The organism is Rhodoluna sp. (assembly GCF_044239955.1).
Taxonomy (GTDB): Bacteria; Actinomycetota; Actinomycetes; order Actinomycetales; family Microbacteriaceae; genus Rhodoluna.
Map to the genome: position 1 here is coordinate 57672 of NZ_JBIIAL010000003.1, position 57671 is coordinate 115342.

Annotated in this window: 57 protein-coding genes and 1 riboswitch (2 of these 58 cut by a window edge); of the genes, 22 read left to right on the forward strand and 35 right to left on the reverse strand. The window is 49.5% G+C overall.

Features of this window, described 5'->3' with window-relative positions; all coding sequences use genetic code 11:
• Positions 1 to 98: the 5' portion of a mannose-1-phosphate guanylyltransferase gene (locus tag AC9UFE_RS02320; RefSeq protein ID WP_509545369.1), read on the reverse strand. Its footprint begins 1021 nt before the window's first position; 98 of the gene's 1119 nt are visible here — the first part of the coding sequence; it begins with the start codon at positions 96 to 98; the stop codon falls past the left edge of the window.
• A 111-nt stretch (positions 99 to 209) separates the two neighbouring features.
• On the opposite strand from AC9UFE_RS02320, the gene sdhC reads away from it, so the two are divergent.
• From sdhC to AC9UFE_RS02395, 15 genes are all read left to right on the forward strand, one after another.
• Entirely contained in the window at positions 210 to 575 is a 366-nt protein-coding gene (gene sdhC, locus AC9UFE_RS02325) for a succinate dehydrogenase, cytochrome b556 subunit (RefSeq protein WP_509545422.1), read from the forward strand.
• A 9-nt stretch (positions 576 to 584) separates the two neighbouring features.
• Complete coding sequence (locus AC9UFE_RS02330; RefSeq protein ID WP_509545370.1) at positions 585 to 1031, forward strand: succinate dehydrogenase hydrophobic membrane anchor subunit; 447 nt, start codon at positions 585 to 587, stop codon at positions 1029 to 1031.
• A gap of 11 nt (positions 1032 to 1042) precedes the next feature.
• On the forward strand, positions 1043 to 2830 hold the full coding sequence (gene sdhA / locus AC9UFE_RS02335) for a succinate dehydrogenase flavoprotein subunit (protein WP_509545371.1): 1788 nt from the start codon (positions 1043 to 1045) through the stop codon (positions 2828 to 2830).
• Positions 2830 to 3570: a succinate dehydrogenase iron-sulfur subunit gene (locus AC9UFE_RS02340; protein ID WP_509545372.1), complete on the forward strand. Its 741-nt coding sequence runs from the start codon at positions 2830 to 2832 to the stop codon at positions 3568 to 3570. The genes sdhA and AC9UFE_RS02340 overlap by 1 nt, the downstream gene beginning before the upstream one ends.
• On the forward strand, positions 3570 to 4001 hold the full coding sequence (locus AC9UFE_RS02345; protein WP_509545373.1) for a Rieske (2Fe-2S) protein: 432 nt from the start codon (positions 3570 to 3572) through the stop codon (positions 3999 to 4001). Before AC9UFE_RS02340 ends, AC9UFE_RS02345 begins: the two co-directional genes overlap by 1 nt.
• Positions 4001 to 4834: an exodeoxyribonuclease III gene (locus AC9UFE_RS02350; protein WP_509545374.1), complete on the forward strand. Its 834-nt coding sequence runs from the start codon at positions 4001 to 4003 to the stop codon at positions 4832 to 4834. Before AC9UFE_RS02345 ends, AC9UFE_RS02350 begins: the two co-directional genes overlap by 1 nt.
• Before the next feature lies 1 nt (position 4835).
• Positions 4836 to 5837, forward strand: a complete 1002-nt coding sequence (gene trpS, locus AC9UFE_RS02355; RefSeq protein WP_509545375.1) for a tryptophan--tRNA ligase — start codon at positions 4836 to 4838, stop codon at positions 5835 to 5837.
• Between the two features lie 61 nt (positions 5838 to 5898).
• A riboswitch (FMN riboswitch) is annotated at positions 5899 to 6036 on the forward strand.
• Between the two features lie 93 nt (positions 6037 to 6129).
• On the forward strand, positions 6130 to 7161 hold the full coding sequence (gene ribD, locus AC9UFE_RS02360) for a bifunctional diaminohydroxyphosphoribosylaminopyrimidine deaminase/5-amino-6-(5-phosphoribosylamino)uracil reductase RibD (RefSeq protein WP_509545376.1): 1032 nt from the start codon (positions 6130 to 6132) through the stop codon (positions 7159 to 7161).
• Positions 7161 to 7760: a riboflavin synthase gene (locus AC9UFE_RS02365; protein WP_509545377.1), complete on the forward strand. Its 600-nt coding sequence runs from the start codon at positions 7161 to 7163 to the stop codon at positions 7758 to 7760. Before ribD ends, AC9UFE_RS02365 begins: the two co-directional genes overlap by 1 nt.
• Positions 7757 to 9001 (forward strand): GTP cyclohydrolase II, encoded by a 1245-nt coding sequence (gene ribA / locus AC9UFE_RS02370; RefSeq protein WP_509545378.1) that lies wholly within the window; start codon positions 7757 to 7759, stop codon positions 8999 to 9001. Before AC9UFE_RS02365 ends, ribA begins: the two co-directional genes overlap by 4 nt.
• The gene (ribH, locus tag AC9UFE_RS02375) at positions 8991 to 9455 is read left to right on the forward strand and encodes a 6,7-dimethyl-8-ribityllumazine synthase (RefSeq protein ID WP_509545379.1); all 465 of its coding nucleotides are present in this window, start codon (positions 8991 to 8993) and stop codon (positions 9453 to 9455) included. The genes ribA and ribH overlap by 11 nt, the downstream gene beginning before the upstream one ends.
• 88 nt (positions 9456 to 9543) lie before the next feature.
• Entirely contained in the window at positions 9544 to 10404 is an 861-nt protein-coding gene (locus tag AC9UFE_RS02380) for a hypothetical protein (RefSeq protein WP_509545380.1), read from the forward strand.
• A 3-nt stretch (positions 10405 to 10407) separates the two neighbouring features.
• Positions 10408 to 12195: an ABC transporter ATP-binding protein gene (locus AC9UFE_RS02385; RefSeq protein WP_509545381.1), complete on the forward strand. Its 1788-nt coding sequence runs from the start codon at positions 10408 to 10410 to the stop codon at positions 12193 to 12195.
• 33 nt (positions 12196 to 12228) lie between these two features.
• Positions 12229 to 13551 (forward strand): kynureninase, encoded by a 1323-nt coding sequence (locus tag AC9UFE_RS02390; RefSeq protein WP_509545382.1) that lies wholly within the window; start codon positions 12229 to 12231, stop codon positions 13549 to 13551.
• Complete coding sequence (locus AC9UFE_RS02395) at positions 13552 to 14385, forward strand: tryptophan 2,3-dioxygenase (RefSeq protein WP_509545383.1); 834 nt, start codon at positions 13552 to 13554, stop codon at positions 14383 to 14385.
• Here AC9UFE_RS02395 and AC9UFE_RS02400 read toward each other — a convergent pair.
• From AC9UFE_RS02400 to guaB, 18 genes are all read right to left on the reverse strand, one after another.
• Positions 14375 to 15235, reverse strand: coding sequence for a bifunctional methylenetetrahydrofolate dehydrogenase/methenyltetrahydrofolate cyclohydrolase (locus tag AC9UFE_RS02400; RefSeq protein WP_509545384.1), 861 nt, complete (start codon positions 15233 to 15235; stop codon positions 14375 to 14377). The genes AC9UFE_RS02395 and AC9UFE_RS02400 overlap by 11 nt on opposite strands.
• A gap of 3 nt (positions 15236 to 15238) precedes the next feature.
• Entirely contained in the window at positions 15239 to 16525 is a 1287-nt protein-coding gene (gene glyA, locus AC9UFE_RS02405; protein ID WP_509545385.1) for a serine hydroxymethyltransferase, read from the reverse strand.
• Positions 16526 to 16600: 75 nt separating this feature from the next.
• Positions 16601 to 18337 carry a glycine-rich protein gene (locus AC9UFE_RS02410; protein WP_509545386.1) on the reverse strand — a complete coding sequence of 579 codons (1737 nt, stop codon included), beginning with the start codon at positions 18335 to 18337 and terminating at the stop codon, positions 16601 to 16603.
• Positions 18338 to 18392: 55 nt separating this feature from the next.
• Positions 18393 to 19607, reverse strand: coding sequence for an NADP-dependent isocitrate dehydrogenase (locus AC9UFE_RS02415; protein ID WP_509545387.1), 1215 nt, complete (start codon positions 19605 to 19607; stop codon positions 18393 to 18395).
• Positions 19608 to 19679: 72 nt separating this feature from the next.
• Entirely contained in the window at positions 19680 to 21485 is a 1806-nt protein-coding gene (locus AC9UFE_RS02420; RefSeq protein ID WP_509545388.1) for an ABC transporter ATP-binding protein, read from the reverse strand.
• Positions 21482 to 23254: an ABC transporter ATP-binding protein gene (locus tag AC9UFE_RS02425; RefSeq protein ID WP_509545389.1), complete on the reverse strand. Its 1773-nt coding sequence runs from the start codon at positions 23252 to 23254 to the stop codon at positions 21482 to 21484. Before AC9UFE_RS02425 ends, AC9UFE_RS02420 begins: the two co-directional genes overlap by 4 nt.
• 73 nt (positions 23255 to 23327) lie before the next feature.
• Entirely contained in the window at positions 23328 to 24974 is a 1647-nt protein-coding gene (gene purH, locus AC9UFE_RS02430; protein ID WP_509545390.1) for a bifunctional phosphoribosylaminoimidazolecarboxamide formyltransferase/IMP cyclohydrolase, read from the reverse strand.
• Positions 24975 to 24982: 8 nt separating this feature from the next.
• Positions 24983 to 25570, reverse strand: coding sequence for a phosphoribosylglycinamide formyltransferase (gene purN, locus AC9UFE_RS02435; protein ID WP_509545391.1), 588 nt, complete (start codon positions 25568 to 25570; stop codon positions 24983 to 24985).
• Positions 25571 to 25574: 4 nt separating this feature from the next.
• Positions 25575 to 26834: a cell division protein PerM gene (locus tag AC9UFE_RS02440; RefSeq protein WP_509545392.1), complete on the reverse strand. Its 1260-nt coding sequence runs from the start codon at positions 26832 to 26834 to the stop codon at positions 25575 to 25577.
• Positions 26835 to 26848: 14 nt separating this feature from the next.
• On the reverse strand, positions 26849 to 27736 hold the full coding sequence (sucD, locus tag AC9UFE_RS02445) for a succinate--CoA ligase subunit alpha (RefSeq protein ID WP_509545393.1): 888 nt from the start codon (positions 27734 to 27736) through the stop codon (positions 26849 to 26851).
• Between the two features lie 18 nt (positions 27737 to 27754).
• Positions 27755 to 28912: an ADP-forming succinate--CoA ligase subunit beta gene (gene sucC / locus AC9UFE_RS02450; protein ID WP_509545423.1), complete on the reverse strand. Its 1158-nt coding sequence runs from the start codon at positions 28910 to 28912 to the stop codon at positions 27755 to 27757.
• A gap of 51 nt (positions 28913 to 28963) precedes the next feature.
• Entirely contained in the window at positions 28964 to 31228 is a 2265-nt protein-coding gene (locus AC9UFE_RS02455; RefSeq protein WP_509545394.1) for an ATP-dependent helicase, read from the reverse strand.
• A 12-nt stretch (positions 31229 to 31240) separates the two neighbouring features.
• Entirely contained in the window at positions 31241 to 32155 is a 915-nt protein-coding gene (locus AC9UFE_RS02460) for a glycerophosphodiester phosphodiesterase family protein (RefSeq protein ID WP_509545395.1), read from the reverse strand.
• A 4-nt stretch (positions 32156 to 32159) separates the two neighbouring features.
• On the reverse strand, positions 32160 to 33716 hold the full coding sequence (gene guaA / locus AC9UFE_RS02465; RefSeq protein ID WP_509545424.1) for a glutamine-hydrolyzing GMP synthase: 1557 nt from the start codon (positions 33714 to 33716) through the stop codon (positions 32160 to 32162).
• Positions 33712 to 34176: a DUF3817 domain-containing protein gene (locus tag AC9UFE_RS02470; protein ID WP_509545396.1), complete on the reverse strand. Its 465-nt coding sequence runs from the start codon at positions 34174 to 34176 to the stop codon at positions 33712 to 33714. Before AC9UFE_RS02470 ends, guaA begins: the two co-directional genes overlap by 5 nt.
• 29 nt (positions 34177 to 34205) lie before the next feature.
• On the reverse strand, positions 34206 to 35009 hold the full coding sequence (locus AC9UFE_RS02475) for an SURF1 family cytochrome oxidase biogenesis protein (RefSeq protein ID WP_509545397.1): 804 nt from the start codon (positions 35007 to 35009) through the stop codon (positions 34206 to 34208).
• Positions 35009 to 36130 (reverse strand): GuaB3 family IMP dehydrogenase-related protein, encoded by a 1122-nt coding sequence (locus tag AC9UFE_RS02480; protein WP_509545398.1) that lies wholly within the window; start codon positions 36128 to 36130, stop codon positions 35009 to 35011. Before AC9UFE_RS02480 ends, AC9UFE_RS02475 begins: the two co-directional genes overlap by 1 nt.
• 11 nt (positions 36131 to 36141) lie before the next feature.
• Positions 36142 to 37647, reverse strand: coding sequence for an IMP dehydrogenase (gene guaB, locus AC9UFE_RS02485; RefSeq protein WP_509545399.1), 1506 nt, complete (start codon positions 37645 to 37647; stop codon positions 36142 to 36144).
• Positions 37648 to 37846: 199 nt separating this feature from the next.
• Between guaB and AC9UFE_RS02490 the strand changes: the two genes are divergently transcribed.
• Genes AC9UFE_RS02490 through AC9UFE_RS02505 form a run of 4 tightly spaced genes read left to right on the forward strand, consistent with a single transcriptional unit; the run spans position 37847 to position 41721 of the window.
• Entirely contained in the window at positions 37847 to 39103 is a 1257-nt protein-coding gene (locus AC9UFE_RS02490) for a branched-chain amino acid ABC transporter permease (protein WP_509545400.1), read from the forward strand.
• A 10-nt stretch (positions 39104 to 39113) separates the two neighbouring features.
• On the forward strand, positions 39114 to 40094 hold the full coding sequence (locus tag AC9UFE_RS02495; protein WP_509545401.1) for a branched-chain amino acid ABC transporter permease: 981 nt from the start codon (positions 39114 to 39116) through the stop codon (positions 40092 to 40094).
• Between the two features lie 10 nt (positions 40095 to 40104).
• The gene (locus AC9UFE_RS02500; protein WP_509545425.1) at positions 40105 to 40992 is read left to right on the forward strand and encodes an ABC transporter ATP-binding protein; all 888 of its coding nucleotides are present in this window, start codon (positions 40105 to 40107) and stop codon (positions 40990 to 40992) included.
• A 3-nt stretch (positions 40993 to 40995) separates the two neighbouring features.
• Positions 40996 to 41721 carry an ABC transporter ATP-binding protein gene (locus AC9UFE_RS02505; protein WP_509545402.1) on the forward strand — a complete coding sequence of 242 codons (726 nt, stop codon included), beginning with the start codon at positions 40996 to 40998 and terminating at the stop codon, positions 41719 to 41721.
• A 59-nt stretch (positions 41722 to 41780) separates the two neighbouring features.
• Here AC9UFE_RS02505 and AC9UFE_RS02510 read toward each other — a convergent pair whose 3' ends face one another.
• The 3 genes from AC9UFE_RS02510 to groES all read right to left on the reverse strand — a co-directional run bounded on the left by AC9UFE_RS02510 (position 41781) and on the right by groES (position 44575).
• Positions 41781 to 43031 (reverse strand): ABC transporter substrate-binding protein, encoded by a 1251-nt coding sequence (locus tag AC9UFE_RS02510; RefSeq protein ID WP_509545403.1) that lies wholly within the window; start codon positions 43029 to 43031, stop codon positions 41781 to 41783.
• 261 nt (positions 43032 to 43292) lie between these two features.
• On the reverse strand, positions 43293 to 44210 hold the full coding sequence (gene rarD / locus AC9UFE_RS02515) for an EamA family transporter RarD (protein WP_509545404.1): 918 nt from the start codon (positions 44208 to 44210) through the stop codon (positions 43293 to 43295).
• A 68-nt stretch (positions 44211 to 44278) separates the two neighbouring features.
• Positions 44279 to 44575, reverse strand: a complete 297-nt coding sequence (groES, locus tag AC9UFE_RS02520; protein WP_509545405.1) for a co-chaperone GroES — start codon at positions 44573 to 44575, stop codon at positions 44279 to 44281.
• 117 nt (positions 44576 to 44692) lie between these two features.
• Here groES and AC9UFE_RS02525 point away from each other — a divergent pair, with 117 nt between their 5' ends.
• Complete coding sequence (locus AC9UFE_RS02525; RefSeq protein WP_509545406.1) at positions 44693 to 45892, forward strand: THUMP-like domain-containing protein; 1200 nt, start codon at positions 44693 to 44695, stop codon at positions 45890 to 45892.
• A gap of 14 nt (positions 45893 to 45906) precedes the next feature.
• Here AC9UFE_RS02525 and AC9UFE_RS02530 read toward each other — a convergent pair whose 3' ends face one another.
• On the reverse strand, positions 45907 to 46206 hold the full coding sequence (locus AC9UFE_RS02530; protein WP_509545407.1) for a DUF4190 domain-containing protein: 300 nt from the start codon (positions 46204 to 46206) through the stop codon (positions 45907 to 45909).
• Between the two features lie 162 nt (positions 46207 to 46368).
• Between AC9UFE_RS02530 and AC9UFE_RS02535 the strand changes: the two genes are divergently transcribed.
• Positions 46369 to 46980, forward strand: coding sequence for a LysE family translocator (locus AC9UFE_RS02535; RefSeq protein ID WP_509545408.1), 612 nt, complete (start codon positions 46369 to 46371; stop codon positions 46978 to 46980).
• Here the strand turns inward: AC9UFE_RS02535 and tsaD are convergent.
• Genes tsaD through glmS form a run of 7 tightly spaced genes read right to left on the reverse strand, consistent with a single transcriptional unit; the run spans position 46977 to position 52856 of the window.
• The gene (gene tsaD, locus AC9UFE_RS02540) at positions 46977 to 48005 is read right to left on the reverse strand and encodes a tRNA (adenosine(37)-N6)-threonylcarbamoyltransferase complex transferase subunit TsaD (protein ID WP_509545409.1); all 1029 of its coding nucleotides are present in this window, start codon (positions 48003 to 48005) and stop codon (positions 46977 to 46979) included. The two genes, AC9UFE_RS02535 and tsaD, sit on opposite strands and share 4 nt — an antisense overlap.
• Positions 48002 to 48463: a ribosomal protein S18-alanine N-acetyltransferase gene (gene rimI, locus AC9UFE_RS02545; protein ID WP_509545410.1), complete on the reverse strand. Its 462-nt coding sequence runs from the start codon at positions 48461 to 48463 to the stop codon at positions 48002 to 48004. The genes tsaD and rimI overlap by 4 nt, the downstream gene beginning before the upstream one ends.
• Positions 48460 to 49077 (reverse strand): tRNA (adenosine(37)-N6)-threonylcarbamoyltransferase complex dimerization subunit type 1 TsaB, encoded by a 618-nt coding sequence (tsaB, locus tag AC9UFE_RS02550; RefSeq protein ID WP_509545411.1) that lies wholly within the window; start codon positions 49075 to 49077, stop codon positions 48460 to 48462. The genes rimI and tsaB overlap by 4 nt, the downstream gene beginning before the upstream one ends.
• Positions 49078 to 49085: 8 nt before the next feature.
• A complete protein-coding gene (tsaE, locus tag AC9UFE_RS02555; RefSeq protein ID WP_509545412.1) occupies positions 49086 to 49559 on the reverse strand; it encodes a tRNA (adenosine(37)-N6)-threonylcarbamoyltransferase complex ATPase subunit type 1 TsaE in 474 nt (157 codons plus the stop codon).
• Positions 49556 to 50653, reverse strand: a complete 1098-nt coding sequence (alr, locus tag AC9UFE_RS02560; RefSeq protein WP_509545413.1) for an alanine racemase — start codon at positions 50651 to 50653, stop codon at positions 49556 to 49558. The genes tsaE and alr overlap by 4 nt, the downstream gene beginning before the upstream one ends.
• A complete protein-coding gene (locus AC9UFE_RS02565) occupies positions 50650 to 51006 on the reverse strand; it encodes a holo-ACP synthase (RefSeq protein ID WP_509545414.1) in 357 nt (118 codons plus the stop codon). The genes alr and AC9UFE_RS02565 overlap by 4 nt, the downstream gene beginning before the upstream one ends.
• Positions 51006 to 52856 (reverse strand): glutamine--fructose-6-phosphate transaminase (isomerizing), encoded by a 1851-nt coding sequence (gene glmS, locus AC9UFE_RS02570; protein ID WP_509545415.1) that lies wholly within the window; start codon positions 52854 to 52856, stop codon positions 51006 to 51008. The genes AC9UFE_RS02565 and glmS overlap by 1 nt, the downstream gene beginning before the upstream one ends.
• Positions 52857 to 52885: 29 nt before the next feature.
• On the opposite strand from glmS, the gene coaA reads away from it, so the two are divergent.
• The gene (coaA, locus tag AC9UFE_RS02575; RefSeq protein ID WP_509545416.1) at positions 52886 to 53848 is read left to right on the forward strand and encodes a type I pantothenate kinase; all 963 of its coding nucleotides are present in this window, start codon (positions 52886 to 52888) and stop codon (positions 53846 to 53848) included.
• Here the strand turns inward: coaA and glmM are convergent.
• The 5 genes from glmM to rplQ all read right to left on the reverse strand — a co-directional run.
• Positions 53834 to 55183, reverse strand: coding sequence for a phosphoglucosamine mutase (gene glmM, locus AC9UFE_RS02580; RefSeq protein ID WP_509545417.1), 1350 nt, complete (start codon positions 55181 to 55183; stop codon positions 53834 to 53836). The genes coaA and glmM overlap by 15 nt on opposite strands.
• 30 nt (positions 55184 to 55213) lie before the next feature.
• Positions 55214 to 55708: a 30S ribosomal protein S9 gene (gene rpsI, locus AC9UFE_RS02585; RefSeq protein WP_509545426.1), complete on the reverse strand. Its 495-nt coding sequence runs from the start codon at positions 55706 to 55708 to the stop codon at positions 55214 to 55216.
• Between the two features lie 27 nt (positions 55709 to 55735).
• Positions 55736 to 56179, reverse strand: coding sequence for a 50S ribosomal protein L13 (gene rplM / locus AC9UFE_RS02590; protein WP_509545418.1), 444 nt, complete (start codon positions 56177 to 56179; stop codon positions 55736 to 55738).
• Positions 56180 to 56308: 129 nt separating this feature from the next.
• Positions 56309 to 57175 (reverse strand): tRNA pseudouridine(38-40) synthase TruA, encoded by an 867-nt coding sequence (truA, locus tag AC9UFE_RS02595; protein WP_509545419.1) that lies wholly within the window; start codon positions 57173 to 57175, stop codon positions 56309 to 56311.
• A gap of 9 nt (positions 57176 to 57184) precedes the next feature.
• Positions 57185 to 57671: part of a 50S ribosomal protein L17 coding region (gene rplQ / locus AC9UFE_RS02600; RefSeq protein ID WP_509545420.1), annotated on the reverse strand (this coding region is incomplete at its 5' end). 133 nt of the annotated region lie beyond the right edge of the window; the window shows 487 of its 620 annotated nt.

Below are 57671 nucleotides of genomic sequence, written 5' to 3' on the forward strand. Positions count from 1 at the left end.
GGAGCGGAAGCTCTCGAAAGTGGCCAAAGTCTGGATCCAACTCCCCCGGCAGGAATAACTGCATGGAAGCGATCCTTGGGCTTTCTTGGATTTGCCATAACAAGAAAAACCCTAGCCCACCTTGGGCGCATGAGCATAGCCAAGAATGTTTCAGGGTTAGAATTTAACCCAAAGCCCATCTCGTCTCCAAGGAGCAATACTTGCCAACAATGCCAGCAGGCACTTTATACCGCGGAAAAGTGGGTATGTGGTCCTGGGTTATGCACCGGATTACCGGTGTTGCCATATTCTTCTTCCTTTTGGTGCATGTTCTAGATACCGCCCTAGTTAGGGTCAGCCCCGAGGCTTACAACGTAGTAATCGCCACATATCAGACACCTCTTATTGGGGTCGCTGAGCTTGGGCTGGTAGCGGCGATTTTGTACCACGGATTCAACGGAATTCGCATTGCCCTAATTGACTTCTGGAGCAAGGGTGCCAAGTACCAGAACGTGATGTTCTGGGTTGTAGTTGGAATCTCCTTCGTGATTTTTGCAGCCTTTGCCCCTCGTCACCTTATGAATGTTTTCGGTTAGGAGCGGATTATGGCAGTAATCATCGAGACCCCAAATTCTCCTAGGTCCAAAAAACAAGCTAACTGGGAAAAGTATGGCTGGATTTACATGCGTGTTTCCGGCGCGGCTCTGGTTGTTTTGATCTTTGTTCACTTGATCTCTAACTTGGTTGTTCCAGAAGGTGGCATCAAGGCAATCAACTTTGCTTTCGTTGCTGGTAAATGGGCTGCTCCGTTCTGGCAGTGGTGGGATCTAGCAATGCTCTGGCTTGCCATGATCCATGGAACCAACGGCATGAGAACCATCGTCAACGACTACACCGAAAGAGAAGGCGTGCGAAAGACACTCGTGTTTACTCTCTGGGGTGTTTGTGCTGCGTTGGTTACCTTGGGCACTTTAGTTATCTTCACTTTCGATCCATGCCCTATCGGCGCTTCGCCAGGGGCGCTTCCTCAATTCTGCTTCCCAACTCAGTAAGGACCTAGTAATTGCCCGCTAGTGAAACCGCAACAAAGACTCACTTTCACAAACACGATGTAGTAATCGTTGGTGCCGGTGGTGCTGGAATGCGCGCTGCCATTGAAGCAGGTCCTCACGCAAGCACCGCAGTTATCTCAAAACTTTTTCCAACCCGCTCTCACACCGGTGCAGCTCAGGGTGGAATGGCAGCAGCGTTAGCCAACGTTGAAGAAGACAGCTGGGAGTGGCACACCTTCGACACCGTAAAAGGTGGAGACTACCTAGTAGATCAAGATGCCGCTGAAATTCTTGCTAAAGAATCAGTCCAGGCAGTTATCGATTTAGAGAACATGGGTCTGCCATTCAACAGAACCCCAGATGGCAAGATCGACCAGCGACGCTTTGGTGGTCACACCAGAGATCACGGAAAAGCGCCAGTTAGAAGGTCTTGCTACGCAGCCGACCGCACCGGACACATGATCTTGCAGACCCTGTACCAAAACTGCGTAAAGCTTGGCATCGAGTTTTTCAACGAGTTCTACGTTCTTGATCTTGTTATGAACGAGGTTGACGGCGTTGAGCGTCCAGCAGCGGTTGTTGCCTACGAGTTAGCTACCGGTGACCTGCATGTTTTCCAGGGTAAGTCGATTGTTTTTGCAACCGGTGGTTTTGGAAAGATCTTCAAGACAACCTCTAACGCCCACACCCTCACCGGTGACGGCGTTGGAATCATCTGGCGCAAGGGTCTTCCACTAGAAGACATGGAGTTTTACCAGTTCCACCCAACAGGTCTAGCAGGTCTTGGTATTTTGCTTTCCGAGGCAGCTCGTGGTGAGGGAGCAATTTTGAGAAACGCTTCGGGTGAAAGATTCATGGAGCGTTACGCGCCAACAATTAAGGACCTTGCTCCTCGAGACATGGTTGCAAGAGCTATGGCAAACGAGGTTCGTGAGGGAAGAGGCGCGGGTCCAAACAAGGATTACGTTTTGCTAGACCTTACCCATTTGCCACCAGAAGTTATCGACGCCAAGCTTCCAGACATTACGGAGTTTGCAAGAACCTATCTTGGTGTTGAGCCTTACACCGAACCGGTTCCAGTTTTCCCAACCGCACACTATGCGATGGGTGGAATTCCAACCAACATCAAGACCGAAGTGCTTCGCGACAACGACACTGTGGTGCCAGGTCTTTACGCTGCTGGTGAGTGTGCATGTGTTTCGGTGCACGGAGCAAACCGACTAGGTACCAACTCGCTACTTGACATTAACGTCTTTGGAAAGCGCGCTGGAATCTATGCGGTTGAGTACGCCAAGGACGCAGACTTTGTTCCAGTTCCGGAAAATGCCACAGCACAGGTTGAGATCTTGCTTTCTGTAACAAGAAACTCAACCGGTACCGAGAAGATTGCGGTTTTGAGGAAAGAATTGCAAGAAACTATGGACAAAAACGCCCAGGTTTACCGCACCGAAGACTCTCTAAATGAGGCCCTAGACAAGATAACTGAGCTTAGAAAGCGCTACGAAAACATCGCAGTTCAAGACCGCGGCAAGAGATTCAACACGGATTTGCTGGAAGCAATCGAACTGGGCTTCTTGTTCGATCTCGCGGAGGTTTTGGTTATGACAGCCCGCGAGCGCCGCGAAAGCCGCGGTGGTCACTTCCGTGAGGATTACGAGACCAGAAACGATGAAGATTTCATGGTGCACTCCATGGCATACAAAACCAAGATTGTTCCAACCAAGCCTGGTGAGGACATCCGGGTTGACTGGAAACCTGTGGTTGTTACCAACTACCCAGCGATGGAGCGTAAGTACTAATGGTCGAGAGCGTTAAAGAAATAGCAGAGATTCCGTCATTCACGGTAACTCTCATGGTTCGCCGCTTTGACCCGGAGACCAGCGAAGAAGCCAAGTGGGTTGACTACGACGTACTTATGTATGGAACCGATCGTGTTCTAGATGCATTGCACAAGATCAAGTGGGAAATTGATGGATCCCTGACTTTCCGTAGATCCTGTGCTCACGGTGTTTGCGGCTCGGACGCTATGCGAATCAACGGAAGAAACCGTTTGGCTTGCAAGACACTGATCAAGGATCTTGACATTACTCAGCCGATCTACGTAGAGCCAATCAAGGGTCTCGCAGTTGAAAAGGACTTGATTGTGAACATGGAGCCTTTCTACAAGGCTTACCGCGACATCAACCCTTTCTTGATTGCTGGGGCTAACCCAGAAAAAGAAAGATTGCAGTCCCCTGAGCAGCGCGAGCGCTACGACGACACCACAAAGTGCATTTTGTGTGCCGCATGTACAACCAGCTGCCCAGTGTTCTGGACCGACGGCCAGTACTTTGGTCCAGCAGCTATCGTCAACGCGCACCGCTTCATCTTCGATTCCCGCGATGAAGGCGCCGAGCTTAGGCTCGACATCTTGAACGATAAAGAAGGTGTCTGGCGCTGCCGCACTACTTTTAACTGCACCGAAGCTTGCCCAAGAGGAATTCAGGTGACAAAAGCTATTGCTGAAGTGAAGCAGGCAATCCTGAGAGGCAGGCCGTAATGGTTTCCCGTCGAGCAGTGATCGCCTCCGCCGTTGGAGTATCTGCGGTAACTGCTTTGGCTGCTTGCACCCCACAAGCAACTGTTGAGCCAGGCGCAACTGAATCTGAGGTGCCGACTGAAAATGCATCGGCACCTGTAGAGGTCTGCAAGACAACTGACATCCCTGTGGGATCTGGAAAGAAATTTGATGTTTCTGGAACACCTATTTTGATTACTCATCCTTCTCAGGATGTCTTCCGGGGTTTTAGCGCGGTTTGTACCCACGCAGGATTTGTGATGAGTACCGTTGCTAATTCTGAAATCAAGTGTGATAACCACGGTGCGGTTTATAACGCAGACGATGGATCTGTAATTAAAGGTCCGGCTCAGCGCGCCCTAGGAAAGATAACCGTTACGGTTCAAGGGGACGCAGTCCTGGTGAGCTTTTAGTGCCAACTAAGAAACCATTCGAAGTTGCAACAATCAATGTCAACGGTGTGCGTGCAGCATTTCGTAATGGCATGGGTGATTGGCTCAAAAAATCCACCGCTGATGTTTTAGCATTGCAAGAAGTTAGAGCCAGCCGAGCCGATCTGGATGAGCTATTCAATGAACACGGTGGATTAGCAACTAACGGCGGCAAGTGGCACATCCTGCACGACGAAGCATCCGCCAAAGGACGAGCCGGTGTTGCACTGGTGAGCAAAGTGCCAGCAATTAAATCCAAAGTTACCCTTGGCGCTAAAGACTTTGACTCGGCAGGACGTTGGCTAGAAGGCGTATTCAAAGTCGGCAGCAAGGCGATTACGGTTGTGAGTTGCTACGTTCACTCCGGTGAAGTCGATACCCCCAAGCAAGTTGAAAAATACAAGTTTCTAGAAGCCATGCAGTCTCGAATGGCAAAGCTCACCAAAGAGCAAACATTGGCTTTGGTGGTTGGGGATCTAAACGTCGGTCACACTGAATTGGATATTAAAAACTGGAAAGGCAATATCAAAAACGCTGGATTCTTGCCTGAAGAGCGTGCCTACTTCGACACGTTTATGGGTAAGCAGGGCTGGGTCGATGTCGGTCGAGCCACCCACCCAAACAAACCTGGCCCATACACCTGGTGGTCCTATCGCGGTAAGGCATTTGATACCGATGCCGGCTGGAGAATTGACTATCACCTGGCAACACCAGCTCTAGCCAAGGTCTCTGGAAAGTACAAAGTACACAGGGCCCCAAGCTATGGCGCGCGTTGGACTGACCATTCTCCGGTAACTGTGGAATACGCTATCTAGGGTGAGCAAAGCTAATCTTCTAAGCGGCATGCAGCCATCTGCAGACTCCCTGCACCTAGGAAACTATCTGGGGGCATTGAACAACTGGGTTGCGATGCAAGAAGAGTTCAACGCCTATTACATGATTGCCGACCTGCACGCCATCACTGTCCCCCAAGACCCGAAGCAGCTTCTTGCAAACACCCGACGAACCGCTGCACAATACATTGCAGCTGGAATCGATCCAAACAAGTCAGCCTTGTTTATCCAGTCCCAAGTTCCCGCTCACGCGCAACTTGCCTGGGTCCTCAATTGCATAACCGGCGTTGGCGAAGCTGGTCGAATGACTCAGTTCAAAGACAAGTCTCAAAAAGCCGAAAGTGACTCTGCGTCGGTTGGTTTGTTCACCTACCCAATCTTGCAGGCTGCGGACATATTGCTTTATCAACCCAAGAAGGTGCCTGTTGGGGAAGACCAAAGGCAACACCTTGAACTGACCAGAGATCTAGCAATGAGATTCAATTCGAGATTCGGCGAGACTTTTATTGTTCCCGAAGCTCACATCTTGAAAGAAACTGCAAAGATTTATGACCTACAGAACCCAACTGCAAAAATGTCTAAGTCAAACGAACCAAAAGGAACCATCAACATTATGGATGATTCCAGCGTGACGGTGAAAAAGATCAAGAGTTCCGTAACCGATGCCGATAGCGAGATTAGATTTGACGCAGAAAAGAAAGCCGGAGTTTCAAATCTGCTTGGAATCTACTCAGCCGTCTCAGGTAAATCAATAAAGGATTTAGAAGCGTCCTTTGCTGGCAAAGGTTACGGAGACCTAAAGTCGGAAGTTGCCGATGCAGTAATTTCGATTATCGAACCAATTAGGCAACGGGCTACCGAGTTACTTTCGAACACCGACGAGCTAGATCGCTTGTTGGCCTCTGGCTCCTCGCGTGCCAACGAACTAGCCGAGGCCACTTTGGCTAGCGTTTACGACAAAATTGGCTTTATTCCTAGGAGTTAGCTGGGAGCCCATGAAATTTTTGGGCACGAATTGTAGTTATCTGTAAGGATAGAAACGCAACAACGTTCTTCGGGGTCAGTGAAAATCTGAGCCGGCGGTATAGCCCGCGACCCGAATCAGATCTTGAAAAAGTTCTAATTCGGTTGATTTGGTGAAATTCCAGAGCCGACGGTTAAAGTCCGGATGGGAGAAGAACCTAGGGTTAGTCGTTGGCGATTTAGAACGCCAATTCGGCTGACTCTACTTTCCCATTCCGCTACCCCGAGGTTCAAACACGAACAAGGGTAGGGACATGTCCAAGCTAAGCCTCGACGACGCGATGACTCGCGCTCTTGAGCTTGCCCTAAAGGGACCAATCACAGGAGTGAACCCCCAGGTAGGCGCTGTGATTCTAAATGCGCAAGGCGAACTACTTGGTGAGGGATATCACAAGGGGTCTGGAACAGACCATGCCGAAGTGGTTGCAATCAACTCTGCTCTCAATGGCGAATCCAAACTTCCTCAAGGTTCAACTGCGATCGTCACTTTAGAGCCGTGCAATCACACAGGTAAAACTGGTCCATGCTCACAAGCACTCATTAACGCGGGCGTTGGAAAAGTCGTGTTTGCTTCTTTAGATCCAGGCGATCAGTCCAGTGGTGGTGCAGAAACACTGCGGAATTCAGGAATTGAAGTAATCTCTGGTTTTCATGCCGATAAAGCAGATAAGCAGTCAAGAGTGTGGCTCACGGCTGCAAAAAACAAACGACCGTTTGTTACCTTGAAGTGGGCAAGTAGTGTCGATGGTCGAGCTGCAGCGCAAGATGGAACTAGCAAGTGGATCAGCGGAGAAGAATCCAGGCAAGACGCTCACCAAAGAAGATCCGAAGTTGACGCCATCATGGTTGGAACCGGCACTGCGCTCATTGATGATCCAGAACTGACCGCTAGAAAACCAGATGGGTCGCTCTATCAAGCGCAACCACTAAGGGTTGTGCTTGGCGAACGGGAGTTACCGGCAGAACTGCGAGTATTCAATGACGATGCACAAACAGTCACTTTGAAAACCCAATCAATCCATGGTGCGCTAAGCGAGCTTTACGAAAAAGGTATCAAGCATGTTTTGCTCGAGGGTGGGCCAACTCTTGCAAGTCGATTTGTTCAAATGGATCTAGTAGATGAATTTGTCATTTACCTAGCTCCAAAATTGATTGGTGGCGACAAGCTCGCAATTGGCTCCATCGACGTTCCTTCAATCCAAGACGCGAAGGCTCTTGAGTTTTTAGAAGTCAAAAACCTCGGTTTAGATGTTCAGATCATCGCCAAACCAGTAGGGAGAATCTGATGTTTACAGGCATAGTAGAAGAACTTGGAACCATTTCAGGAGTAAAAGAGCTAGGCGACAGCATTCGCTTGCAAGTTAGCGGAGAGCTAGTGCGATCCGATCTTTCTCAAGGTGAATCGATATCTGTGAATGGAACCTGCCTAACGGCGGCTGAATTGACCCCCGATGGCTTTGTTGCCGATGTAATGCTCGAAACACTTAATAGAACCAGCCTTGACGGAATCTCTGTTGGCGACAAAGTGAATCTCGAGCGCGCAATGTCTGGTGCCGGAAGATTCGGAGGGCACGTGGTCCAAGGTCACGTGGACGGAGTTGCAGAAATCATCTCCAGAGAGCCAAGTGCTAACTGGGAGGTAATAAAGGTAAGAATTCCTAGCGAGCTAGCTAAGTATGTAGTTCACAAGGGTTCAATTACTTTTGACGGAGTTTCACTAACAGTGAATGACATCTCAGGTGATGTGGTTTCGCTGAGCCTGATACCTGAAACTTTGCGACTAACCACTCTTGGTCAAAAGGGTGTTGGAGCAAAGTTGAACGTAGAAGCAGATATCTTGGCAAAGCACATTGAGAAACTAATAGAGGCAAGGAGTCAGAAATGAATCTGGCAACCATAGAACAGGCACTAGAAACCCTGAAGGCTGGAAAGCCGGTGCTGGTAGTAGATCACCGTAATCGTGAGAACGAAGGTGACGCGATCATGGCAGCGCAGTTTGCCTCACCCGAATGGATCTCTTGGATGGTTAATCACACCTCGGGTTTCCTTTGCGCACCGATGTCAGAGTCCCTCGCTAACCGCTTGGAACTTCCATTGATGACTAACAACAATCAAGATCGTTACCGTACCCAGTACACAGTTTCAGTTGACGCGGCTTCCGGGGTCACAACCGGAATCAGTGCTGCCGACAGAGCTCAAACATTGCGAATTCTTGCTGACCCAAATTCTCAGCCCGCACATCTGATTCGTCCAGGTCATGTTATTCCCCTGAGAGCTCACCCAGATGGTGTGTTTGGAAGACCAGGACACACTGAAGCAACGGTAGATCTTCTAAAACTTGCTGGCCTTACCCCGGTTGGCGTGATTGCCGAAATGGTTTCTGCAGATGGAACCATGATGCGTCTTCCAGAGCTTCAAGAAGTTGGCGCAAAAGAAGGCCTCCCTGTTATCAGCATCGAACAGATCTTTGACTACCGCGAAGTGGCAGAGCCAATCCCAAGCGATGACTCAGTAAGTCGAATCAGGTTCGAGGCTGAGGCCAAGATGCCGAGTACCCACGGGTCCTTTAAGGTCCGTGGCTACTACGACACCAAGACCACCGCGGAGCACGTTGCAATCATTGCCGGTGAACCAAGACACGAAGACGTGCTGGTGAGAATGCACAGCGAGTGCATTACTGGAGAAGCCTTCGGTTCCAAAAAGTGTGAATGTGGTCCGCAGCTTGACTTTGCTCTGGACAAGATAGCAACCGATCCAAAGGGCGGGGTTGTTATCTACCTTCGTGGTCAAGAAGGTCGCGGAATTGGGCTCTTGAATAAGCTCAAGGCCTACGCCTTGCAAGATGAGGGCATGGACACAGTTGAAGCTAACCTTGCCCTGGGTCTTCCAAGTGAGGCAAGAGAGTATGGGGCAGCAGTTTCGATCCTGGGAGACCTCGGGATTAAGAGTGTGCGACTCATGAGCAACAACCCAGCCAAGATTGAAGCCCTCGAGGCTGCTGGAATAGTTGTCAACGAGTATGTCCCTATTGTTGTTGGTCAGCAAGATGAGAACGTTGAATACATGGAAACCAAGCGAGAAAAAATGGGTCACATGATTCCAGAATTGGACAGAGATGAGCGGTAACGGCGCCCCAAAAATAGCAATCGACGCAGCTGGAATTAAAGTTTCAGTTGTTGTCACCAGCTGGCACGAAGTAATCACCAATGGCCTTTTGGCCGGAGCTGAGCGCGCACTCAAGGCTGCGGGAAACACTGACTACAAGATTATTCGAGTGCCAGGTGCATTTGAACTTCCACTTGGAGCCCAAATCGCGATCAAAGACGGAGCAGAAGTTGTAATTGCCCTTGGTGTTGTAATTCAGGGTGACACTCCTCACTTTGACTACGTCTGCGATGCTGCCACCAGTGGCCTGACTCGCGTTCAGTTAGATAGCTCTGTTCCAATCGGTTTCGGGCTTTTGACTGTAGCCAATGAGCAGCAGGCACTCGATCGAGCTGGTCTACCAGGATCAAAAGAAGATAAAGGTGCTGAAGCGGTTGAGGCCGCAATAACGATGAAGAAATTGGCCCTTTGGTAGGTTTTCAGGTCTACCGCGGCAACACTCTAGGTCGCTGTCGACTTTTGTCAGCTACATCAAGTCTTCTAATGCTTGTTAGCCTTGATTCATGAGTACCGAAACCCTTCCCGCAGCAAAATTGGGGAACACTCGGGTTACTGGGAAAGAGCAGTACTACACGCCAAAATCTCTTGCGCTAGAACTAGTTGCGCAAATTGAAAAGGTGCTTGGCCCACTTGCGGGAAAGACAGTCCTCGAGCCAGCTGGTGGAACCGGCGCATTCATCGAAGCCGTGCAAGCTGTTGGAGTCAGCAAAGTAATAAGCTTCGACATCGAGCCACTTCATGAACTTGTAACAGAAGGAAATTTCCTCGAGCAGGAAATCAAGGAAAGCAATTTAATAACCATTTCCAATCCCCCGTTTGGAAGAAACAATTCGCTAAGCATTCCCTTTTTCAACCATGCGGCGCTAGTTAGCGACGCCATTTGCTTTATTGTCCCGAGGTCATGGCGTAAGTGGTCAGTAACGAATCGGCTCGACTTGGGATTTGAGCTGGCTCTTGATCTAGATATAGAAATTGACTATGTCGACTCTGAAGAATCCCCGCTATCGAACAAGACACATCTGGCAACATGCTTTCAGATTTGGAAAAAAACAGATTCACCCAGAGCTTTGGTTCGAGTTACCGATAAGGGCATCATTGAAAAAGTTTCACCAGAACAGGCTGATGTTTCACTGACAATCTTTGGTTATGGCTGCGGGAAGGTGAAGACTGAATTTGAGCAAGTTCCAAATACCACTCAAATGTTTTTGAAACTTCACCACCCGCAGGCGCTGGCTGCTCTCGAGAGCGTTGATTACTCCAAGTTTTTCAAAAACACCGCATACACCGAAGCCTTATCGCTTCCGGAGATTAACTTTCTTCTCAACGAGAAGATCTACGGTGACCCAATGATTGAAGGAATTTAGAAAATGAGCATGGCAGGTAGAGGAAGAAATCTAGGCCCCAAAGACACGGGGCCGAAGGCTAAGTTCAGCCAGCTAACCCCCTACCTTTTTGAACACAAAGCAGCTTTGGTTGTTGCGGTGGTGCTCTCTTTGATTGGAGCGGTAGTTAGCTTGGCTCAGCCGCTGGTAGTAGGGCAGGTAATTTCCGCCGTTCAAAACGGCGAAGACGTAGGACAGCTAGCTCTGATTCTGGTACTGGTGATTCTTGGAGCCGGAATTGCCAGCGGATTTATGTACTACGTGTTGGCAAAAGCTGGCGAAGGTGTTGTTCTATCAGCCCGTAACAAGCTTGCGGTAAGGCTACTGAAGCTACCGATTTTGGAGTACGACCTTAGAAGAACCGGTGACCTAGTATCCAGGGTTGGTTCCGACACAACCTTGTTGCGTGCCGTTCTCACTCAAGGTCTAATTGATGCAGCCGGTGGTGTGCTGATCTTTGTTGGTGCAATCATAGCCATGGCATTCATTGACCCATTCTTACTATTTCTCACTCTCGCGATGATATCTGTCGCGGTTGCTTCGATTGTGGTTTCAGCAAGACAGATTAGATCTGCGACTACAAAAGCACAGCAACGAGTAGGTGACATGGCAGCATCGGTTGAGCGAGCCTTGTCAGCGGTTAGAACCATTCGTGCAGCTAGAGCTGAGGCCAGAGAAACCGAAGGCATTAGCAACGACGCGAACGAAGCATATGTTCAGGGCGTAAAGATTGCAAAAATCAATGCGCTGATTTCGCCAATTGCGGGAGTTGCTTCTAACGCCGCGTTCATTGTCGTTCTCGGTGTTGGTGGCTACCGGGTTGCAGCGGGAGAAACATCGGTTGCAAACCTCGTTACTTTCATTCTTTTGATGTTTTTGATGATCAGGCCACTCGGGCAAGCTTTTGGCGCATACAGCTCGGTGATGAGTGCGCTCGGTGCCCTTGCTCGAATTGAAGAGATCCTTCAGCTACCTCTCGAGGAGAGCGCTTCCGAATCTGCCCAAACTTCTAAGCCAAAAAGAACTCAAAGTGCTATTGAGTTCAAGAAGGTTAGCTTTGCCTATCCAGCAGCCGAAGCCCATCGAGATGGAAAGCCGGTTCTAAGTTCGGTTAGTTTCAAGATCAAAAAGGGTGACCGCGTCGCATTGGTTGGACCATCGGGTGCCGGAAAATCAACCATCTTGTCGCTAATCGAAAGATTCTACGAACCAAACTCTGGCGAGATTTTGCTTGATGGCACACCCGTTACCGAGCTTTCACGTGACGCCTTACGTTCTCAAATTGGTTATGTTGAGCAAGATGCGCCGGTACTAGCTGGCTCCATTAGAGAAAATCTTTTGATTGGCTCTCCTAATGCAACTGATGCACAGCTCAAGTCGGTGCTCGCAGAAGTGAACCTCACCGCCGTTCTCAAAAGAGACAAGAGGGGCCTTGACGCTGAGGTTGGAGAGGCTGGAATCATGCTCTCCGGTGGAGAGCGTCAGCGTCTTGCTATAGCCAGAGCCTTGTTGGCGGCTCCGCCAATTCTGCTACTGGATGAATCAACCTCGGCTCTCGATGGCCTAAACGAGCAGCGGATGCGAGAGGCTATCGATGCTGTGGCTCAGGGCAGAACAATGATTGTTATCGCTCACAGGCTCTCCACGGTTGTCGATAGCGATCTAATTATCGTTCTCGACCAGGGACAGGTAGTTGGCTCAGGAACACACTCGCAGCTTGTGAAGTCCACGCCGCTATACAAACAGCTAGCCAAGCACCAGCTCCTGGTGTAATTCGAAGTCTTTGTTCGGGCTAGGCTAAACCTCATGAACTACCCATTGCTTAGAGGAATCGGCGACCTGCTTTCAAGAAGCACTGCAGAACTTCTAGATCAGGCCGACGAACTCAAAGAATTTCGCAAAGAGTTCTTCGTCAAAGATGAATCACTTTGTTACCTAGACGGAAACTCGCTTGGTCGGTTACCGCTTGCAACTATCGATAGAGTTTCAAGCTTTCTTACCGACGAGTGGGGCACTGAGCTAGTTGATGGCTGGAGTCACTGGATCGACGAGGCTCAGCCTGCAGGGGATCTTCTGGGAAGAGCGACTCTTGGTGCCGCAAGTGGTCAGGTATTGGTTTGTGACACGACTAGCGTGAATTTTTACCAGCTGTGCGTTGCGGCAATCAAAGCTCGTCCTGGACGAAAAGCAATCATCATCGACTCAGCTAACTTCCCGACCGACCGATTTGTTATTCAAGGCATAGCGGAGCAATTCAATTTGAAGCTAATCACTCTAGACACCGATGGAACCGGTGGTCCAGGTTCAGTAAAAATTGCCTCCGAGAATGAGCTGGTAACAGCTGAACTCTTAGCGCCATTTTTGAGTACCGATGTTGCTTTAGTGACACTGCAGGCGGTTAACTATCGATCTGGAGCTAGGGCAAACCTGAAAGCAATAACTGATTTGGTTCGCTCTTACGGCGGGTTGGTTGTTTGGGATGCATCTCACGCTGGAGGCTCCGTGGAGCTAGATTTCGACTCCAATGGAGTGGACTTGGCTGTTGGCTGCACCTATAAGTACGGCAACAGCGGCCCTGGTTCACCGGCTTGGTTATATGTTCGCAAGGAACTGCAATCCAGCTTGAAAGTGCCCATTCAGGGGTGGTTTGCTCAGGACGATCAGTTTGCAATGGGACCGGTTTTTGACAAGAACAATGGCATCCGCGGGTTCCAGATTGCCAGCCCATCAATAGTTGGTATTCGAGCAGTCCAAGCTAGCTACGAAATGATTGAGCGGGCAGGAATTTCCCGAATTGCCAAGAAAGCAGCTATTGGTACCGAACTCATGATTGCGCTGTTTGACGCCTGGCTTGTTCCTTTGGGCTTCACGCTCTTGACTTCCAGAGATCACCGACTTCGCGGAGGTCATATCACAATCGGACACCCGGAAGCCAAAAGGATCGCAGCAGCACTAAGGCAGTTCGCCCAAGTGGTTCCTGACTACCGGATGCCAAATTCCATAAGGCTGGCAATTTCGCCGTTACCAACTAGCTTCGTTGAGGTATTTGATGGTTTCGAAAGAATCAGAGATTCCGTTACGCGCAAGGACTACGAAAAAATTCAAGAGAGTGGAAACCGAGTTACCTAAATGAGCGAACAGCATGACAAAGCCGTCACATACACCAGCTACCTAAAGGTAGATGACTTACTCGAGCTCCAACAGCCGCTATCTGATGGACCAGAGCACGACGAGCTTCTGTTCATAACAATTCACCAGGTTTATGAGCTTTGGTTCAAGCAACTCTTGCACGAAAGCCAAGCGCTGCAAGTTGCCTTGGAGGAATCTAAAACCCATAGATCTCTGTCAATTCTTGGCCGCATGAGAACTATTATGAAAACTTGTGTGGCGCAGCTAGACATTCTTGAAACGATGACACCTTTGCAATTCAACTCATTCCGCGGTCGCCTTAGTTCCGCATCCGGTTTTCAATCCGCTCAGTTTCGTGAGCTAGAAGCGGTTCTTGGAAGACGGGACCAGGCAGGAGCCGATGCCAAGGCAGGAACCGGAATGTCTATGGCTTCTCACCTTGTTCCTGGATCAAGCGCCAGAAACAAAGTTGAGGCCGCCATGAGTAGAGCAAGCCTTTACGACAGTGCCTTGAGATTCTTTGACTCTCGCGGACACAAAATGCCAAAGGAAGTTTTGGATCGAGACGTATCGCTTCCTTATGAAGCAAACGAACAGGTTCAAGAAGTATTACTTGCCGCTCATCGAAATGATCCAGAAGCCAACATGGTGGGCGAAGCCCTCATGGATCTCGATGAGGGATTCCAGGAGTGGCGTTATCGTCACGTAAAAATGGTCGAGCGCACCATTGGAGCAAAGATGGGAACTGGTGGGTCTGCGGGGGTTGGTTATCTGGCCAGTACTCTGTTTAGGCCCGTATTTGCTGACCTCTGGGCGATTAGATCTAAGTTCTAGAAGCCAGCTGAACCACGTTTTGTAGCAACATCGCGCGGGTCATCGGACCCACTCCACCTGGGTTTGGCGATAGGTAGCCTGCAACCTCTGACACCCTTGGATCAACATCCCCCACAAGCTTGTCCCCTTCAATTCTGCTGATGCCGACATCTAAGACCGCAGCTCCTTGTTTGACCCACTCTGGCTTCACAAAATGTGGAACACCAATAGCGGCAACAATGACATCAGCATTTTGCAAAGCTTCGGGAATGTTTTTGCTGGCCGAATGCAACAGGGTTACTGTTGCGTCGACTCCTTTTCTAGTAAGCAGCAAACCAAGCGGTCTACCAACAGTTACTCCCCTGCCAAGCACCGCTACTTTTTTGCCACTTAGTGAAACATCATATCTACGAAGTAGTTCAACAATTCCAGCAGGCGTGCAAGGAACTGGTGATTTCATTTCTCCTGAAACATTTAGAACCAATCGTCCCAGGTTCACTGGGTGCAATCCATCGGCATCTTTTGCTGGGTCAATCAGCTCAAGAAGTTCTAATGAATCAATTCCCACTGGCAGTGGTAGCTGGATGATGTAGCCGGTGACATCCTTGGATGAGTTCAACTCATTAATTGAATTCAAGATATCTGACTTTGATGCACTCGCTGGTAAATCAATTCGGATCGACTTGATTCCAACTTCGGCGCAGTCGCGATGCTTGCCAGACACATAGGCGTGTGAACCCGGGTCATCTCCAACCAGCAAGGTTCCAAGGCCTGGAGTCATGCCACGCTTTTTTAGCTCAGCAACTTTGGCTGCAAGTTCTTTCTTTATCGCCTTAGCCGTAGCTAAGCCATCAAGAATTGTCGCACTCAAGTGCTACCAGTTCTCTAGGCCGGAATAAAGTGGGAACTTCTCGGTCAGCACCCGCACTCTAGCTTTTAGAGCTTGGGTGTCTGGGTTTGGAAGCAATACCTGAGCGATGATCTCCGCAACCTCGGTGAACTCGGTTGCACCGAATCCGCGTGTGGCAAGAGCTGGGGTTCCAATTCGAACACCAGAGGTCACCATTGGTGGTCTTGGGTCGTTCGGGACAGAGTTTCGGTTCACGGTTATACCTGCATCGTGAAGCAGATTTTCAGTTTCTTTTCCATCGATTGGGGCATTACGAAGATCAACCAAAACCAAGTGAACATCGGTTCCACCGGTTAATATGGAAACTCCGTTTGCTTTAACATCTGGCTGAACCAGACGCTCAGCGATAATTCCTGCTCCCTCGATTGTGCGCTGCTGGCGCTCCTTGAACTCTGGGCTCATCGCGGCCTTGAAAGCCACGGCTTTGGCAGCAATGACGTGCATCAGCGGTCCACCCTGCTGACCAGGGAAAACTCCCATGTCAATTTTCTTGGCATACTCTTCCTTGCAAAGAATCAAACCGGATCTTGGTCCGCCAAGGGTTTTGTGAACAGTGGTTGAAACAACATCAGCATAAGGAACTGGCGATGGGTGTAATCCTGCAGCAACTAGGCCGGCAAAGTGAGCCATGTCCACCCATAGCTTCGCCCCAACTTCATCAGCAATTGAGCGGAACGCAGCGAAATCTAGGTGTCTTGAGTAAGCAGACCAACCAGCAATCAGAACCTTTGGTTTGGTTTCAAGCGCACGTGCTCGAACAATTTCCATATCAATCAAATTTGTTTCTGGGTTTAGTCCATAAGCGTGTGGCTCGTAGGTCTGACCAGAAAAATTAAGCTTCATTCCATGAGTTAAGTGGCCACCGTGAGCCAGCTCAAGACCCAAAATACGATCGCCTGGTTTTGCAAGAGCCATCATCAGAGCTGCGTTAGCGGTGGCTCCAGAATGTGGCTGGACGTTTGCGTGCTCTGCCCCAAAGAGTTCTTTGGCTCGAGTGCGGGCTAGCTCTTCCGCAACGTCAACAACTTCGCAACCACCGTAATACCTCTTACCCGGATAGCCTTCAGCGTACTTATTGGTAAGAACCGAACCCTGAGCTTCTAAGATTCCTCTTGAGACAAAGTTCTCACTGGCAATCATTTCCAATGTATGCCTTTGGCGATCAAGCTCCTGCTGCAATACAGCAGCAATTTCTGGATCGGTCTCAGAAAGCGGCTTAGAAAAATTAGACAGTTGGCTACTGGTAGTCAATCGGGGCTCCTTGTTTTTAGTAGCTTACCAGAGCCGATGTTTGAGACCGTTGGGGGTGGTCGAAGCCTCGACCACCTAACCAACTACCAGATCGGAAATGCCTCTTCGCCTCAAGGTGAGCCCAGCCGCCAGGAGCAAGACCCCTGCAATAACTAGACCAACGGTCCAGCTCAGACTCGAGTTCACGGGATCGGAAGTGGTCGAGGCGGTGATAATAGATTGAGCAGCTTGCGACCTTTGAGTCGGGGATTGAGTAACTTCAGAGTCCTCACTGGGTAGATTTTCCAGCGTTACCTCGGGAGCCAACCGCTCTCTGGCAGGTGCCCCCAAGAAACTTGAAGGGTTTGGCGAGCTGGGGATCACTGGCGGCAAGGCTAAAGCAGCTGGCTCTGGAACCGCAACCGCAAAAGAGCTGTCCGCTGCGGGGCCTGTGTTCCCAGCTAAATCTGCAACCGAATTGGCAAGGATTGTAAAGGTAAAACTTGAACCCTCGCAGCCAATCAGTGCTGCTAGCCATGTTTGATCACTGCTAGCAGTAACAGAGTCAAGCTGGCAAGCACTTTTTGAGCTTGTGAAGCTATAGCTATCGGTTTCAGGTTGCAACACGGGTTCGGTAATTGGAATTATCAACTCTGAATCTTGTTGTGTGATTTCTAGTACTTCAGGCGCAGTTCGATCTACAAATACCATGGCTGAACTCTGAGTCGTCTCGGGACCGGAATACCCTTGTGCGGCTATTGAGTTTGCGGGAATTGAGATACCCACTTGACCATCTACGCAATCTGTCACTGTGTAAAGAAGAGATGTTCCACTACCACTGAGGGTTCCGGTTTGACAGGTGCCTGGATCACCGACTATTTCGATGTGACTGGCGGAAAAGTTTGGGAATGGGTCACTAAGTTCAATTTGAAAATCTACAACGGAAGAATTTGTTAGTTGTGTTTCAGAGCCAATCGATTGAAATAGTGGAACCAATTGGTACTCAATCATGACCATTCCGTGGCCGCTTTTTACTCCAGTAAAGTGTGTGACATTAGATGTGTAGTAAGGATCTGCAAAAGAGGATCCACCTCCACCAGCTCCCGCATCATTACCTGAGCTGTCAGTATCGGAGCCGCCACCGCCTCCTCCAAAGTAGCCACCGCCTCCACCGCCACCTCCGTAGAGGTTGCTAGAACCACCGGTTCCACCGGTAAGTAGCGAACCAGCTGCACCTGAGGTTCCTGTTCCGTTAGCTGCTCCCCCGTATCCACCAGAAGTTTGTGAACCGCCTCCACCACCTTGTCCCTGGCCATCTTTCCCAGCAGCAGCGAAGATACCTCCGCCCGGGCTAGGGGTTGGGGTGATTCCAGCTCCGCGACCACCACCTCCTCCGGCAACAACAATTCTTGATTCAACGTTGGTGCCTAAGCGGATATCACTTGAGCCGCCGCCGGATCCTTCATTATTTGAACCCGATCCAGCTTGGCCCCCACCGTTGAAACCACCGGCCGCCGATTGCCCAGTTATTCCAGCTCCCGCTACCGCGATATACAAAGTGGAAGGGATCTGGGTCAAAGTTCCGGTAACCCGACCACCCTGGCCACCACTCTTTCCACCCTGACCACCAGAGACTTGAAATGTCATATTGCGCGCGTTTATCGGAGGGTGCCAAGTTTGAATCTCACCAGTGTGGGAAAACCAAATAGTGCAGTTTTGCTCGTAGCAACTTTCAACGTAGGTTGCGCTTGCCGGTATCACACCGAATGTTCCTGCCGTAATTCCAATTGCCAATAAGGTCGCGGTTATCGAAGAGTACTTTAATTTTTTCATCCCGCAAATGTAAAACCCCTGACCGATTTCAGTCAGGGGTTTTACACAATGTGGATTACTTCAGACGCTGTTGCAAATTTTCTGCTAACGACTGCATAAACTCTTCGGTTGTTTGGTACGCCTGGTTTGGACCTACCAGAGCTGCGAGGTCCTTTGTCATTTTTCCAGACTCAACAGTCTTGATTACGACATCTTCTAGACTCTCAGCAAATTTCTGAACCTCTGGAGTTCCATCCAATTTGGCACGGTGCATCAGACCTCTGGTCCAAGCGTAGATAGAGGCAATCGGATTAGTCGATGTCTTTTGACCTGCCTGGTGTTGGCGGTAGTGACGAGTAACCGTTCCGTGAGCCGCTTCAGCCAAAGCTGTCTTGGCATCTGGGGTAGTTAGAACCGAGGTCATGAGACCAAGAGATCCAAAGCCCTGAGCTACTGTGTCGGACTGAACGTCACCGTCGTAGTTCTTGCAGGCCCAGACGTAGCCACCTTCCCACTTCAAAGACGCGGCGACCATGTCATCGATTAGACGGTGTTCGTACGTAATTCCTGCTGCTTTGAACCTGTCTGCATACTCGGCGTCAAATACTTCTTGGAAAGCGTCTTTGAAGGCGCCGTCGTAGGCTTTCAAGATTGTGTTCTTGGTGGATAGGTAGACCGGGTAAGTCCTTGCCAACCCGTAGTTGAAGGAGGCTCTCGCGAAGTCACGAATTGAGTCCATGTAGTTATACATACCCATCGCAACACCACCGGATGCGGGGTAATCTGCGATTGTCCAGGTCTGGGCTTCACCAGATTCTGGAGTGTAAGTCATGGTGACGGTTCCCTTGCCCGGGATCTTTATGTCAGTTGCTTTGTACTGATCACCGTGGGCGTGACGACCGATAACAATCGGTTTGGTCCAACCAGGAACCAGTCTTGGAACGTTGGAGATAATGATCGGCTCTCTGAAGACAACGCCATCGAGAATGTTTCGGATAGTTCCGTTGGGTGATTTCCACATCTTTTTTAAACCAAACTCTTTAACTCTGGCCTCATCGGGAGTAATCGTCGCACACTTGACACCGACACCATGCTGCTTGATTGCATGGGCAGCATCGACGGTCACTTGATCGTCGGTTGCGTCACGATTTTCAATTGAAAGATCGAAGTAGTCCAACTCCACATCCAAGAAGGGAAGAATGAGTGAATCTTTAATGTTTTGCCAGATGATGCGAGTCATCTCGTCGCCATCTAGATCGACTACTTTGCCAACAACTTTGATCTTTTCCATTTATTACTCTTTCTTTCTGTGAGCCCTAAAGCTCTTCTAGACTACCGAAATCTTGAAAAATCTTTTTCCCCGCTAAACCAGGGAATCTCGCCATGCCTTGTGCATTTTGGAGAACTTTCCAGATCCTGAAATCAAATTCTTTGGAGAGTCGTCTTCAATAACTCTTCCTTTCTCCATAACAAGCACCCGATCTGCTATCGAGACTGTTGATAATCGGTGCGCGATGATTATTGCGGTTCGATCTGCCAGCAGGGTCTTTAGTCCATGCTGAACAAGTCGCTCGGAAGGAATGTCTAGCGAGCTCGTCGCTTCGTCCAAAATCAACACAGCTGGATTAGCAATGAATGCCCGTGCAAAGGAGATTAGCTGCCTTTGACCAGCACTTACACGACCACCTCGCTTATTGACATCGGTTGAGTACCCTTCCGGCAAAGCAAGAATAAACTCATGCGCTCCGACGGCTTTGGCAGCCTGCTCAATTTCTTCGGGAGTAGCGTCGGGTTTCCCAAGGGCGATGTTGTCCGCTACCGATCCAGAGAACAGGTAAGCCTCCTGGGTAACCATTACTACCGATCGCCTCAGGTCCTTAGCCGACAAATCCCGAACGTCGACGCCATCTAGAGTTAGCGTTCCTGAAGTCGGGTCGTAGAAACGTGAAATCAGCTTCGCAATGGTTGATTTACCGGCACCGGTTGTTCCAACCAAAGCGATAGTTTGACCGGCAGGAACGGTCAAGGAAAACTCTGGAATCACTTCAACACCATTTGAGTAATGGAAACCTACCTTGTCAAAGATAAGTTCACCCTTGGCGTTTGATAGCGCGACTGGTTTAGTTGTTTCTGGAACCGAAGGTCTCTCCTCTAGGACACCAGAGATTTTCTCTAGGGCAGAGTTAGCTGACTGATAGGAGTTATAGAACATAGCAAGATCTTCCATCGGGTCGTAAAACCTTCTGGCATACAAGATTGCTGCAATCAAAACACCCAGACCCAAAGAGCCCTCTAGAACTCGAACACCACCCCAGAGCAAAATAATTGCAACAGAGATGTTTCCAATCATGATTAGCGCCGGGTCAAAGATTCCAAATAGCTGGATTACCTTGGCGTTGATGTGCCGGTACTTTTCAACCAAAGTTTCATACTCGCCCTGGTTTCTTTTCTCCTTGCGGAAAGCCTTTACTGCACGGATTCCAGTCATGGTCTCAACAAAGTAAACAATTAACTTGGCCGATGAAATCCTGGACTCTCGGAACATCAGTTTCGAGTTGACTTGGAACCATCTGGTCAAAAAATATAGCGGAATCCAGCTAATTGCAAGAATTGCAAAACTTGGTAGATCTAGAAACACCAGCGCAGTTGCGGTAAACAGCATGTACAAGATTCCAACAATCATCTCGTTGCCACCGGTATCTAGAAGCTCTTTGATGGCGTCTAGATCGCTAGTTTGACGGGAGATTACGCGCCCCGAGGTGTATTTCTCATGGAACTCTAGAGACAGCTTCTGGGTGTGAACAAATATGCGCTGCCTTAGATCCAACAAAACATCTTGGCTTAGCTTGGCCGCGTACCTTAGGAACCAGCTAATTAGCGAAGCGGTGGCAACGGCGGCAAATAGGTAGCCACCGACTACCAAGAACAGTGGTGTGGTGTCAGCCTTTAGCGCGGCTGGCAAAGCCCAGTCAATGCTGAGTGCAATAAGTGCTGGTCCTGCCACTCTAAGGGCCTGGGACAAAATCACAATCAAAAGACTTAGCAGTAGTCGTCCGCGAACTGGATAGATAAGTGAGAATAAAAGTTTTCTAGAGCGAAGCTTCACCTGCTGCGATTCTTCTTTACTTAGCTGGATCTTGTCTTCGCCAGCAACTCCTTGCATGCTCATTCGCTCACCTCGATTTGCTTACCGGCCGCGTCGAGTGACGAAATTACATATCGGTAGTGATCGTTGGTTGCCAAAAGATCACTGTGTTTACCAACTGCAACAATTTTGCCATCTTGCATAAGTGCGACTCGATCTGCTAGCTGCACCGTGGAAGGCCTGTGAGCCACAATTAAAGCCGTCGTTTTCTTCAAAACTCTTCTAAGCGCTGACTCAACAAGTGCTTCGGTGTCAACATCCAAAGCTGACAGCGGATCATCCAAAACTAATACCGAGGGCTTGGCAGCAACCGCTCTTGCTAGAGCAAGACGTTGACGCTGTCCCCCAGATAAAGAAAGTCCTTCTTCGCCAATCTTGGTATCAAGACCCTCTGGTAGTTCATACACAAAGTCAGCCTGAGCGATAGAGAGCGCTTCTTTCAATTCTTCTTCTGTGGAATCAGGTCTTCCAAGCAAGACGTTGTCTCTAACCGACGCTGAGAACAAGGTGGCATCTTCAAAAGCCATGGCGATGTGTGAGCGTAGCTCAACTCTTGTTAGTGATCTGATGTCGACGCCATCCAATTCGATTGAGCCTGAAGATACTTCATACAGCCTGGTGGTTAGGGCAGTTAATGTGCTCTTGCCGCAGCCGGTTACACCAATTAGGGCAACAGATTCCCCCGGCTCTAAAACAAGGTCAACACCGCGCAATAGATCTTGCTGATCTGGCTTGCTGTCTGGGTAGCGGAAGTGAACATTCTTGAATTCCAAGCGACCCTCTGGTGAACTAATCGTCTTTGCAACTTCTGGATCCTTGATAAGCACCGGCTCGTCGATAACCTCAAAAAAACGCTGAATAGCAGTCTTGGCATCTAGGGTCATTGAGAGTAGGAATCCAATTGATTCGGTTGGCCAACGCAAAACCGTCGCCGTGGCAAAAAATGCCACTAAACCACCAATTGTGAAGCTGCCCTCGGCAACCAGGAAAACACCAACCAGCATTGATGCAGCTACCGCTGTTTCAGGAATCAGCAGCAAATAGACCCAGATGTTTGCAATCAGTCCGGCTTTTTTAAGCTCGGTTGATCTGAGACCTTTAGCTTCTGCTGCAAACTTGCGAGCCGCATGATCACCGCGACCGAAGGCTTTGAGAACGCGAATACCGTGGACTGACTCTTCCACTGAAGTTGCCAGATCTCCTGCTTGGTCCTGTGAGAGCCTTGCAATCTGTCCATACTTTGCCTCAAAGCGATATCCCTGAATCCAGATTGGAATCGAGATCAAAAAGAAAATGAGACCCAGTAGCCAGTGAAAAGTAAACAAGATTGCAAGGCCAACAACAATTGTTAGTCCGTTAGCAAACAAAAGAACAACACCAAAAGATAGCCAGCGGCGAATCAAGCTCAGATCCTGAGTGGCTCTGGAAAGAAGCTGGCCGGAAGGCCAGCGATCATGGAAGCTAACTGGAAGGTCTTGAAGTTTCCTGTAAAGAGTTGAACGCAGCCCAGCCTCAACAAATGTTCCCGGGGTTAGTACCAGCCAGCGGCGAAGAAGCACCATGGCAGCTTCCAAGGTACCCATAAGAAAAACTAGAAAGACAAAAAAGTAAAGAGTGTCTAGGGTTCCAGAGCTATCAAGGCTGTCAAACAAGGACCTCAGTAGCTGAGGAATCGCGAGAGCGAACAAGCTTGCCGCGACGGCCGCGAAGATACCAAGCACAATTCGAGGGAGGGCTTTTTTCGCGTAGGGGAAAATTCGCAACAGGGTCGCGATGGTTTTGTCTTGCTTCATAAATCCTCGGTAATAACATGCCTTTTTGAGGCAGCCTTATAGGCTACCACCCCGAAGAGAACTTCACACTCAACTAGTGAAAGAAGTGGCGTTCTCCGGTGAAATACATCGTGATGCCGGCATCTTGGGCTGCGCGAATCACATCTTCATCTTTAACAGAGCCCCCCGGTTGGACAATCGCTTTGACGCCAGCCCTGATCAACACCTCAAGTCCATCTGCAAAAGGGAAGAATGCGTCGCTTGCTGCAACTGAACCCTTTACTCGGCTAGCTGCCCTAGAAACCGCTAGTTCACAAGAGTCCAGCCTGTTTACTTGACCCATTCCAATTCCAACCGATGCGCCTTCTTGGGCCAGTAGTATGGCGTTTGATTTAACTGATCTAACCGCTCGCCAGGCAAATGCTAGATCGGAGCGAGTTTGAGCATCTGCGTTGTTTCCCGAAACCAATTTCCAGTTTTGATCAGAAAAGTTCTTGAAACTGTCGGACTCTTGAAGCAGAAAACCGCCAGAAATTTGCTTGAGTTCTTTTGTAGGAGCGCTATAGCTTGGTGGAAGTTGCAACACTCTCAAGTTCTTTTTGGAAAGTAAAAGCGATAACGCCTCTGTCTCATACCCAGGCGCGACAATAACTTCCGTAAATATCTCAGCAACCTGGGAAGCCATCTTTAAAGTAACAATACGGTTTGCTGCAATCACTCCACCAAAAGCTGACACTGAATCACAAACATAGGCCTTCGCGTGAGCGTCGGCGATGGCATCATCGGAACTTGCAGCGCCAATTGCAATTCCGCAGGGATTTGCATGCTTGACAATTGCAACCGCTGGCTCATCAAAGTCAAATGCGGCTCGCATGGCAGCATCGGCATCAACAAAATTGTTGTATGACATTTCTTTGCCGCCAAATTGCTTAGCTTGGGCAATACCCAGGGACTTGTCGAGGCCATCTATTTTGTAAAGGGCAGCTGCTTGGTGCGAATTTTCTCCATACCGCAAAACATTCGCCAAAGAAGCCTTGATTGTAAGCTGTGGCTCGAATCCAGGGTTCTTACCCGCGTCAGCATCTTTCGAGCTGGAATCGCTTTTCCAGCCATCATCTAGCGCGCCGGCCATCCAGTTGGAAACAGCTGTGTCGTATTTGGCGGTGTGTGTAAATGCCTGCAGGGCTAGTTGCTTGCGCTGCGCCAAAGAAGTGCCGCCGTTAGCGGTTGCAGCGATGATGTCTTTGTAATTTGCTGGATCCACAACAACCGCAACATTGGCGTGATTTTTAGCCGCAGCGCGGACCATCGCAGGACCACCGATATCGATCTGGTCAATGGCTGACTCACCGCTTGCCCCATTGGCAATTGCTTCGACAAATGGGTACAGATTCACAACCAAAAGCTGGAAAGCACTAACGCCGAGTTTTTCTAACTCACTTCGGTGACCGGTTAGCCGAAGATCTGCAAGTAACCCAGCGTGAATAGCTGGATGAAGTGTCTTGACTCTGCCATCTAAGGTTTCTTGGAAGCCAGTTACCGCAGACACTTCTGTTACGGGAATCTTTGCCTCGGAGATTGTTTTTGCAGTTGAACCGGTCGAAACAATCTCGACACCACTAGCGGCAAGAGCTTTTGCTAGTGCTACTAGACCTGATTTATCTGAAACCGAAATCAAAGCGCGTTTAATTGGGACTTTATCGAAGTGAAGGTAATCGGCTGCGGTGTATTTGGTATTCAAAGCTACCCCTAGCCGAGCTGACTTGGCTCTAGTTGCTTGCTGGCCAAAAACTTGACAGTTTCAATCAAAAGCTTGTGCTCAACTAGCTTGATGCGCTCGTGCAATGTTTTCTCGTCATCAGCCGGGAAAACAGTTACGGCCTCTTGGGCCAGGATTGGACCAGTGTCGACTCCTTCGTCAACAATATGAACAGTTGCTCCGGTTTCTCTGGCACCGGCAGCTAAAGCATCTCTTACGGCATGAGCTCCAGGAAAACTTGGTAACAGGGCTGGGTGGATGTTAATTATTCGCGGAGAAAACTTTGCAACAAAAGATTCAGGCAGTACTTTCATAAAGCCCGCAAGAACAATCAGGTCTGGATCAAGATGCGATATGTTCTCTCCGAGCTTCTCCGCCCATTTGTCCCGGTTAGCAAAATGCTTTTCTTCGACAACAAAGGTCGGAACGCCATATAGGTCTGCGTGTTCAAGACCCGAGGCTGGCTTATCGGATCCAACTGCCAAAACTCTGGCTGGAAAGAGCGGATTCTTTGTTGCTTCCAGCAGCGCTAGCAGGTTTGATCCTGAACCAGATATCAAAACAACAACTGAAAGCATGGGGTTAGCCTACCTTTTTAGAGTTACCCGGCTTGTCCGCTGTAGGTCTAGCGCTGAAGAAAGCAGCCAGGGTGGAAACCAAACCGACCTCAGCGAAGACAACTAACGCCAACACCCATGGTGAGACACCCACCTGAGATAGCCTTCCGGGTCCGGCGCTACCGGAGGCAATCAAGGCCAGTAGGCCCATTTGAGAAGCTGTCACAAAAGCAATCGAGAGTCCGAGCGATAAAGCTGCAGTCCAGGATTTTGCAAACTCGAATCTGATTTCATCGGCGGATTTTCGAATCGAAAGCGTTGCGATAAATGCTGCCAGCAAAACAACCGCAATTGAGACCATTCCAAATTCCAACTGACCAACCGGTAGCGCTCCAAGAATTGGAATGGCCGGAAGTGGGCCGACTTGAGATCCAAGAGGAGAGATAAGTGAACCTGCCCCAATTGAAAAACCAACCCCGGTGAGCCAGGAAGCTCCATAGATCACCAAGTTTGGTATTAGAGCTAACTGTCCAATAGTTAGCACCACTGCGCCAAGAATGCTCACTTGAACACTCTCGTAGAGCCTTGTGATATCTATCCAGCTCATTGCAATCAGCACGGCAATGATAAATGCCGAAACCATCAATAGCATCACGGTGATGGCAGTCCCTGCTCTAAAAGCTGGTCCCATTATTGAGCGGACGCTCCAGTGGAGCTTTAGGCGAAAAGAACTTAGTGCCCGACGCACTCGGTCACGCTCGGGAGCCTGGTCGAGAATGTCGCCTTCAAAGATTTCATTTGGTTGACCAAATAATGACCCAAGCACTTGAAAAACAAAAAACAAGATGGTTGGGAAGAAAACACCTTGCCAAGCAATTGGGTAAATGGCGCTGTCATATGCTGCTGTGCTAATGCCCAGTGCGGAGGCGCCGTAAACCAAAGATCCACCAAGCCATCCTGGCCAGAGTGCCCTGGCCGCAATAAATCTCTTTCCAGCGTTGTAAAAAGAACGAGCCAGCCAAATTGTCATTCCAAGTGGAACAAGAGTTACCACAAATGCCGGTACCAAAATGCCGAGGATCTCACCCTCAGGAACCACTAGCCCAGTGCCGTGAGAAAGTAACCAGAAATCTGATGCAGCCCTAAACGCAACTAGCCAGTCAACCTCGGGATTGTTTTCTAAAAACCAAACCAGAGTAAGAGGAACAAGAATCAGGCTTAAGCTGATGGCCACCAGTATCGCGGCTTCTATAGCTGCGATAAAGAAGGTCTGTCTTTTATTCACGGCTCAAAAGATCTCTAAAGAGAGCTAATTACCTCGCGCATTAGCGCGGCAGTCTCGCTAGGAGTTTTACCAACTTTGACACCAACTGCTTCGAAGGCTTCCTTCTTGGCCTGTGCAGTTCCTGCGCTTCCCGAAACAATTGCCCCGGCGTGACCCATGGTCTTACCTTCGGGGGCTGTAAATCCTGCAACGTAGGCAACTACTGGCTTAGTGACATTTTGCTTAATGTATTCGGCGGCTTTTTCTTCAGAGTCGCCACCAATCTCACCAATCAAAACGATGGCCTTAGTTTCTGGATCGTTCTGGAATGCTTCTAAAGCGTCAATGTGTGTGGTTCCAATAACTGGGTCACCACCGATTCCAATGGCGGTTGACATTCCAATATCTCTTAGCTCAAACATCATTTGGTAAGTCAAAGTTCCAGACTTGGACACCAAACCAATTGGACCACTACCTGTGATATCCGATGGTGTGATCCCAGCGTTTGATTTTTCCGGGCTAATAATTCCTGGGCAGTTAGGACCAATCATGCGAGTTTTTAGACCCTTGGAAACGTTGTGTGCCCAAGCCTCTGCGGAGTCGTGAACTGGGATTCCCTCCGTAATAACAACAGCAAGTTCGATCTTCGCGTCGATAGCTTCAAACATCGCGGCTTTTGCAAAAGCTGGTGGAACGAAGATAACGCTGACGTTGGCCCCGGTTTCTTGCATGGCTTCGGCTACAGTTCCAAAAACAGGAAGTAACTTACCGTCAACATCAACGCTCTCGCCAGCCTTGCGCGGGTTAACTCCACCAACAATGTTTGATCCGCCAGCTAGCATTCTTCTGGTGTGTTTCATGCCTTCAGATCCGGTCATACCTTGGACGATGATTTTTGAGTTCTCGTTTAGAAAAATTGCCATCTAAATTCTTACTTTCCCTTACTTGCTAGCGAGCTCGGCTGCCTTATCGGCTGCCTCGTCCATGGTTTCAACTACTGTCACAAGCGGGTGATTAGCATCCGCCAGAATTTTTCTGCCCTCGTTTACGTTGTTGCCATCAAGGCGAACAACCAGCGGCTTCGAAGCCTTGGAACCAAGGGTGTCTAGGGCTCCAACAATTCCGTTAGCAACCGCGTCACAAGCTGTGATACCCCCAAACACGTTTACAAAAACGCTTTTTACCTGTGGGTCGTTCAAGATGACATCCAGTCCGGCAGCCATAACTTCAGCTGACGCACCACCTCCGATATCAAGAAAGTTTGCTGGCTTTACCCCGCCGTGGCGAGCTCCCGCGTATGCAACTACATCCAGAGTGGACATAACAAGGCCGGCACCGTTTCCGATGATTCCAACCTCGCCGTCTAATTTGACGTAGTTCAGATCCATCTGCTTGGCCTTGGCCTCCAGAGGATCTAGCTCGTCACGCTCCATTTGCTCTCTCTCGTGACGGAACTCAGCGTTGTCATCAAGGGTGACCTTGCCATCTAGGGCAATGATCTGACCGTCTTCAGACAAGACCAATGGGTTCACTTCTACCAAAGTGGTGTCTTCTTTTTTGAAAACTTCATAAAGCTTTACAAAAACCGGAGCGACCTTGGCGGCAAGCTCATCATCGAAACCGCCTAGTTTGGCAATTTCCAGAGCCTTGGCTAGATCGATTCCCTTGACTGCGTCAATTGGGACCTTGGCGAGCGCCTCAGGTCTTTCTTCGGCAAGCTGTTCAATATCCATTCCACCTTCTACTGAGCAAAGGGCAAGGAAGGTCCGGTTGGATCGGTCCAGTAGTACTGAGAAGTAAAATTCTTTGGCGATTTTTGCGCCTTCGGCGATCATTACTCTTTTTACAACATGCCCTTTGATATCAAGTCCAAGAATCTTTTCAGCAGCTTGTTTAGCTTCTTCGGGTGAGTGCGCAACCTTAACGCCGCCGGCCTTGCCGCGACCTCCAATTTTTACCTGAGCTTTGACAACCACAGTTCCACCGATTTGCTCGGCGGCCTTCTGGGCTTGCTCTGGGGTGTCCGCGATAAGTCCCTTTAGAACAGGAACCTGGTATTTCTCGAAAAGATCGCGCGCTTGATACTCAAATAAATCCAACTTAGAACTCTTTTCAGATTGATCAAATGGCCAATGGCCCAAACCCCAAGTTTAGAGCTTTTCGATGGGAGCTATCTTTACCACGAGTGATTTTGTGGCACCGGAATCAAAATTAACCTGGGCTACCTGCCTAGCTCCCTCACCTCTTAGTTCAGTGACTACCCCTTGGCCATAATCCAGGTGCTGGATTCGGTCTCCAATTTCTAGCTGAAGCGAGCCGTTATCTCGCACCTGCGTTATAGCTCCAGCAATCTCAGTTCTGGCCTTGGGCGGTGTCGCACTCGGAGCCATACCGCGATAACCGCCAGTTATGGTTCCCGCCGAGGCCCTTGTGGCCCCTTCCGATTGAATGAGCTCAATTGGGATGTCCCCAAGGAAGCTACTTGGCAAGAAAGCGGTAGTTGAGCCAAACAGCGTTCTTTGTAAAGCAGAACTCAGATACAGCTTCTGCTTGGCCCGAGTCATACCGACATATAAAAGTCTTCTTTCTTCGGCAACACCACCGGGCTCATCAAAGGATCGAATGTGAGGCAAGGTTCCCTGCTCCAGACCTACCAGGAAAATCACGTCATACTCCAAACCTTTGGCAGTATGCAGTGTCATCAAGGAAATACTTCCCGAGTCATCGTCAATCTCGTCCGCTGCAGCAGCAAGTGCGATGTCCGCTAGATACTCAGCTATGGTTGCGTCTGGATACTGCCTTTGGTATTCAAAAACCTGTCCGATCAAAGCGTCAAGGTTATCTACCCTGGCTTCATCTTGCGGGTCACGACTATCTTCCAGATTTGCGCGGTAGCCAGAAAGATTTAGCGCTGCAGATAAAACATCTGGCATCTTTGCTTCGACGCTCATTGCGTCCAGGTCGTTCAACAATTTGGAGAAGCCATTGAGTGCCGCAGTTAGTTTAGGGCCAAGGCCTAGCGAGTCGGTCTTGAGTAGGGCTTGGCGGAAAGAGCTTTCATCTCTTCTGGCAAGTTCGGCAATTTTTAGTTCGGTCTTCTCACCGATTCCCCTAGATGGCTCGTTTAGAATTCTTCGAACCGCTTCATCGTTTCTAGGGTTTGCAATTGCCGTGAGGTAAGCAAGAGCGTCCTTGATTTCCTTGCGTTCGTAGAACTTAAGGCCACCGATAACCATATATGGAACTCGCTGGCTCTTGAGCTCCGCTTCCAGGGACGGTGACAGAGCGTTGGTTCGATAAAGCACCGCCATGTCTCGATAAGCATTTCCTTGTTTACGCAAATCTTGGATCTGATCGACAATGTAAGCGGCTTCGCCTCTTTCATCTAAACCAGTAAAGGAGATAATTTTTTCGCCATCTCCTGCATCGCTCCAAAGATTCTTTTCTGGTCGATCAAAGTTTTTGGAGATTACTGCGTTAGCGGCCGAAAGAATGTTCTGAGTGGAACGATAATTTTGCTCCAGCAGAATCGTTTTCGACCCAGGAAAGTCCTTGGCAAATTCAGCAATGTTTCGCATATCTGCCCCCCGGAAGGCGTAGATGGACTGGTCTGAGTCTCCAACCACGGTGATAGCGGATGGCCCGGCGAGCTCACCGGTATTGGGATCGGGCTCGTTATGTAGGTCGGCTATGGGCTTGGTTAGTTCCCTGATCAGGGAGTACTGGGCGTGGTTGGTGTCTTGATACTCGTCCACCAGAACATGCCTGAAGCGCCTTTGATACTGAGCGGCAATGTCCGGAAACGAGCGAAACAGGTATACGGTTTCGGCGATCAGGTCATCAAAGTCAAAAGCGTTGTTTTTGCGCAGTGCGGCCTGGTACTGAGTAAAGATTTCAGCAATGGCGCGGTCTTTGGGGTTTGAGGAGTCAATCAGAGAATAGAAGTCATCAGCGTCTTTGAGTTCGTTCTTGGCGTTCGAAATTCTGGCGGCAACTGTTTGCGGTTTGAGTCCTTCGATGTCGCTGCCTGATTCACGAATCAGGCGCTTGATGAGGGCTTTGGTGTCTCCAGTGTCGTAGACAGAAAAATTAGCATCGTGACCGAGTTTGCTGGCCTCTCTTCGAAGAATTTGCAGACAGGCGGAGTGAAAAGTCTTTATCCACATTCCATCCGCAACATTGCCAAGTAGCGAGTGAACTCGCTCCTTCATTTCATTCGCAGCTTTATTGGTAAATGTGATTGCAAGAATTTGCGAAGGCCAAGCTTCTTTGTTGGCAAGAAGATGCGCTATTCGGTGCGTAAGAACTTTGGTTTTTCCAGAGCCCGCTCCGGCAACAATTAGCAGTGCTGGTCCACGGTCTGTGACAGCCGCCACCTGCTGAGCATTGAGACCCTCGAGCAGATGTAGATTCATGACCGCCTAAGCCTAAGCCAGACCATCGACAATTTGACGAAGAAGGTCGGGCTGATCAACGAATATGCCCTGCAGACCAGTTTCTGCTACTTTGCCAAAGTACTCATCCACGCTGGCTTTGGAATCTTCGGCTCTTAGGGTCCAGCCATAAATCATCAACCCAGCAGCTTTTGCCTCGTCAATTAGGCCGTTGTCAATTGTGTGATTGCCAGTTGAATCAAGATCTAAAGCGAGAGCCAGATCAACGCTGATGCCATCAAAACGCGAAGCAAGTGAATCCAGATAATCCCTGGACATGCGTGTTGAGCCCTTTGGAAGCCGGTCCAGCTCAGTCAAGAAAACATACTTCTTATCTGACCCACAGGCGTCTTTGAGATGCTCGAGCATCTTTTCATCGAAGGTCTCGATGACGATTGAGATTCCGCGCTCTTTCCAGTCAGAGCTATCTAGCTTGCTAGCGAGGATTGTTGCCATGTTGATGCCGTTTTCCATAAAGTGCATGCCGTGCTTAATTTCAATAACCAAGGTCTTGCCATTCATAAAATCAACTGCCAGAAGATCATCAATTGTTGGAATCAAGAATTGACCATCAAATTTGGCACTGCCTGGGCGAGTATCTGGCACTCGTTCAATTGCTCGAAGCTCTGCGAGCTCTGCAAAGTTGTAATCCTCGCTGAACCAGCCAGTTTCGGTTAGTCCATCAGAATAACCAGTTGACTGCGTTCCTTGGAACTTTGCCACCGAAGCCACGTTGGTAGTTCCGTTGAGCCAGTTCTCGTGACGAATGATTAGCTCACCGTCTTTGGTTGGAACTAGATCACACTCCACTCCGTCAGATCCTTGTTGGATGGCAAGTTCAAAAGCTTCAAGTGTGTTTTCAGGTCTGTAACCGCTGGCACCACGATGACCAAAAACTAGCGGCTTCAAGAAACTACTCCCACTCGATGGTGCCAGGTGGTTTTGAAGTCACATCGAGCACAACGCGGTTAACACCTTCAACTTCGTTGGTAATTCGGTTTGAGATTCTCGCCAACAAATCGTAAGGAACTCTGGTCCAGTCGGCGGTCATTGCATCCTCGCTCGAAACTGGTCGCAAGACAATCGGGTGACCATAGCTTCTGCCATCGCCTTGCACTCCTACGGATCGAACATCAGCTAGCAAAACAACTGGACACTGCCAAATTTCACTATCTAATCCAGCAGCGGTTAGTTCGGCTCTAACAATCGCATCCGCTTTGCGAAGTAGGTCAAGTCTTTCCTTTGTTACTTCACCGACAATTCGAATTCCAAGGCCGGGACCTGGGAAAGGTTGTCTTTGAACAATTGGCTCTGGAAGTCCTAGCTGCCTGCCAATTTCACGAACTTCGTCTTTGAACAAAGTTCTAAGTGGTTCAACGAGTTCAAACTTTAAATCCTCTGGCAATCCGCCAACGTTGTGGTGGGATTTAATACCGGCGGTAGCGCCGCCGCCAGATTCAACTACATCTGGGTACAGAGTTCCCTGGACCAAGAACTTGATCTCTTGGTTGGCGCTACTTGCCTCTTTCATAAGATCTGCTTGAGCTTCCTCAAAAGCACGAATGAACTCGCGGCCAATAATTTTTCTCTTGGTCTCTGGGTCAGTTACCCCGCTAAGCGCGCTAAGGAATCTCTCCTGTGCATTAATAGTCACAAGCCTGATTCCGGTTGCGGCCACGTAGTCACGCTCAACCTGTTCGGCCTCGCCTTCACGCAGTAGACCGTGATCGACAAAGACCGCAACCAGCTGGTCGCCTACTGCCTTGTGAACTAAGGCTGCTGCAACAGCTGAGTCCACTCCGCCGGATAGGCCGCAAATAACCCGACCCGATCCCACCTGCTTCTTGATCTTCTCTACTTGCTCGGCGATAACGTTATTTGAATTCCAGTCCGGTGTGATGCCGGCGGCGTTGTGTAAGAAGTTTTCTAGAACGTTCTGTCCAAAATCAGAGTGCTTAACTTCTGGATGCCACTGCACTCCGTAAATCTTTTTAGAGGCTGAAGCAAAGGCTGCCACCGGTGTAGTTTCTGTCGATGCTAAAACCTCAAAGCCAGCAGGGGCCTTAACAACCTGATCACCGTGACTCATCCAGCAAATTTGAGAATCTGGTTGGCCAGCAAGTATTTCTCCAGCCGAAGAAACTTTTAGGCTCGTAGCTCCGTATTCGCGCTTGCCTGTTTTATCCACTTGGCCGCCAAGTAATTGCGCCAGTGTTTGAAAGCCGTAGCAAATGCCAAGTATTGGAATTCCAAGTTCAAGAATCATGGCGTCGAGATTTGGTGATCCTGGTTCGTAAACACTTGATGGCCCTCCGGACAAAATAATGGCCAATGGATTCTTGGCTCGAATCTCATCTGCAGTTACGTTATGGTGAACAATTTCGGAATACACGCCGGCTTCGCGAACGCGTCTGGCAATTAGTTGGGCGTACTGAGCCCCAAAGTCAACAACTAAAACTGGGCGACTAATTTTTTGCTCCTGAAAGTGACTGCGCTATTTGCTTCTCAGCCATTACGGCATAGTGCTTCTCGGTGTAGAAAGAAAGAAAAGGAACCACGCCACCTGCGGCAATAATCAAAAAGCGTACGAAGCTCCAACGCATTAGAGTCCACACCCTGAAATCAGCAAATAGGTACAAAACATAAAGCCATCCGTGAACTACCAAGATTGCAACCGTCAGGCTCAGGCCAGTTTCTGGCATACCTTCGCCCTCGTTTAGGTAAGGCTCTGCGGTAATAAAACCATTTGGTCCCGCTATCCATAAGTCGTAACCGATTAGGGCACCAAAGCTCACGTTCTCAAGGCGTCGAAGTGCCCAGGTGGCCATAAGAAGAAGTAGGAAAACTCCAGTGATAAAAGAAGAGACCTTATAAAGCTTCAAAGCAGAGCGAATGGCCGGGACTTGAAGTTGGTGAATTGGTCTAGACATAACCCAAGTTTACCTAAAGCAAACTCCGGCTAATCTGCAGTGCTCGCGCGGTCTTGTATTTCCCTGATCCGTTGATCCTCGACTAGTCGCCACCATAGAAACACTGCAAATCCAGCGAACAGTGCCCATTCCAAGGCGTAAAACAAGGTCAGCCAATTCACTTGAGTGCCCGCTTCAGGTGGGGCGATAACTATGCGCTCTAGACCAAAGCCTGGCTCTGCTTCTAGCACCATGAAGCCCGCAAGACTCTCAACGCTAGGTGCTTGATATAGATTCACCAACTGCGCAAGCGAGAAGCTTTGCAGCAAGTAAGGCTTGGCGGGATCGGGCAGAGCTTCCGGCCCCTCGGTTTGAAGATATCTTCCGATCTGCTCCAAAAACGCTTGGGGTTGGATTGACTCCATCAACTCTGATCTTGCAGACTCCGCAGCCGATAGAGATTCTGCAAAGCCAATACCAACACTCAAGCTCGCGGTTGAATCCCCGTCTTCAAGAAGCACGCCTGAGTTTGCAATCACCCAGTATCCAGAAATCACTTCACCGCTGGCTCGCTGTAAGCGGTTGGCAACAATGAAAACGTTTTGGGTGTCAAGCATTATATTTGCGCTAACTCTCTTGTTAGCAGCTGATACAGTCAGCGGTGCTCCAGGCTTTTCTGTTTCAATTAGAACCAATGGTGCTTGAGATTGATCTTCTGGTTTAACTTCAGTAAAAGATCTTTCTAACTGCCACTGCCCCAGAAGAGCAAATACTGCTGCGACCGCTAGTGCAAGAAATAATCCGGCAATCCACTTTGGTCTTTTGGCTACCTGAGACCAGGTCGGGTTAGTCATTAGCTCTTTACGTAAGGAGCAATTACAACTTCAACGCGCTGGAATTCTTTTAGATCGGAATAACCTGTGGTTGCCATCGACCTAGCCAGCGCTCCAACAATATTGGAAGCACCATCGGCCAAAGAGGAAGGCCCGGTGAGAATCTGCTTTAGGGATCCAGTTTGCTCAACGCGCACTCTGTGTCCTCTAGGAAGTTCTGGGTGGAAGGCCTCTTGTCCCCAGTGCCAACCGCGACCTGGAGCATCGGTGGAGCGGGCAAGAATCGATCCAATCATGACCGCGTCTGCTCCGCAGGCAATTGCCTTGACGATATCTCCCGAGGTTCCAATTCCCCCATCAGCTATCACGTGCACATAGCGACCACCGGACTCGTCCATGTAATCACGCCTTGCCCCTGCAACATCGGCTACCGCGGTGGCCATTGGGGCGTGGATACCAAGCACGGCACGGGTAGTGGAGGCAGCACCGCCACCGAAGCCAACAAGGACACCAGCGGCTCCGGTGCGCATCAGGTGCAAGGCTGCGGTGTAGTTCGCTACTCCTCCAACGATTACTGGAACATCCAGCTCGTAGATAAACTTCTTTAGATTAAGCGGCTCGGAATCTTTGGCAACGTGCTCAGCTGAAACAGTGTTACCGCGAATCACAAATAGATCAACGCCGGCTTTCAAAACTACATCGCTGAACTGAGCGGTGCGCTGCGGTGAAAGTGCTGCCGACACCGTTACACCGCCAGCTCGAATCTGCGCGATGCGATCGCGAATCAGTTCTGGCTTGATTGGCTCGGCATAGATCTGTTGCATTCTTGCAGTTGCTTCAGAATCTTTTAGCTTGGATATTTCTTCCAGAAGTTTTTCAGGTTTGTCATACCTAGTCCAAAGACCTTCAAGATCCAAAACTCCCAGTCCACCAAGTTTTCCAATTTCAATTGCCGTCTCAGGTGAAACAACAGAGTCCATCGGTGCTGCCAGAATTGGCATTGAAAATTGGTAGGCATCAATTGACCAGGTGGTTGAAACATCTTTAGGATCACGAGTTCTTCTAGTTGGAACAATTGCGATGTCATCAAAGGCATAGGCGCTCTTGGCGCGCTTGTTTCTGCCGATTTCTATTTCGGTCATGAAGATTTCTCCTAGCGAGTTCCGTAGTTGGGGGCTTCAATAGTCATCTGAACATCGTGCGGGTGTGACTCTTTGAGTCCCGCTGCAGTGATGCGCACAAACTTTCCCTTTTGCTGAAGCTCAGCGATGGTGCCACCGCCAACATATCCCATAGATGCTCTGAGGCCTCCAATTAGCTGGTGGGTCACGGACGCAACCGAGCCGCGATAGGGCACCTGCCCTTCGATGCCTTCTGGGACAAGCTTGTCCTCACGAAGGACGTCGTCCTGGAAGTAGCGGTCTTTTGAGTAGCTCTGGGCTTCGCCTCTGGACTGCATGGCTCCAAGGGATCCCATGCCTCTATACGTCTTGTATTGCTTGCCTCCAACGAAGGTGATCTCGCCTGGGGCCTCGTCGGTTCCGGCCAAAAGTGAACCAATCATTACGGCGTTTGCTCCTGCAACTAGCGCTTTTGGAATATCCCCCGAGAACTGCAATCCACCGTCTGCGATAACTGGAACTCCAGCTGGCTTGCAAGCGAGACTTGCTTGATAGACGGCGGTGATTTGTGGCACACCAACACCAGCAACCACTCGTGTGGTGCAAATCGATCCTGGTCCAACTCCAACTTTGACACCATCAACACCTGCGTCAACTAAAGCTTGTGCGCCTTCGCGAGTTGCAACGTTGCCACCAATAATGTCAACATTTTTTGCAAACGGTTCTGACTTTAGTTTTCTAACCATTTCTAGAACCGCTTTGTTGTGACCGTGAGCAGTGTCAACAACCAATATGTCTACTCCAGTGTCAACAAGTGCCATTGATCGCTCCCAAGCGTCAGTTCCAACACCAACCGCTGCTGCAACAAGCAATCTTCCGCTGGAGTCTTTTGAAGCCAGCGGATACTTTTCGCTCTTGTCGAAGTCCTTAACTGTTATTAGTCCACGAAGTTTTCCCTGCTCGTCAACAAGTGGAAGCTTTTCGATGCGGTGCTGGGCAAAAATTGCAATTGCCTTGTCTGGAACAATTCCCACCGGAGCGGTAACAAGTGGCATCGGGGTCATTACGTCTTTGACCAGTGTTGTAGTTCGCTGCACGTCAAGCACGAATCTCATGTCTCGGTTGGTGACAATGCCAAGAAGTAGCCCGTCTTCGTCAATAACTGGAAGACCTGAAACTCGGTACTTGCGGCATAGGTCATCGACTTCCTGAATTGTGGCTAATGGGCCGATGGTTACCGGGTGGGTAATCATTCCAGCCTCAGACCTCTTTACTAGGTCTACCTGGCTGGCCTGGTCTTCCAAAGAGAGGTTGCGGTGCAAGACGCCAATTCCGCCCTGCCTGGCCATAGCAATTGCCAACCTTGCCTCGGTCACGGTGTCCATGGCAGAGGAAAGAAGGGGGATGTTGATTTCGACTCTTTTGGTGACCTTGGTTCTGGTGTTCACTTGGGAGGGAACCACGTCAGATTCACCCGGAAGAAGTAGTACGTCGTCGTAGGTCAGACCAACTAGGCCAAAGGGGTCTGGCTGGGCCATTTTGTACCTAACTATTGGGGTCAGAAGCTTCTTTACCCAAGTCTAGTTTTTTTTCAGGCCTAAAGACAGTGCTATTCTTTGGTAAACCCTGAAAACTGGGGTAAATCTTAGATGAGGCATCGATGCCCAGGAATGACATGGAGGCACCTTGATCCTCTCAAATAGCCAACGAGGTTCTAGAAGCTGGATTCGGCTGCTAATGCTGGCCATGGTTACTGCCATAACCTTTGGTGGCCTCTTTGCAACCAGTGCTCACGCCGACGAAGTTGGCACGGACCTGCCGTACAAAATTGTTGGAAACGTCAAAAATGAGGGAATCGCTCTAGAGGGCGTTCGCATCGTCGTTTCCGGTGGTGGCTACACCGCTGAAACTGTCACTGACGCAGAAGGTAAGTGGTACATCGGTGTTCCTGAGGAAGTGAGCTACACAGTAACTCTTGACCAGGAGACCCTGCCTTCCGGAATTGCGGTTATAGAAGAAGGCGGAGCGGAACAAACCGTTGAAATCGGGCCTTCGGGAAGCGTAACTAAGAACTTCTTCATTGGTGCTGGTGAGCGAATTGTCGTCAGCCTTTTTGATCAAGTAATTGCGAGAGTCATTTATGGCTTGAACTTTGGTTTGATGCTTGGTCTGGCTGCCGTTGGCCTTTCACTGGTGTTTGGAACAACTGGTTTATCTAACTTCGCCCACGCCGAAATGGTTACCTTCGGTGCCATCACCGCATTTTTCCTCGGCGGCATCTTGGAGCTTCCAATTTGGATTGCAATTCCAGCTGCAGTTGCAATCAGCGGTCTGATGGGTTGGGGTCTGGATTCAGGTCTGTGGCGACCGCTTAGACGACGTGGCCTAGGTCTTGTTCAACTGATGATTGTGTCAATTGGATTGTCTCTTGCTGTTCGATACTTGTTCCAATTCTTTGTTGGAGGAGGAACAACCCAGCTTCCTGGCTTTGACTCCCCGAAAATAAGGCTGTTTGGAGCAACTTCGCTAAGCGTCATTGATATTGCTTCGATGGTTTTGAGCCTTGTTGTGATCGTCGTATTTGCCTGGTGGCTCATGAACACCCAAACCGGAAAAGCTACCCGTGCTATTTCTGACAACCCAGACCTAGCAGCGGCCTCCGGTATCGATGTTGACCGTGTGATCAGGATTGTTTGGATCGTCGCAGCCGGACTGGCTGGTCTAGCTGGTGTGCTGTGGGCTTACTTCCGCCCAGGTATCAAGTGGGATATGGGGGCTCAGATCCTATTGTTGATTTTTGCCGCGGTTACCTTGGGTGGACTCGGAACTGCTTTTGGTGCCCTGCTTGGCGCCTTGGTAGTGGGTCTGTTGGTAGAGGTCTCAAGTCTCGTGATCCCTTCGGATCTAAAGTACGTAGGAGCGTTGGTCGTTCTGATCGTGATCTTGCTAGTAAGACCGCAGGGAATCCTGGGTCGAAAAGAACGAATAGGTTAGGGAAAGAGCTATGGACTGGTCTGCAATTTTATCCAACACCGCTCAAGGTCTTCTGAGCCCGGCCACTATGGCCTTCGCTCTTGCCGCACTAGGGCTTGCGATGCACTTCGGTTTCGCAGGACTTCTAAACTTTGGTATCGCTGGCTTTATGGCCATCGGAGCTTACGGTTACGCAATCTCGATTCTCACCTTCGGTTTTGAGTGGTGGCAGGGAATTCTAGTTAGCTTGGTTGCTTCGGTTATCTTCTCACTGATTCTTGGAATCCCGACCCTGCGACTTCGCGGCGACTACCTGGCTATTGTGACTATTGCTGCTGCGGAAATTCTTCGGCTGCTATTTCTTACCAACGCCTTTGTTGATGTAACAGGTAGCGCCGATGGTCTATCTGGATACCACAACAGCTTCAGAGCGGCCAACCCATTCCCAGAAGGCGACTATGGATTTGGCCCTTGGACCTATAACAACATCGAGTTCTGGGTTCTGGTCTTGGGTCTGATCACTCTGGCGATCTGTGCCTTCTTGCTGCTACTACTTATGAAGAGCCCATGGGGTCGAGTCATCAAAGGTATCCGCGAAGACGAGGATGCCGTTCGAGCACTTGGAAAGAACGTTTTTGCCTACAAAATGCAAGCACTAATCATTGGTGGAGTTTTTGGTTCCTTAGGTGGAATCATTTACGCTCTTCCTTCATCGGTGAACCCAGGCGTCTACGTAACTTCGTTGACATTCTTTGTCTGGACAGCACTGCTTCTAGGTGGGGCGGCAACCGTGTTTGGCCCAGTGCTCGGAGCAGTTATCTTCTGGGTTCTTCAAGCGTTTCTATCGAACGTACTACCGCAGCTGGTTTCCAGCGGAGTGCTTCCATTTATTAGTAGCATTCAGGCCTCGACTATCAGGTTCATCCTGGTGGGTGTGGGTCTAATGCTTCTTGTCATCTACCGTCCTCAAGGAATCCTTGGAGACAAAAAGGAGCTGACCTTTGTCAAGTAGTAGCGCAAAACTGCCAGGAAAGCCCGCAGCTAAAACCACCGGATTGCACGTTGGAACCATTCGTCCAGGTGTACCAAAAGTAGATCCGATCATCACCATGGACAATGTCTCACGCAAATTCGGAGGGCTCGTAGCCGTTGACGTTGAGCACCTAGAGATTCCTCGCGGTGCCATAACGGCCCTGATTGGTCCTAATGGTGCCGGCAAGACAACACTGTTTAACTTGCTGACTGGCTTTGATAAGCCAGACACCGGAACTTGGAACTTCGCAGGAAAGTCCTTGGCGGGTATTCCTGCTTTCAAGGTGGCTCAGATGGGTCAGGTCCGCACCTTCCAGCTCACCAAGGCATTGAGCCTACTTACCGTTTTGCAGAACATGAAGCTCGGTGCCAAGGACCAGCGTGGAGAGAAGTTGATGTTCTCAATCTTCCCGTTCCTATGGAAGGCCAAAGAGCAGGAGATTGAAGAAAAAGCTCTAGAGCTTCTAAAGAGGTTCAAGCTTGACGCCAAGAAGGACGACTTTGCTGCCAGCCTCTCTGGTGGGCAGCGCAAGCTACTGGAAATGGCTCGAGCTTTGATGACCGATCCAGTTCTTGTGATGCTGGATGAGCCGATGGCTGGAGTGAACCCTGCTCTAACCCAGTCACTTCTTGAGCACGTTCTGAATCTAAAGAACGAGGGTATGACCGTATTGTTTGTCGAGCACGACATGCACATGGTTAGACACATCGCCGATTGGGTTGTAGTTATGGCTGAGGGCCGAGTAGTTGCAGAAGGTCCAGCGGATGAGGTTATGAAGAACCCAGCTGTTATCGATGCTTACCTTGGTTCTCACCAAGACACTGATCTTGGAACAGTCACCGGGCGAATCACCTTGCCAACCAAGGGAAAGAAGTAAACAATGACTAATGTTCCAGTAATTGAAACCAAATCTTTGGTCGCGGGTTACCTGCCTGGGGTAAACATTCTTAATGGAGCAAACTTCTTCGCGAACCAGGGAGAACTTGTTGGCATCATTGGCCCAAACGGTGCCGGTAAGTCCACACTTCTCAAAGCAATCTTTGGTCTTGTAAAGGTTCGCGAGGGCGAGATCTTGCTAAACGGAGAATCAATCGCGAACCTTAAGGCAAACCAATTGGTAGCTAAGGGAATCGGATACGTTCCACAGAACAATAACGTCTTTCCTTCTCTAACAATTGAAGAGAACCTTCAGATGGGCTTGTTCCAGGACCCAAAGAGCTATGCCCAGCGCCTAGAGTTTGTGACCGGGATCTTTGCTGAGCTTGGTAAGAGACTCAAGCAACGTGCTGGCTCACTCTCTGGTGGAGAACGCCAGATGGTTGCCATGAGCCGCGCACTAATGATGGACCCTAAGGTGTTGCTACTTGATGAGCCGTCCGCTGGATTATCCCCTGTTAGACAGGACGAAGCTTTCATTCGTGTGTCTGAGATTAACAAGGCAGGGGTTACAACCATCATGGTTGAGCAAAATGCCCGCCGTTGCCTCCAGATCTCTGACCGGGCCTACGTGCTTGATCAGGGTAAGGACGCTGTGGTTGGAAGTGGACGAGAGCTACTAAACGATCCAAAGGTTATCGGGCTCTACCTTGGAACCCTAGGCGAGTAAAGAAATAACTTAAATGAAAAACCCCCGGGATTGCTCCCGGGGGTTTTTCTAATTGATGCTTACTTGGCTGGAACGTAGGTGTTGTCGTCCTGGTAGACGTATACACCGATGCTCGCCTCGGTTGGGTCACCATTCTCATCGAATGTGATTGGACCAGAAACACCATCGTAGTCAGCGACTCCGCCGCCGATGATGATGTCAGCACACTCAGCAAAGCTGGTGCACTTGGTACCTGAACCGGAACCTCCAGAAACTTCCTGAAGCTTGCCAGCCATGTCAACGCCCTCTACAGATCCAGCAGCAAGTGCTGCAAGAGCTAGAAGAACTACTGCGTCGTATGACTCAGGTCCGTAAGAGTAAACGCCATCTAGGTCAGGGTTACCCTCTGCTACCCAGTTGTCGTTCATTCTCTGTAGGAACTCAGGAATGGTCTCAATGTCCAAACCTGGAAGAGTTCCCTTTGCGCCGGTTAGAGTGCCTGGCTCAAATACGTCTGAGAAGTTAGCAAGGTTTCCATCAACAAAGTAAAGCTTGTCAGCTGGGAAGTCGCTTAGACCAGGAATAATGGTCTTTACTTCTTCGAAGGTGATCAGAGCAATTGCGTCTGGGTTAGTTGCAAGAACTTCAGCAATCTGAGATGTGAAGTTAGTGTCACCGGTGTTGTATGTCGGTGCAGCTGTAACTTCTCCACCTGCAGCTTCGAAAGCCTCAGTTACGAAACTAGCAAGACCAGTTCCGTAGGAGTCGTTTAGAACGATCATTCCAAGTGTCTCGTGACCATCAGCAGCGATTAGGTTACCAAGAACCTCACCCTGTAGAACGTCAGAAGGAGCAGTACGGAAGTAAAGTCCCTTGTCGTCGTAGGTGCTAAGCGCAGCAGATGTGTTTGCAGGTGAGAACTGAACTACTCCAGCTCCAACAACCTGGTCGATGAACTGCAATGAAGTACCAGATGAAGCAGCACCAATGATTGCGTTAACGCCAGCGTTTAGAAGACGAGGAATCTCGGTCTCGTATGCCTTGTTGTCGGTGTCACCAGAGTCTCCCCAAGTAACCTCAACCTGAATACCCTTGTCAGCTTCGTTGATCTCCTTGATAGCAAGAGCAACACCAGCTTCTTCAGGTGGGCCTAGGAAGGCCAGGTTTCCGGTCTGCGGAAGTGCAGTACCGATCTTTAGTGTTAGCTCGCCGCCAGCAGCGCCACCGTCTCCGGTTGCTGCGCAACCAGAAAGAACCAAAGCCGCAGCGGCTAGAGTAGCAACTGCAGTAGCGGTCTTCCTGTTACGACGAGAGAATGAAAATGAGCTCATTTTTCTCCTTTATATAATGGTTTTTGAACCATTTCCTAAGATATGGTTCAAGCTCCCAAGTATAGATTGGCTGAGTTTCGAAAACCATAGCCTTCAAGCCCCACTTCACTCTTCAGGAATCCGTAGGTTTGAAATCGCCTAAAAATAGCCAAAAAAGCGTGTATTTGTAGCCAAAATGGCGAATTTGCTTCGAAATCAGTTGCCAAAAACCTTTTTTTGGGCTTTATTACAATTCGGTTTCAAATCTAGAACTAGTCTTCATTAGGAGATCTGAGGAGTTGTTTGCTTACTCCTATTGGTTAGCTGCCGGAGGGCATCGAAAGACAAAATGGCCAGGGCTAGCCACACCATAATGAACCCAAACCAACGAGCTGGTGCCATTAGCTCCTGAAAATAGAACAGCCCGAGTAAAAACTGCAGGGTCGGAGTCAAGTACTGCATGAAGCCGATATAACTTAGCGGCACTCGCTTAGCGGCCGCTCCAAAAAGCAACAGGGGAATAGCTGTTAGGAATCCATATGCTGCTAAGCCAAGCGACGGTACCAATCCGGCAGATCCAAATTGAATGCCAGAAAACATGGCTAGAAAAACCAGCTGGGCAATACCCAATGGAAGCAGCATCGTAGTTTCGATGGTGAAGCTATTCAATGCAGAAACTTTCCCGCCCAAACGATTCTTAGCAAGTCCGTAGATACCAAAAGAGAAGGCCAGCAACAAAGCAATTATTGGGGGCTGGCCAAGACTAAACGTCATCACCAAAACTGCAGCAGTGCCAAGCCCAACTGCCACCCATTGAAAGACATTAAGCTTTTCTTTCAGGAATATTGTTGCGAGCGCTATTGTGACCAGTGGATTTATGAAATACCCAAGCGAGGCTTCTATTACGTGCCCGTCCGCAACGGCAAAAACATAGACTTGCCAGTTGATGTAAATCACTACGGCAGCAAGAGATATCCAGAGAAGCTGTTTAGGCTGACTAAACACTGCTTGGTATTCAGTAAATTTCCTTGTGACCAAGATTGCGCCAATTCCAAAAACGAATCCAAAGATGACTCGCCAAACCACAATCTCAAAAGGTTCGGCGAAAGACAGTGCAGCAATCACAATTGGGAAAGAGCCCCAAATTAGGTAGGCAGAAAGACCGTAGCCAATACCTTTGCCTATCGCTTTCTCACTCACACACTAAATCTAGGGGTAAATAAAAACCCCACAAGCAAGCTAGCCTGTGGGGTTTTTACACAAAACGACTACTTGGTTACGATCGCCAATACGTCTCTGGCAGAAAGTACTAGGTACTCCTCGTTGTTGTACTTAAGCTCAGTGCCTCCATACTTGGAGAAAATCACCATATCGCCAACTGAAACATCAACTGGGATTCTTACTCCCTTGTCGTCAACGCGTCCTGGCCCAACGGCGATAACTTCAGCCTCTTGGGGCCTTTCCTGAGCTGTGTCAGGAATTACCAGACCTGAGGCAGTTACCTGCTCGGCGGCTACTGGACGAACAACAATACGATCTTCAAGCGGCTTGATTGAAACCGACATTATGACCTCTTCTTTGTCTAAGTTTTAGGTGGATTAGCACACTCGAGGCGAGAGTGCTAACTAAACAATAGCACGGGAAGAGCTGCCCGGCCAAGGCGGTCTTGGTAGCCTGTAGCGATGGAGCGCGAGGACTTTATTAGGCTAGCTAGCCCTGGAGGCCAGCTATTACTTGATGAGCTGTTCTACTCCTCCGATACCGACGTTCTCAAGATGGTGGCCCAGCTTAGAAAAGCGGGCCATGATCCAATGACAGTGGCGGCGGCCCTAACCCAGGCAAAGCTTCGAAAGAGGGCGGTAGCCAAGTTTGGTGATTTTGCCCAGGGCATGCTCTTTACCGAGGCCGGATTGGAGCAGGCCTCCAGGCTCAAAGTGGCTGCCCTGCACGCTGGCAGGTTCCGGGCAGCTGGCATAAAAGAGGTAGCGGATCTGGGTTGTGGAATTGGTGCCGAATCAATGGCTATGGCCGCACTTGATATAACAGTCCGAGCCTTTGAAATTGATGAGGTGACAGCAGCCGTTGCTACCTATAACCTAGCGGCCTTTGAAAACGTCACGGTAGAGCAAGAAAATGTTGAGGAGCTGGATCTTTCCCAGTTCGAAGCTCTCTTTCTGGATCCAGCTCGAAGGGATCTGAAAGGGCCCAAAAGAGCGGAGGCTCAGAGGCACTTTGATCCGGCGAACTACTCACCGAATTTTGATTTCTGTCTGGCGGCCGCCCGCACTAAACCAACCGGGATAAAACTAGGTCCTGGCCACGACAAGCGGCAAATTCCGAATGACGCCGAAGCCCAGTGGGTTTCAGTTGAAGGCGATTTAGTTGAACTTGGATTGTGGTTTGGTTCACTCAAGCGCAACAGCGTTGCGCGCTCGGCACTTTTTCTGGACTCTGCTGGCCAACACGAGATCACCTCTTCTCAGACTGACAGTCCTAACGCACCACTTGGTGAGCTAGGAAAGTATGTTTACGAACCTGATAACTCGCTCATTCGTTCTAGATTGATTTCGGATTTTGCCGGACCAATGGACTTAAAAATTATCAGTCCCGACATTGCGTATCTAACTTCAGATGAAAAAATCAGCTCGCCATGGATGCGTGGGTTTGAAGTCATCGACAACCTGGTCTTTGACCGTAAGCAGCTGAAAGCTTACGTAAAGAAAAATGGAATTGGTGTTTTGGAAATCAAAAAGAGGGGTTCCGATATATCACCCGAAGAGCTGCGGCGTGAACTCTCGCCCAAAGGGGAAGGCGCCGCCACCCTGGTAGTTACCAGAGTGGGCGACGCCCACCGAGTGCTAGTCACACAACCCATCAGCTGACTAGAAGTTTTTTGTTAGTAGTCCCAACCCATTCGGTCTCCCATGTCCATTCCATAGCGGCCCTTTAGGTAAGTTCCGGCAATTAGGAATCCAATGCTCGTGAGAACCCAGAAACCGATTGTTACGTAACCCACGATGGTTCCGGCCAACGCTAAGCCACGTCCGCTTTCGCGAGATTTCTTAATCTGAGTCAAAGCAACGTGACCTGTGATGATCGCCGCTACCGCTCCAATCGAGGTTAGGGCTGTAGCGATTGAAACAACCGCCAGGGTGTTTAGTTTTGTGAAATCAAACTTCTTATCTTTTTCGGCCATAGTTGGCTCCTTCTATTGGTTTACCTGTTTCCATTTGAGCACTTGAGGCTGTGTATAGACTCCGGTTTAGCCGTTAGTAGGCTGTGAGAATAAACGGCTAGGTTTTGGCCACACTTGCTAGAACCGCCATAATTAGAGAAATTGGTGCTGGGAGATTTCTGCATGGAACTAGGTAACTGGGTTCTCTACCTTCTAGCAGTAACCGGCCTCACCCTAACCCCTGGCCCTAATGGCCTCTTGGCCCTAACTCACGGGGCCATTTACGGTCGCCGTAAAACACTTTCGACCATTTTGGGTGGCTCCGTTGGATTCGCTACCGTCATTGCCTTGTCGATGTTTGGAATCGGTGCCCTGCTAGCAGCATCAGTTGAGATACTCACGGTGCTCAAATTTGTTGGTGGAGCGTATTTGATATGGCTCGGAATTTCAGTTTGGCGCTCTCCTGCTATTGGTGCGCAAGATACCAAACCGGTTAGTAACGTGAAGGGTTCTTACCTTTTTAGACAAGGTGCTCTAGCGGCACTCACTAACCCAAAAGGAATATTATTTTTTGTGGCATTCTTGCCGCAATTTATCGATCCAAGTATTTCTCTATTCGCGCAATTTGTAGTTATGGCGATGACTTTTGTTGTCATTGAGTTTATTTACGAGTACGTGGTAGCTTCGCTTGCCAATACCTTAAAGCCCGCCTTAGTCAAGTTTGGGAAACGGGCAAACCAGGTCTTTGGTGGAATTTTCATAGCAATTGGAATTGCTCTGCCGCTTCGCGGCTAGAAATCAATAGTTGAGTAAACCCCAAAGTCAAGATCATTTGGCTTCACTCCAGTCATAACCATCTGAGCGCCAAGCGATGCAATCATCGCACCATTGTCTGTGCAGAGAGAAAACGCTGGGATCCGAAGTTCGACTCCTGCCTCGGCACACCGGGTCGCTGCAACTTCGCGAAGTCTAGAGTTGGCCACAACGCCGCCTCCAAGAATCAGTCTTGGAACATCGTTTTCAAGACATGCATTGATGGCTTTGGTGACCAGCACATCGACAACTGCCTCCCGAAACGAAGCGGCAACGTCTGGAATAGAAATTGTTTCATTCTTTGATTCGGCCAGCTCGACGTGTCTTGCAACAGCAGTTTTTAGGCCTGAGAAACTGAAGTTATAGCGGTTATGTTCCATGTCCTTGGGTAGGCTCAGTCCCCTTGGGAAACGGATAGCCTTTGGGTCGCCTTCCTTAGCTGCCTTGTCTATCTCGGGCCCGCCCGGATAGGCCAGGCCAAGCACCCGAGCAACCTTGTCAAAGGCCTCACCTGCGGCATCATCCACGGTCTCCCCTAGCAATTCCACGTCATTCAAGATGTCCCGAACTAGCAATAAAGAGGTGTGACCTCCGCTTACCAGTAGCGCCACAGTTGGGGTTTCGAGTTTTCCTCGTTCCAAGATATCCACCGCCACGTGAGCGACCAGGTGATTGACCGCGTAAATGGGCTTGTTCAACGAGACCGCTAAGGCTTTAGCCGCACCCACCCCAACCATTAGGGCTCCCGCGAGTCCCGGTCCATTGGTTACAGCTATGGCATCAACCTGATCGATTGAAATGTTTGCATCAGTTAGTGCTTTGGCTAAAACTGACTCAAGGGCTTCTAGGTGGGCACGGGCTGCGATCTCTGGAACCACACCACCGAATCTTGCATGCTGATCCATCGAAGAAGAGATTACATTGGCAAGTAACTTGTTGCCCTGAACAATTCCAATTCCAGTTTCATCACAACTTGTTTCAATTCCCAAAACTATAGGTGCGCTCATTCTTGAACCTCCAATTCAAGACGCATCACAATTGCAGCAACGCCATCTGGTTGGTAATAATTTTCACGTCGGTCAATAGCTTTGAAGCCAAGAGAGCTATACAAACTCTGCGGAGTTGGTTTATCCTCGCGCACTTCAAGAAAAACTTCTTTCGCTTTTTGCTCTCTGGCAAAATCTAGAAGACTTGCCATAAGCTTTCGCCCGATTCCTTGGTTGCGGTGGCTTTCGCTAACAGCAATGGTTTGAATATCAGAGCTAGTTGAAGTAGGCAGTTTGCTGAGGCCCGCGTAGCCAATCAAGGAATTACCTTCTTCGGCAACAACGTAGCTTGTGTGCGGTGCGAGTAACTCACTTTTCATATTTGATTTAGACCAGGCGTCATTAGCAAAACATGATTTTTCAATTTGCATGATTTGCTCAAGGTCAGCTTCGGTGGCAATTCTTATCTGGTGGCTCATCCAGAAACCTTCTTAGGGTTTGCGAAAGTGGCGTCAGGCTCCCTGAGGTAATTGGCCTGGATGTGGCCAGCCGGGCCACCTTCTAGTAGCTGGGCAATAGCCAGTAACCCCAAGGAAGCTGCGGAAACCGGATCTGAAACAAGCCGATAGTGCTGAGCTTCGCTTTGGAGCCGGGCTTCGAGATCAGCTTGCTTGCTGACACCTGGGACCAACAGGGCCTCAGGGATCCCGTTGGGGCTCTTGCTTTGATAAAGCGCATAGTAAACCTCAGACCTTCTGGCATCTGCGATTACCAAGGTTGGCTCAGCAAGGTCTAACCCAAAAGCAATAGCGTCTAAAGAGCCAACGCCATGCAGAGTCGCTTTTGAACCAGCCGCAAACATTTTGGCAGCTGCAATTCCTACCCTCAGCCCAGTGAAGGGTCCAGGCCCAATCCCCACAGCTACGTGGGTAACTTCAGCTGCACTCACTCCGGCTTGCTCAACACAGCCAGCAATAAGTGTCCCGATGTTTTCTGCATGACGCATAGGGTTTGAATCGGTGGCTTCCGATAAAACTTTGCCATCAGCCAGAACGGCAACTGAGGTGCCCTGCGAGGTGTCGATTGCTAACATGATCTGCTTCAATTTGTCTCACCCAGAAATTTTGATACATCACTAAATCTGCCTTGACCGGAAAAAGTTAGCTTGCGGTCTTCGGATTCTAGAAATCTTTCAATGTTAACTTCGACCAAAGATTCAGTAAGACCGTCAGTAAAACCCTTGCCCCACTCGATAACCGAAATAGAGTTTTGGTAATCGATGTCCAAATCATCTAATTCCCTAGGGGCAGACAGCCGATAGGCATCGATGTGAACAAAGTGTGTGCCAGATTTTGTTGGGTGAGTGCGGGCAATTAGGAATGTCGGCGAGGAAATGCTACCCTGCACCCCAACGCCTTCTCCGATTGCTTTAGTTAAGGTTGTTTTTCCAGCACCTAGAACACCATTTAGCGAAACCAAATCTCCTGGCTCCAACAACGAACCCAAGCGAATGCCAAGCTCATGCATTTGGTTCTCGTTCTTGATCAAAATCGAAAGTTGCTTATGGGCGTTCAACGATAGACCCGCTTTGCCCGGCCGCCCATCTTGGTTACGATTTCATAATTGATCGTGCCGGCCGCCAGGGCTAGATCTTCGGCACTTGGCTCACCTTTGGTGCTATCGCCGATTATCACAACCTCATCGCCGACTTCGGCGCTGTCGCTACCCAAATCCAAAATGAACTGATCCATGGCCACCCTGCCTAGAACTGGGTATTTCTTGCCATTTAGAGACACCTCGGCTTTCCCGGTCGCTACTCTCGGGAACCCTTCTGTATAACCGAATGGCACTAAGGCAAGCGTGGACGAAGCTTTGGTTCGGTGCAGGTAGCCATAGCTAACGCCGTGGCCTGCGGGCACCTTCTTGATGTGCACCACTTCAGAGGTGACTCTCATCGCAGGCAACAGGCCATGATCCCTAGCAATTACCTCCGTGCTGGGGTCAATTCCATACATAGCCGCACCGACTCGAACCATGTCCAATCTGGTACTTGGATATCGCAAAGCCGCGAGGCTAGCGGCGATGTGACGAATCTTGAAACTTGCACCAAGACTGGTTGCAGTCTCGATCGCTTCTTCAAATACTCGAAGTTGCTCTAGATCGTCTTTCTCGCTGGTTCCAGATAGATGTGAAAAAACTCCAACGAGATCAATAGCTCCGCTGGCTGAAAGCTCAACTGCTCTTTTGATCAGCTCAGGCCAGCTCGCTAGATCAGCCCCGTTTCTACCGAGTCCGGTGTCGACTTTTAGGTGCACCTTGGCAACCTTGCCAACTTTCTTTGCAGCATTTGCAATGTTTTCCAAAGTTGCAATAGCAGATGCTCCAAGTTGAATGTCACTACTTATGGCTTCTTCAAACTTTGTGTTTTTGCTGTGAAGCCAAGCCATGATTGGAGATTTAATTCCAACTTGCCGAAGCTCCATGGCTTCTTCGATATCAGCAGTTCCAAGAAGATCGACACCAATTGAGTCGAGTTTTTTGGAAACTTCAATCATTCCGTGCCCAAATGCGTCAGCTTTGACAATTGCCATTACTTGACCGCCAGTTAGCTTCTTTAGAGTTTTGTAATTCGAGGCAATCGCTTCCAAATCAATAGTGATCGTTCTCAATTTGCCACCTCGGCAACGACGTAGGCAACTGCCATGTTTCCATCGTGACTTAGCGAAAGATGAAATTGGCTAATGCCGTGGGATTTAATGGTCTGCTCGGTCTCGCCAGTGAATTCAAAATAGGGCTTACCGTCTTGATCCTTGGCAACGCTCACGCCTTGAAAAGATAGACCCTTGGCTTTGCCAACGGCTTTCACAAGTGCCTCCTTGGCTGCGAATCTGGCAGCTAGGGATTGGGATGAGAGATCTCGCTCGCTCTCGGTAAATAATCGCTCTCGAAGCTTTGGGGTTTGGTCTAGGGCTTTTTCGAATCTTTCGATGTCAACCAGATCAACGCCGATTCCAAAAATCATTACTCTACCGTGACTGATTTGGCCAAGTTCCTCGGTTGATCTACGTCGAGACCCTTAGCGGTTGCTAACTCCATGGCAAATGCTTGAAGTGGAATTACAGTCAAGATTGGGGCCATGAGCCACTCTGTGGCAGGTACGTACCAAACGTTGGTCGCATAGTTTGCAACCTCCATGTCACCCTGGACTGCAATAGCTATTACTTCAGCGCCACGGGCCTTGATTTCTTGAATGTTGGAAACGACCTTCGGGTGCAGTGGGTCCTCTGGTGCTGGAAGAATAACAATCACCGGCTGACCCTGCTCAATTAGTGCAATAGGGCCGTGCTTTAGTTCCCCAGCGGCAAACCCTTCAGCGTGGATATAGGCCAGCTCTTTGAGCTTTAGCGCCCCTTCCATTGCCACTGGGAAGCCAACGTTCCTACCCAAAAACAAGACGGTCTTGGCTTTTTCCATCTTCTTGGCAAGCTCAGCAACCTGACCAAGTGAAGCAAGGGTCTCTTCCACCTTTGCTGGAAGCTTCAACAGCTCTTTCCCAAGAGCCATAATTTGATTGCGATCAAGAATCGCTCGATTGGTTGCAAGGAATAGGGCAAGTAGATATACCGCAGTCATCTGAGCTGTCAGGGCTTTGGTTGAAGCTACGGCCACCTCAGGACCGGCGTGAGTATAAATAACTGCATCGCTCTCCCGGGCCAAGGTTGCTCCCTGAGTATTGCAAATAGCCAACACCTTGGCACCTTGTTCTCTAGCAAAGCGAGTTGCCATCAGGGTGTCCATGGTTTCACCAGATTGGCTAATGGCGACAATCAGGGTCTTTGAAGTAAGTATTGGGTCGCGGTATCTAAACTCGTGAGCAAGCTCAACCGAAACTGGGATCTTGGCCCACTTCTCGATTGCGTACTTAGCTATCTCGCCGGCGTAGCTTGCTGTTCCGCAGGCAACAACAATGATGCGTTCGATTTCGTCGAAGTATTTCTTATCGAGAGCATCCAAATCTCTTAGGGCAACAAGACCATCGGAGTTAATTCTTCCCATCATGGTGTCTGCTACCGCTTGTGGCTGATCAGCAATTTCTTTAGCCATGAATGATGGCCAGCCACCCTTGGAGGCCTGGGATGCATCCCAGTCAATTTCAAACTCTTTACTTACTACTGGTGTTCCATCAAAGTTAGTGACGCTCACGCCAGAAGAACTTAGGCTGACAATCTGATCTTGGCCCACGGAGATTGCCCGCTTGGTGTGCTCAACAAAAGCCGCCACGTCACTTCCTAAGAAGTTCTCGCCGTCTCCAAGGCCAATAACAAGTGGTGCATTTCTTCTGGCAGCCAAAATTAGGTCAGGAAATTCCTCGTGGATAATCAAGATTGTAAAGGCACCGTGCAGGCGATTCACTACCCGGCCAAAGGCATAAGCCAGGTCTCCAGATTTATCAAACTCTTTGGCAATCAAGTGTGCCGCCACCTCAGAGTCTGTCTCGCTGGCAAAGTTAGTGCCCGATGCCAAAAGTTCGTTCTTTAGTTCAGCGAAGTTCTCAATGATTCCATTGTGAATCAGGGCAAGTTTTGAATGAGAGCCACCTAGGTGAGGGTGGGCGTTTTGATCAGTTGGGGCACCGTGGGTTGCCCACCTAGTGTGACCGATTCCAGTCTTTGAAGGCTCCAGTGGGTTGGCTTCTATGTCTGCAACCAGGTTATCTAGCTTTCCGGCTTTCTTCCTGGTCTCCAGGGTTCCATGCGCGGTGATGATAGAAATACCCGCGGAGTCATATCCTCGGTACTCGAGGCGCCTCAATCCCCCAAGGATTACATCTTTGGTTGATTTCGGTCCTGCATATCCAACTATTCCGCACATACCTCTAATTTACGGCAGAATGGCTTGTTGTGAGTGCTTCCGCTTCCCCTTCAACCCCTATAAACCAGGGCGAGCTGACCCCATTTGTTGAAATATTGCGATCCGATTGGTCTCGGTTAGGAAATTCAACAAAGCAACCTTTAACCGAGTCAGAAATCTCTCAAATCAGAGGTCTTGGTGACTTTCTTGACCTCACCGAAGTCGCAGAAGTCTATTTGCCACTTAGTCGGTTCCTAAATTTATACGTCACCAAGCACGCTGACATTCACAAAGCAACAAGTGAATTCTTAGGCGAGCGTGCTAAGCCCGTGCCATTCATTATTGGTGTTGCTGGTTCGGTGGCTGTTGGTAAATCAACTGTTTCAAGATTGCTCAAGGAACTTCTAAGTCGTTGGGAAGGAACCCCCCAGGTTGCACTGGTAACAACCGATGGATTCCTATATCCAAACAAGGAACTTGAGAATAGAACTCTTATGGAGCGAAAGGGTTTTCCTGAATCTTATGATCGCTTAGCGCTTATCAAGTTTGTTTCGGACATCAAAAGTGGAAAAAAGAAAGTTTCGGCACCGGTTTATTCGCACCTAACTTATGACATCGTCCCGGGCGAAGAGGTAGTTGTTGACTCACCGGATGTTTTGATAATTGAGGGCCTGAACGTTCTCCAGGGTCCGGGTCCGGATCAAGATCTTACCTTGAGCGATTTCTTTGACTTCAAGATATTCGTTGATGCGGAAACTCAAAACATCTCCAAGTGGTTCCTAAACAGATTCCATGCACTACGCGAGTCGGCCTTTACTAACCCGGAAAGTTACTTTCACCGCTACGCCGAGATGCCTCTAGAAAAGGCCCTGGCCCGCGCCACCGAAATTTGGGAAACCATAAACTTGACTAACTTGACTGAGAACATCCTGCCCACAAGATCCAGGGCTACTTTGGTTTTGAAAAAAGGTGACAATCACCGGGTGGAAAGCGTGCTGCTAAGAAAGCTTTAGCTGCTTTTCAACCACCCTGGCGATTCGCTCGGCCCAGCTCTGGGCTGTTCCAGCATCTTGGGCTTCAACCATCACACGCACCAGTGGCTCTGTTCCAGAGGCTCTAAGTAGCACTCGACCGGTTTCGCCAAGCTCGGTTTTTGCCTCTTGGACTACTTTTTGTAGCTCTGGGTCGGAATTAACCTTGGACTTGTCCACTTCTGGAACGTTGATTAGCACCTGCGGGTAAACCTTCATCGCACTTGCTAGTTCCTGCAGGCTCTTTCCGGTTGAGCTCATCTGGGCTAGAAGCTGTAAGCCAGTGAGGATCCCATCACCCGTGGTGGCATGTCTTGCAAAAATAAGGTGACCTGACTGCTCGCCTCCTAGGGTGTATCCGCCTTCACGGATCACTTCGAGAACGTAGCGGTCCCCAACCTTAGTTTCAATCATTTCAATACCGGCTTGCTTCATGGCAATTTTTAGACCTAAGTTACTCATCACGGTTGCAACCAATGTGTTGCGCGATAGATCGCCGCGTGATTTTGCAGCCACTGCCAAGATTGCCATGATCTGATCGCCATCCACGATGGCTCCAGTTGCATCAACTGCCAAGGTTCTGTCGGCATCACCATCGTGAGCGATTCCAACATCAGCACCGTGTTCAACTACCGCGGCCTGCAACGCGCTCAAGTGTGTCGAGCCGCAACCCAGGTTGATGTTGTAACCATCAGGTTCGTTTCCAATTACAACAACTTCGGCACCGGCATCATGAAATGCTTTAGGTGCAAGATCAGATGCGGCACCGTTGGCACAATCCACCACAACTTTGATTCCCTTAAGGCTGTTAGGAAGTGTTCCTTGAAGGTGAACCAGGTAGCGGCTCTTTGCATCTGCAAAAGATTTTACGTGACCAATCTCTGCTCCAATTGGGGTTAGGGGTTTGGCAGAAAGAGCCGCTTCAATTGCATCCTCGACCGCGTCGTCTAACTTGTGGCCACCGCGGGAGAAAAACTTGATTCCGTTATCCGGCGCTGGGTTGTGAGATGCGGAGATCATGACCCCGAAGTCGGCGTCCAAGTCAGCTGTCAAAAAAGAGGTCGCTGGAGTTGGGATAACGCCAGCGTCAAATACGTCAACGCCGCTACTTGCCAAACCTGCCGAAATTGCAGCAGCTAGAAACTCACCGGAAATTCTTGGGTCGCGCCCGATAACAGCAATTGGTTTTTGTCCTCTGGCTCTAGCCTGCTCACCTAAAACGATTGCTGCAGCTTGAGCTAGCTTTAGGGCTGATTCTGATGTGATGTCTCTATTAGCAAGACCTCGAACACCGTCGGTACCGAATAACCGGGACATGATAGAAAGGTTAGCGAAATCTTTTGAAGATTAGCGCTTGCTGAACTGAGAAGCCTTTCTAGCCTTCTTTAGTCCAGCCTTCTTACGCTCCTTGATGCGGGAGTCGCGAGATAGGAAGCCACTCTTTTTTAGAGTTGCGCGGTTGTTGTCCTTGTCGATCTCGTTTAGGGCACGAGAGATACCTAGGCGAAGAGCGCCGGCTTGACCTGCAACTCCTCCACCAGAAATCTTTGCAATTACGTCGTAGCTTCCGGAAAGTTCCAAAACTGTAAATGGGTCCTGCACTAGCTGCTGGTGCAATTTGTTTGGGAAGTACTCAGCAAGAGCTCTTCCGTTAACTTTGATAACACCGGTTCCTGGAACCATGCGAACACGAGCGATTGCTTCCTTACGACGACCAAGACCTGCACCTGGAACAGTTAGCGGGGCACGTACCTTTTTGGTTTCGGCCTTCACTGCTTCTGCAGGAGTCTCGGTTGAGTAGCTAGTAGCTTCTACTTCGGTTTCGTTTTTTGGCAAGGTGATCCTCTAGTTTTCTTATTTAGCCAGTTGTTACTGGGCTACCTGATCAATTACAAATTGGGTTGGCTTCTGTGCGGCGTGCGGGTGCTCGCTGCCCTTGTATACCTTTAGCTTGGCTAGCTGATCGCGACCAAGAGAGTTCTTAGGAATCATTCCGCGGATAGCTTTTTCAACAGCCTTCTCAGGAGTCTTTTCCAAAAGCTCGGAATAAGTTGTAGCGGTTAGTCCACCTGGGTAACCAGAGTGACGGTAAGCCTTTTTCTGCAACAGCTTGGATCCGGTTAGTGCAACCTTGTCAGCGTTGATGATGATTACGAAATCGCCGTTGTCCATGTGAGGAGCAAAGGTTGGCTTGTGCTTGCCGCGCAACAGAGTTGCCGCCTGGGTTGCCAAACGACCCAGCACAACATCAGTGGCGTCAATGATTAACCACTTGTTGTCTAGCTCATGAGCCTTTGGAGAATAGGTACGCACGCTAATTTGCCTTACTTTTCTTAGTCGATTTCATGTTTCCAGCCTTGGGGCTTGGATTCATTGTGCAATGGTCCTTACGAACCGCAACAAGTTACTAGTTTAGGCCCTGCCAAGCGGCTTGGTCAAACCCTAATTTTCGTCCAGAACCCTTCTTTTACGGGTGTTTTGGGCCTGAATACCCATCCTGGAGTCCTTGGGGTAACCAACCTCGATCAGGCTCAAACCCTTGGCCGCAACCACCTTCAGTGACCCTGCCCTAGATCCAGATTTCAGACGTTTTTGAACATCCGAAACGCTCGCCCGACCCCGACCCACGGCAACCAAAGCCCCAACAATGGATCGAACCATGTTGTGACAGAAGGCATCACCCTTGACTTCGATTTCAATGATTCGGCCCTTGCTTTGGTTTCTGGAAATCTTGATTGAACGAAGCCTGCGGATGGTGGTGGCTCCTGGTCGCGGCTTGCAAAAACCCCCAAAGTCATGAAGGCCAACCAAAACCTTGGCCGCCTGCTTCATTGGCTTTAGATCAAGCTCAGGCTTTACCTCCAAAACGTATCTAGCATCTAGTGGATCAACAAAGCAGTTCTTGTCGGCTATCCGGTAGCGATATCTTCTAAAAGTGGCCGAGTATCTAGCGTCAAATCCCTCTGGCGCAACATCAAAACTAAAGACCCGAATGTCTTTTGGTAGAGCGGTATTTACTCGCCCTGCAACATCTGGGTTTCGACCGATGCGCTTTAGTTGAGAAGAAGTTAGATCAAGGTGTGCAACCTGATGCTGAGCATGAACACCAGCATCGGTTCTTCCAGCAATTCGAAGTTTGAAATCAGAGTCATCTTTTCCAAAGATGACAGCAACGGCCTTTACAAGTTCCGCTTGAACAGTTCGAAGCCCAGGCTGTTTGGCGAAGCCGCTGAAGTCCGTGCCGTCGTAGCCAAAGTCGATCCGGTAACGACAAAACCCGTCGACCGGCAGGTCAACGGGTTTAGTCATTTCTAAGAACTACTTGCTCTCTTCTTCAGAAGCTGGAGCTTCTTCAGCAGGAGCCTCGGCAGCAGCCTCGGCTACTAGCTCTTCGGTAGCAGCCTCTGCAGCTGGAGCTTCTTCGGCAGGAGCCTCAACAACAGCTTCGGCAGCTGCAGTTTCAACTACTGTTTCTTCAACTGGGGTCTCTGCTACTACTTCTTCGGCCACAACTTCTTCTGCAACAACCTCAGCTTTTGGAGCTGCCTTTACTGCATTTTCAAGCTTTGGCTTCTTGTTCATCTTCTTAGGTGACACTGGGTCAAGCACCAATTCGATTACTGCCATAGGAGCGTTGTCGCCCTTACGGAAACCGAGCTTGGTGATGCGGGTGTAGCCACCCTGACGCTCAGCTACCTGAGGTGCGATGTTTACAAACAGCTCGTGAACTACGTTTCTGTCAGTGATTGACTGCATAACGCGTCTGCGAGAGTGTAGGTCGCCACGCTTTGCGAAGGTAACTAGT

Coding starts and splice junctions, on each gene's coding strand:
- AC9UFE_RS02380 (WP_509545380.1), top strand. CDS start 9,544: ATGAGTACCGAAACCCTTCCCGCAGCAAAATTGGGGAACACTCGGGTT.
- AC9UFE_RS02410 (WP_509545386.1), bottom strand. CDS start 18,337: ATGAAAAAATTAAAGTACTCTTCGATAACCGCGACCTTATTGGCAATT.
- AC9UFE_RS02490 (WP_509545400.1), top strand. CDS start 37,847: ATGCTGGCCATGGTTACTGCCATAACCTTTGGTGGCCTCTTTGCAACC.
- rimI (WP_509545410.1), bottom strand. CDS start 48,463: ATGAGCCACCAGATAAGAATTGCCACCGAAGCTGACCTTGAGCAAATC.
- glmM (WP_509545417.1), bottom strand. CDS start 55,183: ATGTCCCGGTTATTCGGTACCGACGGTGTTCGAGGTCTTGCTAATAGA.
- ribH (WP_509545379.1), top strand. CDS start 8,991: ATGAGCGGTAACGGCGCCCCAAAAATAGCAATCGACGCAGCTGGAATT.
- AC9UFE_RS02345 (WP_509545373.1), top strand. CDS start 3,570: ATGGTTTCCCGTCGAGCAGTGATCGCCTCCGCCGTTGGAGTATCTGCG.
- truA (WP_509545419.1), bottom strand. CDS start 57,175: ATGACTAAACCCGTTGACCTGCCGGTCGACGGGTTTTGTCGTTACCGG.
- AC9UFE_RS02365 (WP_509545377.1), top strand. CDS start 7,161: ATGTTTACAGGCATAGTAGAAGAACTTGGAACCATTTCAGGAGTAAAA.
- AC9UFE_RS02565 (WP_509545414.1), bottom strand. CDS start 51,006: ATGATTTTTGGAATCGGCGTTGATCTGGTTGACATCGAAAGATTCGAA.
- guaB (WP_509545399.1), bottom strand. CDS start 37,647: ATGGCCCAGCCAGACCCCTTTGGCCTAGTTGGTCTGACCTACGACGAC.
- AC9UFE_RS02495 (WP_509545401.1), top strand. CDS start 39,114: ATGGACTGGTCTGCAATTTTATCCAACACCGCTCAAGGTCTTCTGAGC.
- AC9UFE_RS02505 (WP_509545402.1), top strand. CDS start 40,996: ATGACTAATGTTCCAGTAATTGAAACCAAATCTTTGGTCGCGGGTTAC.
- AC9UFE_RS02425 (WP_509545389.1), bottom strand. CDS start 23,254: ATGAAGCAAGACAAAACCATCGCGACCCTGTTGCGAATTTTCCCCTAC.
- AC9UFE_RS02415 (WP_509545387.1), bottom strand. CDS start 19,607: ATGGAAAAGATCAAAGTTGTTGGCAAAGTAGTCGATCTAGATGGCGAC.
- AC9UFE_RS02470 (WP_509545396.1), bottom strand. CDS start 34,176: ATGTCTAGACCAATTCACCAACTTCAAGTCCCGGCCATTCGCTCTGCT.
- sdhC (WP_509545422.1), top strand. CDS start 210: ATGCCAGCAGGCACTTTATACCGCGGAAAAGTGGGTATGTGGTCCTGG.
- AC9UFE_RS02385 (WP_509545381.1), top strand. CDS start 10,408: ATGAGCATGGCAGGTAGAGGAAGAAATCTAGGCCCCAAAGACACGGGG.
- groES (WP_509545405.1), bottom strand. CDS start 44,575: ATGTCGGTTTCAATCAAGCCGCTTGAAGATCGTATTGTTGTTCGTCCA.
- ribD (WP_509545376.1), top strand. CDS start 6,130: ATGTCCAAGCTAAGCCTCGACGACGCGATGACTCGCGCTCTTGAGCTT.
- purN (WP_509545391.1), bottom strand. CDS start 25,570: ATGCTTTCAGTTGTTGTTTTGATATCTGGTTCAGGATCAAACCTGCTA.
- AC9UFE_RS02330 (WP_509545370.1), top strand. CDS start 585: ATGGCAGTAATCATCGAGACCCCAAATTCTCCTAGGTCCAAAAAACAA.
- AC9UFE_RS02420 (WP_509545388.1), bottom strand. CDS start 21,485: ATGAGCATGCAAGGAGTTGCTGGCGAAGACAAGATCCAGCTAAGTAAA.
- AC9UFE_RS02395 (WP_509545383.1), top strand. CDS start 13,552: ATGAGCGAACAGCATGACAAAGCCGTCACATACACCAGCTACCTAAAG.
- AC9UFE_RS02455 (WP_509545394.1), bottom strand. CDS start 31,228: ATGAATCTACATCTGCTCGAGGGTCTCAATGCTCAGCAGGTGGCGGCT.
- AC9UFE_RS02480 (WP_509545398.1), bottom strand. CDS start 36,130: ATGACCGAAATAGAAATCGGCAGAAACAAGCGCGCCAAGAGCGCCTAT.
- AC9UFE_RS02340 (WP_509545372.1), top strand. CDS start 2,830: ATGGTCGAGAGCGTTAAAGAAATAGCAGAGATTCCGTCATTCACGGTA.
- AC9UFE_RS02535 (WP_509545408.1), top strand. CDS start 46,369: ATGGAACTAGGTAACTGGGTTCTCTACCTTCTAGCAGTAACCGGCCTC.
- glmS (WP_509545415.1), bottom strand. CDS start 52,856: ATGTGCGGAATAGTTGGATATGCAGGACCGAAATCAACCAAAGATGTA.
- sucD (WP_509545393.1), bottom strand. CDS start 27,736: ATGGCAATTTTTCTAAACGAGAACTCAAAAATCATCGTCCAAGGTATG.
- AC9UFE_RS02525 (WP_509545406.1), top strand. CDS start 44,693: ATGGAGCGCGAGGACTTTATTAGGCTAGCTAGCCCTGGAGGCCAGCTA.
- AC9UFE_RS02510 (WP_509545403.1), bottom strand. CDS start 43,031: ATGAGCTCATTTTCATTCTCTCGTCGTAACAGGAAGACCGCTACTGCA.
- ribA (WP_509545378.1), top strand. CDS start 7,757: ATGAATCTGGCAACCATAGAACAGGCACTAGAAACCCTGAAGGCTGGA.
- tsaD (WP_509545409.1), bottom strand. CDS start 48,005: ATGAGCGCACCTATAGTTTTGGGAATTGAAACAAGTTGTGATGAAACT.
- AC9UFE_RS02475 (WP_509545397.1), bottom strand. CDS start 35,009: ATGACTAACCCGACCTGGTCTCAGGTAGCCAAAAGACCAAAGTGGATT.
- AC9UFE_RS02390 (WP_509545382.1), top strand. CDS start 12,229: ATGAACTACCCATTGCTTAGAGGAATCGGCGACCTGCTTTCAAGAAGC.
- AC9UFE_RS02530 (WP_509545407.1), bottom strand. CDS start 46,206: ATGGCCGAAAAAGATAAGAAGTTTGATTTCACAAAACTAAACACCCTG.
- tsaB (WP_509545411.1), bottom strand. CDS start 49,077: ATGTTAGCAATCGACACCTCGCAGGGCACCTCAGTTGCCGTTCTGGCT.